The following is a 57,671-nucleotide window of genomic DNA, read 5'->3' as shown; positions in this document are numbered from 1 at the left end:
GTTCGAATAAATCCAGGTTTTCTTCTACCGAACGGTTTCGGTACGGACTATCAACACCCGCTTGTGTAGGCGTTCCTTTTTGTTTGGCCATTTCTTCCGAAGTTTGACTGTCGACATAGGCTTTTCCTTTTTTGATCAGCGCTACGGTCCAGTCATACAATTGTTGAAAATAGTCGGAAGCATAACATTCTTCTGCCCATTGGTATCCTAACCATTGTACGTCTTTTTTGATTGCATCTACGTATTCCTGCTCTTCTTTAGCCGGGTTGGTATCATCAAAACGCAGGTTAACCGGCGCCTGATAATCCAATCCTAATCCAAAATTAAGACATATGGAACTGGCATGACCAATGTGTAAATAGCCATTAGGTTCCGGTGGAAAACGGAATCGCAATTTATCTTGAGATAAACCATTTTTTAAATCTTCCTCAATGATTTGTTCGATAAAATTTAATGATTTTTCTTTTGTTGACATAAAATAAAATTAGAAAGGCAAATTTACCAAAAATGTTGTTTATGTCGGTATAACTTTAAGGGCTTATTATCATATTGGCTTTAAAAATTCGTACTTTTATCCGTCGAAGGACTAATCTATTATCGAATACGTTTAAAAATGGGAATCATTAAGTTAAAAAACATCCGTACCTTTTCGTTCCACGGATGTCTGGAAGAAGAAAGTAAAATCGGATCGGATTACAGTGTGGATTTGGAAGTAAAAACAGATTTACGGAAGCCGTCGGATACCGATGAATTGGTTGATACGGTTGATTATGTACACTTAAACCGGATAGTTCGGGAAGAAATGGCGATCCGTTCGAAATTATTAGAGCATGTAGCGAAGCGTATTCTGGTTCGGATTTTTAAGGAAATTCCTGCTGTTTCGAGAATTACGGTAGCAGTTTCCAAACTAAACCCACCAATTGGGGGCGATGTGGAAGCGGTTACGGTTCAAATGGAAGAATACCGTAGTTAACAGCCTGTTGAAAACGAGCGCATTATAAAATAAGTACAATAAAATGTCGAATTTGAATTTGAATTTCAAAATATTTTAGTAAGTTTGCGCCCTACAATACTGGCATCGTGGCCGAGAGGCTAGGCAGCGGTCTGCAAAACCGTCCACAGCGGTTCGAATCCGCTCGATGCCTCAGGAAACAAAAAGAGCGGTTACTATAACCGCTCTTTTTTTATAACTATGTCCCGTCCTGAAATAAGTTGACACCAAATCGACTTTATTATGAAAGACAAAGAAAGCAAGGCTATTAAGCGTAGTCAAAAGGATTACAACATGGCTTTTAAATTAGCTGTAATTACCCGAGTTGAACAAGGTGAAATGACTTATAGGCAGGCTCAATCTGTTTATGGAATCCAGGGAAGAAGTACTGTTTTGGTTTGGCTTCGAAAATATGGTAACTTAGACTGGAGTAAACCAAATCTGTTATTTATGTCTAAATCTAAAGAAACCCCGGCTCAAATTATTAAACGATTAGAGAAAGAACTGGCCGATGAGAAACTTCGAAATACGATTCTCAATACGATGATCGACATTTCTGATAGTCAGTACGGAACTCAGATCCGAAAAAAGTTTTCTCCCAAACCATCTTCCGACTCCGGGAAGGAGCAGGAATAAGTTTGTCCAAAAGTTGCCGATTGTTTGGGATGAGTAGACAAGCTATATATCAGGAACAAAAAAGAATCTTCCATCGGGAATCTGCCTTACTCAAAGTAAAGCATCTGGTTCTTTCTTTGCGATTGGAAATGCCACGTATAGGAACACGTAAACTATATTATCTACTTTCGAAGCAATTTGATCAACAGGGTGTAAAGATAGGTCGTGATGCTTTATTTGATTATCTAAGAAGGGAGAAGTTACTTGTTAAACCAATGAAGAGTTACACTAAAACTACCTATTCTAAACATTGGCTACACAAGTACGAAAATCTTTTGAAAGAATGTGAAATTAACCGTCCCGAACAGGTATACGTTAGTGATATTACTTATATCAAATCACATCAGAAAACGCATTATCTATCTTTAGTTACTGATGCTTATAGTAGAAAAATAATGGGATACAAACTCAGTGATGATATGAGTTCTGAAAATGTGGTACAGGCATTAAAAATGGCTGTACTGAATAGGAAATCAACATTACCACTGATACATCACTCCGATAGAGGATTACAATATTGTTCTAAAATTTATCAGAAAGTATTAGCTAAAAACGGTATTACGCCCTCTATGACCGACGGATATGATTGTTATCAGAATGCGTTAGCTGAGAGAATAAACGGAATTTTAAAAAACGAATTTTTGATTTATAAATGTAAAGACGGACAAACATTAGAAAAACTCATAAAAACAGCAATACAAACCTATAATAATAAAAGACCACATTTGAGTCTGAAAATGAAAACACCTAACTTTATACATCAAAAAAACCAGCCAGAAAACCTGACTGGTTAATATATTTTTATTCTAAAATCTGTCAACCTATTTTAGGACGACTCACTATAATTTACTATTATTTTTTCTCTTCTATTTTTTCCAGTGTATTTTTTACAAATTCCTTTTCTTTAGGAAACCATCCCTGGAACATCAATACCAATCCGAAAACGATTAACAAAATACTACTTAATTTTTTAACTTTCAGAATGTTAGCTGGAGTCAGTTTTTTACGAAGTTGCTTCGCTAACAAGATTTTTCCGATATCCGTAATGAAATAGGAACCAATCACTGCACTAAAAAACGTTAACATACGGGAAGGCACCATATCCAGTTTTGGTCCGAAAGTAATGATAATCGCCAGCCAGAATCCTAAAACCCCGATATTGATAAAATTAAGTAGGAATCCCTTAATAAAAAGGCTGAAGTAATCTCTTTTGATCAATTCGACAACTTCTTCGTCTTCTTCGATCGATTTACTTTGTCTACGGAGTTTAAAAAAAGTAATCATTCCATAGGTAAACATCAGAATACCACCAAAAATAAACAAAGCCGGATCGTCTTTAATACTTTGAATCAGTCGGACACTACTAAAATAAGCAATAGCAATAAAAACGATATCACCTAAGACTACTCCAACGTCAAATGACATGGCCGCGCGAAATCCTTTGGTAATACTGGTTTCCAAAAGCACAAAAAAGACAGGGCCGATCATAAAACTTAAAAAGAATCCTAACGGAATTCCGGTAAGAATATCGTCTATCATGAAAAGGTATTTAAGGTGAATAAGCGTAAAAACACTGTTACTACAATGTTAAATTACAAATATAGTTTAAAAAATCCGATAGGTTTAAAACGATTGTCTCAAATCGACCGGAAAGCGGGTTTATTGTATAAAAGAAACCCCGACTACAAACTAGTCGGGATTTTATATATTTTGTTTCAGTTGTAACGGAATTATTTTTTGATTACGTCAATATTTCCACCAGCAATGGTTTTCTGATTTACTTTTTTAGGATTTCCGTAAATCGTAATGTCCCCTCCTGCTCTTGTTTTGGCGTCTACCAAATCGGTTGCAAAAATATCGGCTTCACCACCGGCATTAACGGCTACAGTCGTTTGCGAGGTTTCGAAAGTTTTCGCATTTACAATACCACCAGAATTGATTACAATATCCTGATTTTCGGCTTTACCGCTCAGTTTAACGATTCCGCCTGTAGTAGCACGAATCCCCGCTTTTTTAACATCCAAAGCCACTTTAATTTGACCGCCTTTATTGGCATTTACAGTAAAATCCACCCCTTTTAAAGTAGCATCACTGGAAACATAGGCACCTTCGCTGGCTTCGATACTTTCTACGTTTTTACAGTAAATAATCGCCGTGATGTCTTCTCCTTTCAGGAATTTATCCAATGGCATACGGATTTTTAAATCGCCGTTTTTGTTTACAATTTCCACTTTTTCAGCGCCTTGACCTTTTAATTCAATTTTGCTTTCGGAAGAAGGAACTAATTGGGCCGATATTTTATCGAATACTTTTACCGCTGTAAAATCACCTACGTTTTTAGTCACCTGAGCAAAACCAAACTGCGTTGCCAATAGGAATGTGACTATTGCGAAACTGTTCTTAAAAGTTGTTTTTAGCATCGTTTTCTGTTTTTAAAATGTTACGAATCTTTCTTTTTGATAAAATGAAAATCCAGTTGTTTTTTAACCAGATCGGCATTTTTCACTTTTACGATGACTTCGTCGCCCAATTGGATGATATTATGTGAAATTTCGCCCACCAAGGCATATTGTTTTTCGTCGAATGTATAATAATCGTCGCGTATTTCGCGGATACGTACCATACCTTCACACTTATTTTCAATAATTTCCACATAAATACCCCATTCGGTCACACCGGAAATAACGCCCAAAAACGCTTCGTCTTTGTGATCCTGCATATACTTCACCTGCATATACTTGATACTGTCGCGTTCGGCATTGGCTGCCAGACTTTCCATAGTAGAGGAATGCATACATTTTTCCTCATATACTTCCGCATCGGCCGAAGCACCGCCATCGAGATAATGTTGTAGCAAACGGTGTGCCATAACATCGGGATAACGACGAATAGGAGATGTAAAATGCGAATAATAATCGAATGCCAGTCCGTAATGGCCTATGTTTTCGGTAGAATAACTGGCTTTGCTCATACTACGAATGGCCAGTGTATCCACCAGATTTTGTTCTTTTTTACCCTGTACATCTTCCAACAACGTATTCAACGATTTTGAAATGGCATCTTTGGATTTAAAATTGATCGAATAACCGAATTTAGAGATTACGGTTTGTAGGTTAATCAACTTGTCCTGATCCGGTTCGTCGTGGATACGATACACAAATGTTTTCTTTTGTTTTCCGATAAATTCTGCTACTTTTCTATTGGCCAGCAACATAAATTCTTCGATCAGATGGTTGGCATCCTTAGCGACTTTAAAATACACTCCGGTTGGTTCGGCATTTTCGTTCAGGTGGAATTTTACTTCTACTTTATCGAACGAAATAGCACCGTTTTGCATTCGTTTTTTTCTAAGAATCTTAGCCAGCTCGTTTAATTTTAGCGTTGCTTCCACGATAGGTGCATCGACAGTATAATCCTTTCCGGTAAGCGAAATTTCGGCCGGAATCTGATTTCCTTTGGTTTCGATAATATGCTGCGCTTCTTCATAGGCAAAACGTTGGTCGGAATAGGTTACCGTTCGGCCAAACCACTGGTTAACCAATTCGGCTTTTTCATTCAGTTCAAAAACGGCCGAAAAGGTATATTTCTCTTCGTGTGGACGTAGTGAACAGGCAAAATTGGAAAGCACTTCCGGAAGCATTGGCACTACCCGATCGACCAGATAAACGGAAGTGGCCCGTTGGTAGGCTTCATCGTCCAGGACGGTTCCTTCCTGAACATAATGGGAAACATCGGCAATATGGATTCCGATTTCATAGTTTCCATTCGGAAGTTTTTCGAACGATAAGGCGTCGTCAAAATCCTTGGCGTCTTTCGGGTCGATTGTAAACGTAAGCGTATTCCGCATATCGCGGCGTTTCAGGATTTCGCTTTCCTGAATGGAAGTATCCAGTTTTTTGGCATAGGCCTCCACCTCTATCGGGAAATCGTATGGTAGTCCATATTCTGCAAGGATCGCATGGATTTCGGTATTGTGTTCACCCGGTCTTCCAAGTACTTTTGTAACCACTCCAAACGGGCTGTCAGCTTTAGCCGGCCAGTCTTCGATATGAACCAGAACGACATCGCCATTTTGCGCCTCTCCCATTTTGTCTTTTGGAATAAAGATATCGGTATACATTTTCGGATTGGCCGACGTCACAAAAGCAAAGTTCTTTTGGATATCGATCACACCTACAAAATCGGTTTTTTTACGTTCGATAATTTCAACGACTTCCCCTTCCGGTCTGCGTCCTTTTCTGCGATTGTAGATATAAATTTTTACCTTATCACCATCCAGAGAATGATTCAGATTATTGGTTGGGATAAAAACATCGTCTTCCAGATCCGGACAAACAAAATAAGCTGTTTTCCGACTGGTCATATCGATTACACCTTCAAAATAATCGGCTTTTGTGATGATACGGTATTTACCGCGGTCCACTTCTTCGATTTTTTCTTTGGAGGTAAGGTATTTTAATTCTTTGATGATTTCATTCCGACTTTGGGTATCATTCAACTCCAGAATTGCAGCTATTTGCTTATAGTTGAATGTTTTGTTAGGTTCTTTGGATAGGATTTTAAAGATTTTTGCAGAAAAATCTTTCCCTTTGTTACCTAACTTTTTGTGTTTCTTACTCATAAATTCTTTTCTAATATACTGCTAAAATTACGAATTAGTATTCACAATCGGGGAAGAAAGAATAAGAATTATAGAAATAATAACTTTTGTATCTTTAGCAAAACCTTTAAACGATGAATGAATTTGTTACGGTAGCCGTTTTTGATTATCCGCACGAAATTGCCGTGCTAAAGCATTTATTGGAACAACAGGAAATCCGTTATTTTTTTGAAAATGAGACGATGATGAACATTGCACCGATGTATTCGCAGGCTTTGGGAGGGATTAAACTAAAAGTACATCCGGATGATATTGAGGCGGTACGCGCGATTCTGAAAAAATTAAATGACGATTCCAATTTAAAAATTGTTTAACAGTATTCTTTGCTAACTTTGCAGTAAACAAATAAACAACAACACAATGAGAATTTCAATTGGGAACGACCATGCCGGTCCGGACTATAAACAAGCGATTTTAAAACATCTGGAAGCCCAGGGACATACGGTAACGAATCATGGGACAGACACTTTCGACAGTGTGGATTATCCCGATTTCGGTCACCCGGTTGCATTGGATGTGACAGAAGGAAGAGCCGATTTTGGTATTGTGATCTGCGGAAGCGGAAACGGTATCGCGATTACGGTAAACAAACACCAGGGAATCCGTGCGGCATTGTGCTGGACAAAAGAAATTGCGGCTTTGGCACGTCAGCATAACGATGCGAATATTATCAGTATTCCGGCGCGATTTACGTCAATCCAACAGACAATCGAGATGGTCGATACCTTTTTAGCAACCGCTTTTGAAGGTGGACGTCATGCGAATCGTGTGAATAAAATCCCGGTTTGTCAATAGACTGGAGAATAAAGAATAAAGAGAAAAGACCTGCTAGGGTTATAATAAAAAGGCTTCCATTTGGAAGCCTTTTCTATTTATTGCAGCACACCTGACAGGTTTTTAAAACCTGTCAGGTGTAACGATACCTTTAACAAACTCCTGAAAAGTTCCAAACGGCAATTTGCTTTTTTTCATATTGGAAATAAACTGATCCAGTCGGTTTTCCATTTTTACGCCGGTGTTTTTACGGACATAACCCGGGAATCCAAAACGTTCGAAATCGTCCAGATCGGTAAACTCCCACGGGTGGAAATAAATGTTGAGGTACTTATCTTTTTTATAGGTCCATTTGGCAATGCGGCTGTACAAACCCAACGGAAGATTGTGAAACGACAACCAGAAAAGCGGAAACCGTACCAATGGACTCACCGAAGCCGGAATCTGTAACACGTTGTCTTTTGTATAATACGTCCGGGAAATATGCAGGTTGTTATACCTTCCGGGAAGATACGTTGGATTGATCGAACTGTTATACACATAACCGGCTTTGGCGACTTCTTTTTCGTCTACCGGCATCATACGCGGCATTCGGAAACCGGTCACGGTCATACCGGACAATTCTTCCAGTTTGTCTTTGGATTCCTTTAAATGCGAAACTTCAAAATTGGAATGGTAATACGTATGTGACGCCAGTTCATGCCCTTCCGTTTTGATACGTTCGATAATTTCGGGTGCATGAATCGCAAAAGTGGCCGTACTAAAAAACGTCGCTTTTACCTGATGTTTTTGCAAAATATCCAGAATCGAATGAGAACCGGCAATGGACAATTGAATCTGATCGTCGAATGAGATGTCTTTTCCGTATTCGAACGGCATGTCGAATTCTTCAATATCAAAACTTAATAAAATCATGACTGATCTTTTAAATTGGTAGAACGGATAATATAATTCGGTCGGTTTTTGGTTTGCATAAACATCTTACCGACATAAATACCAATGATTCCCAGCATGATAAGTTGTAAACCGCCAAAGAAAACAATGGTAATAATAATAGAGGCCCAACCGGAAACTTCGATATGATTATAAAACGCATATACCACATACGGGATATACAATAGCGATAACAGCGACATGATCAATCCTACATAAACGGCAGTATATAAAGGTTTTATACTAAACGAAGTCACACCATGTAAGGCCAGGCGGACCATTTTTTTAAAGGAATACTTACTAGTACCGGCAAAACGTTCGGCCGGTTCATAGCGGATACCATATTGTTTAAAACCAAGCCATTTGGTAAGTCCTCTTAAAAACGGTTCGGTTTCATGAAAGTTTCGGAATACATTTACCACTTTACGATCCATCAGTCTGAAATCGGCTGTACCGGCTTCGAGTTCAATGTCCGAAAGGGAATTAACCAGTTTATAAAAAAGATTCGAACTGCTTCTTTTGGCTTTCGAAAGACGTTTGTCTTCTTCCCGAATGGTGTAGACAATATCAAAACCTTCCTCCCATTTTTGAAGCATTTCCGGAATGATTTCCGGTGGATGTTGCGCATCGCAGTCCAATGAAATCACACAATCACCATAGGCATTATCCAAACCGGCTTTTACGGCCAGTTGATGTCCGAAATTCTTGGAAAACTCCAGAAAATAGGCATTGTTATACTTGTTTGCGAGTTCTTTTACGGTAACCAGTGTTTCATCCTTACTCCCATCGTCCACAAAAATAACCTCCCAGTTATACGGTAGTGCACTAAAAACGGAATGAATATTTGTAAAGATATTCCGGATATTATCCGCTTCGTTATAAGCAGGAATTACAATAGAGACTAATTTTCGCATACGGTAACGGATTTAGGTTTGAAATCTTTTGTGAGCATTTCATAAATTATTGTAAACCAGATGATAATACAAGGTAAGGCTTTTAACGCATGATTACGGATAAAAACACGAGCCACTTTCGGAAACAAATCTGTTGGCGATAAGGATGTAAGTAAAATCGCAAAAATCAGTAATGCGATCTCCCATTTGGAATGTTGCGATTTACGCATAAACCAGATGGCCACACCGGTAAACGCGATGATATAAGTAGGCGATTCGGAGCCACTGCTAAAAATTACGGTAAAAATCAACGTCGACGCCAGTAATAACAACCGAAACTCCAGGAATTGAAATTGTTTTATTCTCAGATAGGTTGCTCCGAAGAGCAATACACCGCCAATTAGAAACGGAGTATTCGGAATAGTAGGATCGCCCAAAGACCGTCGAACCATTCCCATAAAGGAAATATCCTGATACGAATCCAGACTGATATTCGACGAATTTTTATAAACCAACGTATTGAACCATTCTACGTAGGTTTCGATAATAAACTTAGGCGATGACAAAAGCATCGGTACCACAAAAAGTACTACAGCCCAAAAAATAAGCCCAAGAATAAACTGTATTTTTTTCTGCGTAAAAAAGAAAAATGCCAATCCTACAATTCCGTATAATTTGATCATTGTACAACTTATAATAGGAAAAGTAGCGATTCCGTTTTTATTTTTTAGCGTATAGGAAAAGGCAATCAGAATAGCACCCGTCAGGAAAATATTAAACTGAAAACTTAGTAAAGCGGTAATCAGCTCATTGGCGCAGATTAGTGCGATAATGGCCTTTACGTTATTCGAAAGCGGTAAACTTTTAATTCCGAAAGCAAAAACAAGTACACTACATACATTCCATAACAGCATACCCAGATAATCCGGTAATAGCGCAAAAGGAGCGATAAATAAGGCAAAAACAGGGCCGTAGTGATTTCGGTCCCAATATTCATCGGGATAATGCGCATAAAGCGATTTGGATTCGATTAAATGCCAAAACGTATATTTAAAAATCGAATAGTTGTTATAACTGCCGTGGTTATACTGTTTGATGGCAATTAAAGCCGCTACTGCCACAAGTAGACCAAAAATATAGTTGGTTTGTAGCAGGAAAGAAAACCGGGAAAACTTATTTTTTGTAAGATTCGGTATCAAAATATCTTGAATTTAGTAAGGGATTGGACAAATATATAGATTTCAGCGGAAATATTCCGGGCGGTTTTTATTATGATCAAATGATAATATCAACGTTCAAAATACTGTTTAAGACACATCAGTATTCCGATTTGTAAAACCAATAGTACCGAAAACTTCCATAAAAAAGAAGGCTTGGCGGTTTTATGTCGAAAAAGCAGCATCGCACCGATCGCACCGATACTTCCGCCAATAAAACTAATAGCCAGTAACGTTTTTTCGGATATCCGTTTTCGTTGACGAATCGCCAGCCATTTATCGATGCCAAAAACAACGAAGGCAAATACATTCATGCTGAGGACATAACAGAATAATGGCTGCATTGTTATAAAATTTCTGCCAAAGATAGTATTTTAGCCTTCACGATCCGTTTTTATAAAACAGCGGTTGTGATATTTTAACAAGCAATTTATTTATAGGATGACGAATATAGCGTATATACTAAAGCATGTTTCGACGGCTCCAAAGAACATAGAAAGCACCTTACAACTTTTGGCAGAAGATTGTACGATACCCTTTATTGCCCGTTACCGAAAAGACAAAACCGGGAATCTGGATGAGGTTGTTATCGAACAGATTGCCAAATTAGATGCGGCTTTCGAAGCCATTATTAAACGAAAAGAGGCCATTTTAAAATCCATTGAGGAACAGGAAGCCTTAACACCGGAACTGGAACAAAAGATAAGCAACAGTTTTGACCTGAACGAATTGGAAGATTTTTACCTGCCGTATAAGAAAAAAAGAAAAACCAAAGCCGATGTGGCCCGTGAAAACGGATTGGAACCGCTGGCTAAAATCATCATGGCACAAAATGCAGATGATCTCGATTATATTGCCTCAAAATACCTGAATGACAAAGTAGCAAACGAAGACGAAGCACTTCAGGGTGCGCGCGATATTGTAGCCGAATGGATTAATGAAAACATGTATATCCGTAAAAACCTGCGAAGAATGTTCCAGCGTAAAGCGGTGATCGAAACCAAAGTGATAAAAGCGAAAAAAGACGAAGAAGGAGCCAAAAAATTCGAACAATACTTCGAATGGTCGGAACCGATAACCAAAGCACCGTCACATCGTTTGCTGGCGATGTTACGCGCTGAAAAAGAAGGCTATATCAAATTAAAAGTCGATATCGAACAGGAAGAAGCACTGGAGTTTATCGAAGAGAACATCATTAAAAACAAGAAAGATACCGCTACACATCTCAAAAAAGCAATTGGCGACAGTTATAAAAGATTATTGGAACCGGCAATTTCGAACGAAACTTTACAGGAAGCAAAAGCGAAAGCCGATGCGAGTTCGATTCAGGTATTCGCCGGAAATTTAAACCAGTTGTTACTGGCACCGCCATTGGGTGAAAAACGGATTCTGGCAATCGACCCGGGATTCCGAACCGGATGTAAGGTGGTTTGCCTGGACGAAAAAGGGGATTTGTTGTATAACGAAACCATTTTTCCGCATGCGCCGCAAAATGAAACGGCAATGGCAATGAAAAAAATCCGATCGATGGTCAATTCGTATAAGATCGATGCGATTTCGATCGGAAATGGAACGGCGTCCCGGGAAACGGAATTTTTTATTAAAAAAATAGCTTTCGACAAACCCATACAGGTATTTGTAGTGAGCGAAGCCGGAGCGTCGGTATATTCGGCGTCCAAAATTGCCCGAGACGAATTTCCGAATTACGATGTTACCGTTCGTGGTGCCGTATCGATCGGAAGACGCTTGTCGGATCCGTTGGCCGAACTGGTTAAAATCGACCCGAAATCGATTGGAGTAGGGCAGTACCAACACGATGTGGATCAGACACAATTGAAAAGCGAACTGGACACGGTGGTAACCCGTTGTGTAAACTCCGTTGGAATCAATTTGAATACGGCAAGTAAATCGTTGTTGCGTTATGTGTCCGGAATAGGCGAGAAGATGGCCGAAAACATCGTAGCGTATCGTTCGGAAAATGGTGCTTTCGAAAGTCGGAACCAACTGAAAAAAGTACCGCGATTGGGCGAAAAAGCCTTTCAACAGGCGGCGGCTTTTATCCGAATCACGAATGCCAAAAACCCGTTAGACAATTCGGCAGTACATCCGGAAGCCTACGGAATTGTTGAGAAAATGGCAAAAGACCTTAAAATATCGGTTAACGATTTGATTGCCAATAAAGAAAAAATAAGCGCGATACCATTGGAAAACTATGTCACCGATGCGGTTGGACTATTAAGTTTAAAAGACATTGTAAAAGAATTGGAAAAACCGGGATTGGATCCGAGGAAATCGGCCAAAGTATTCGAATTCGATGCCAATGTTAAAACGATCCGGGATTTGCGCACCGGAATGGTATTACCGGGCATTGTGAACAATATTACCAATTTCGGATGTTTTGTGGATATTGGAATCAAGGAAAGCGGATTGGTTCATATTTCCCAGCTCAAAGAAGGATTTGTGAGCGATGTTAACGAAGTGGTGAAGTTACACCAACACGTACAGGTAAAAGTAACCGAAGTTGACGAAGATCGTAAACGTATACAGTTAAGTATGATACTGTAAAGCAAAATAAAAAGAGGCTGTAAAAAATAAACAGCCTCTTTTTTAAAAAAAGTCGTTTACTTTTACAGCCTCTAAAAAAAGTATTACAAAAAATTACTCTTTGGTTTCGTCTTTCTTAGGAGCGGAAGGTTGATCGTCTTTAGCCGCATTTTTGAATTCTTTAATTCCGGAACCCAAACCTTTCATTAGTTCAGGAATTTTTTTACCACCGAATAAAAGTACAATTACCACTACGATCAGGATTATTTCTGTTGCACCAAGCTTTCCCATTGTTACTGTGTTTATTATTTCAAAAAATTAATTCGTAAATCGAGAGAACAAAGTTAGGTATAAATCCAATTAGACGAATAAATAATTAAAGCTTTTTAAGGATGAGGGTCTAAATTTAGGATTTCTTTAACCTAAATCATAAAAATCAATATAGGTGTAGGATTAAGAAAGCCGGTATTAAATTATTATATTTGTGAATTAAAAGAAAATAATGTCTGCGAAGCGACTAAAACGACAGCTTTTAAAAAAGAAATTATTCAATAAAAACCGATTGGTTATATTGAATGAAGATACGTTTGAAGAGATATTTTCTCTGAAGTTAAATCTGATGAACGTTTTTGTGAGTCTCACCGTATCTACGATATTCCTGATTACTGCAACCACGTTTATTATTGCCTTTACACCCTTGCGGGAATATATTCCGGGTTATTCATCGACCAAACTTAAAAAGGAGGCCACACAACTGGCTATAAAATCCGATTCGCTGGAACAGGTGATGCGGCAGAACAACCTGTATGTGGAGTCGATTAAAAAAGTGCTTACCGGTAATTTGGATTATGCCCGGTTAAACAAAGATTCCATAAAAGTAGAAGACAAAACCGCTGAAGTTGCCGATCTGAATCCGTCGCAAACCGATTTAAAACTACGGGAACAGGTTCGCCTGGAAGACAAATACAATGTTTTTGAAAAAGCCAAACCCAGGGTAAATCTGGTTTTATTACCACCGGTAAAAGGTCATATTGTAGAAAAATACAATGCAAAAAACAAACATTATAATATCAGTATCGCTCTGGCGAAGAACACACCAATCAAATCGATTGCAAACGGCACCGTAATTTTTTCCGACTGGACGCCAACCAACGGACAGGTGATCATCATCAGACATAACGACGGAATTCTTTCGGTTTATAAACGAGCGGCATCTTTAACCAAATCGGAAGGAGACGTGGTTAAATCGGGAGAAGTGATAGCTTTGGCCGGAATTACCGGAACCTATCCGGATGTACAATTACACTTTGAACTCTGGAAAGACGGTTATCCGATCGATCCGACGCAGTTTATTGATTTTGAATAACGAACTATGGAGTGGACAACAAATCTGTTACAATTACCTTTATTATGCGGTGGAATTTTTATCCTTGCCGGATTGATTCAGTATTGTTTTCCGCCTAAAAAAATAAACAGCCTATACGGTTACCGTACATCAAGCTCGATGAAGTCGCAGGAACGATGGCAATTTGCGCAAAAATATTCCGCAATAGAATTGATCAAAAGTGGAGTTGTATTGATGTTACTGGCGATGACACCGTTGTTGTTACCCGTGCTGAAGAATAGTGAATTCGCTATCAGTATGGCGCTGGTATTGCTTTTTGTTTTTATCCTGATATACCGAACCGAAAAAGCATTGAAAAAAAAGTTTGCCGATAATTCTAAATAAAATCAAATGTCGATAAAATCGATCATCGCTAAAATACTAGCTGGAAAAATTTATAAGAATACCCAAAAATGGGCGGATAATCCGGTTGCAACCCAACAAAAAATATTTTGGGAACTGATTCGTTCGGCTCAAAACACCCAATTTGGAAAAGACCATCAGTTTGAGTCATTCACATCGGTAGCCGATTTCCAAAAACAGGTTCCGGTTCGCGATTATGAACAACTGCGACCGTATATCGACAAAATGTTAACCGGTGAGGCCGACGTATTATGGAAAGGAAAACCCTTATACCTGGCCAAAACGTCAGGAACGACATCTGGCGCAAAATATATTCCGCTAACCAAAGAATCGATGCCGTATCATATTGAAGCGGCACGGAATGCAATTTTACATTATATCCACGAAACCGGAAACGCGTCGTTTGTAGACGGCAAAATGATTTTTTTGCAGGGAAGTCCGGTATTGGACGAGAAAAACGGAATCAAACTCGGCCGACTTTCGGGAATTGTAGCGCACTATGTTCCGAAATACTTACAAAAAAACCGGATGCCAAGCTGGGAAACCAATTGTATTGAAGATTGGGAAACCAAAGTCGACGCGATAGTAGAGGAGACCTTCCACGAAGACATGGCGGTCATCTCCGGAATTCCGTCGTGGGTACAAATGTATTTTGAAAAGCTAAAAGAAAAAGGCAACAAACCGGTAGGTGAAATCTTTAAAAACTTTAACCTGTTTATCTACGGTGGTGTGAATTACGAACCCTATCGGGCGAAATTCGAAAACCTGATCGGACGGAAAGTCGACAGTATCGAACTATTTCCGGCTTCCGAAGGCTTTTTTGCCTATCAGGATACGCAGAAAGAAAAAGGAATGTTACTGTTGTTGAACTCGGGGATTTTTTATGAGTTTATCAAAAGTGACGAATTTTTCCAGGAAAACCCAAAACGCTATACCATAGGCGAAGTAGAACTGGGAATCAATTATGTTTTGATCATTTCTACAAACGCCGGATTATGGTCGTATAATATTGGTGACACGATTCAGTTTACGAGCTTGAAACCGTATCGGGTAATTGTCTCGGGACGCATCAAACATTATATTTCTGCATTTGGGGAACACGTGATCGGAAAAGAAGTGGAAGCCGCTTTACAAGAAGCGATGGAAAATACCGATGTTCGGGTTAATGAATTTACCGTAGCGCCGCAAATCACACCAACCGAGGGCTTACCGTATCACGAATGGCTGATTGAATTTGAACAGGAACCGGAAGACCTGGGCGTATTTGAACAAAAACTGGACAAAGCCATGCGAACCCAAAACGTTTATTACGACGATTTGATTTCCGGAAATGTATTGCGAACCGTGGTTGTGACAAAAGTAAGCAAGAATGCTTTTCAGGAATATATGAAATCCGAAGGAAAACTGGGCGGACAAAATAAACTGCCACGACTTTCGAACGACCGTAAAATAGCGGATAAATTAAGGAAAGCATAAGATGAGGAAAATCTTATTTTTTCTGCTGTTTCTTTCGATAAGTAGTCGGGCACAAATCCGTGGAACAGTCGTTAACGAAACCCAACAACCGGTTTCCTATGTTAATATCTGGGTTGAAGATGAAAATAACGGAACTACGGCCGATGTGAACGGAGATTTTACTATTTTCGAAAAAAATCCGGAGAAGGTTTTAGTATTCAGTGCATTGGGGTATGAAACAACGAAAGTAAAAGGTACCGAAGCGGCAAAAGTGGTTTTAAAGCAGCGTCCGTTACAGCTTCAGGAAGTGGTGATTACCGGAAAGAAAAGCAATAAAACGACAACCGTTGGCGATTATAAAAAAGGAGGGATTAACCATTTCTTTTCCAGTGGAAAAAATCCGTGGATTGTAGCGCGCTATTTTCCGTTTGATGCGAACAGTGCCAAAACACCCTACCTTAAGGAATTGATGATCATGACCGACTCAGAAGTGGATCCGGCAACATTTCTCCTGCATTTTTATGACGTGGCAGAAGATGGAAGTCCGGGGAAAGATCTGACCGATAAAAATCTGATCATCGAAGCGGCAAAAGGAAAACAAAACACCGTGGTACAACTGGACGGCTATAATTTGGAAATTGGAAAAGAGGGCCTGTTTGTTGCCGTCGAATGGCTTATTATCGACGGAAACAAATACGATTTTAAAACAGCTGTAAAAGATGCGGCTTCGGGAAGTTATACCGTTAGTAACTTTTCCGGAATCCGATACGAACCCAGAATAGGAACAGTACCGTCTGAAGAAAGTACTTCCTGGCGGTTTACGATGGGACGATGGTCGCGATTTGACAAACCGATACAATCGGGAATAAAGAAGTATAACAACAAGTTTAATGAACTTGCGATAAAGTTAACTTTAACAAACTAAAAAATAAAAATCCTACATTTGTGGGTTACTAAATAGAAAGCATATGAAAGAGATTAAAAACATTTCGCGCTCACGCGCACAGGAATCATCGGCAGCAATTGAACGTTTGTACATTACCATGCGTCATTTGTTTAACAGAGGATTCTATAAACCCATGGGCGTTTCTGGAGAAACATTACGGGAAGCCTTATTGTCGTTACGTCCGGAAATATATGGGTCGATTGCAGAAGAAAAAGTAGAGTTAAACGGATTATTATATGTAATCGAACGTTTACCGATTGGTATTGAAGAATGCCGTTATATCAACCTGACATCAGATGAAGGCTATTCAAAGTCGCATTTTCAGGCGATAGTACCGCCAAAAAGAAGACGAAACTGTTATCGTATCGACGACGAACAGATGAATATCGAAATTACCCGTGGTCGTTCGGATATCTATGATATTTTAACGCACCTTACCTTTATTTTTATCGAATCGCATAAAATTAAAGACCGCGTATTAATCGACGAAGACGGTCGTTTAACCCGAGATTGGGAAAAACTGGAGCAGGTAATTCTTCAGAATAAAAAACTAACGTTGGTTGAACGTGAAAAAGCGATTTCGCATGTGTCGAATATCTTAGGAAGAACCTTTGCTGAGGTATTGGATATTTACGACAGTTTTGCCACGCAACAGGCGCCCGAACGTTTCCTACATATCATTTACTGGTTAGGAAAACTGGCGATAGAAGAAGTGGTCGACAACAACAAACGAACCATTACGTTTAGCCCGATTTTGAGAGAGCGTTTGGGTCACCATATTCATGGCGAGATCTGGGCGAACAACATTAAAAAAGTTTTACAGAAAAATAAATTAATTCACCGTCCGATTCACGTGATCAGTGCGAACATGCACAGTGTGATGAATTCCTTATTTGCGACACACGTATTAAAAGGGAAATTCAAAGACCAGTCGGATTTTGTGATTTACGAAGAACTGAGCAAATCAGGCAATAACGATTTACGTGCGAAAGCGGAAGAATTTGCGATCAAACACGGCATGATTTCACTTCCGGATACTTCGGGAACCAACATTGACGTTCAGATTTTCGACACCGAAAAAATCGACTGGAACAAATCGGCATTTCCGAAAGCAAAAGTCGAAGGCGAACATCCGGTTATTATCGTGATGGATTATGCTTTTGGGGAACAAGCCTACGAAACAATCGACGAACTCTTAAAACCGTATAAAGACGGACAGGAAAAAGTATTCCTAAACGTAGAATCGGTTTCGATTATGGGGAAAGCCGGTATTTTGGAAGGAGGAAAAGGCGACATCATGATTCCGTCGGCACATATCAACGAAGGAACGGGCGATAACTATCCGTTTGACAACGAACTTTCGGCCGAAATGTTCGAAGGAAATGAGATTCCGGTTTTTGCAGGACCAATGATAACGGTATTAGGAACATCGTTACAAAATAAAGACCTGCTAAAATTTTTCCACGAATCGACTTGGGGTGTGATTGGACTGGAAATGGAAGGCGCCTACTATCAGAAAGCCATCCAGTCGGCTTCCAAAATTAGAAAAAGTATCCCGTCAAATGTAAAAGTGCGTTATGCGTATTATGCCTCGGATAACCCATTGGAAACAGGAAGTACATTAGCTTCGGGAGGATTGGGAACAACCGGAGTAAAACCAACTTATTTAATTACGATTAAGATTTTAGAACAAATTTTTAATATAAAATAAAACCTATCCACTTACTATGAATAATAACTCTAATTCGACTCAGTCAGAAGATCAGGAAATCGATTTATCACATCTTTCAAAAAAAATTGGAAACTTATTTCAATCTTTTTTAGATTGGATTTTTGATGGGATACTATTTTTTAAACGCAATATTATCATTATCTCTATTTTGTTCGTTTTGGGAGCCGGATTAGGATTTTATCTGGACAAAGCAGAACGGGTATATAACAATCAGATCATTGTAATCCCCAATTTTGAAAGTGTCGACTATCTGTATTCGAAAGTAGAGTTATTAAATGCCAAAATCAAAGAGCGCGATTATCCGTTTTTAGAAAAACTAGGAATAAAAGATGCGGATAAAATATCGAGAATAGAAGTAGAACCGATTGTTGATATCTACAGATTTATTGATAACAGCGAAGAAAACTTCCAGATGATCAAATTGATGGCCGAAGATGGAGATATCAAAAAGATATTGGAAGACAATGTGACGAGTAAGAATTACAAATTCCATACCATATCGTTTATCACACATGGATTAACAAACAGAACGATGACGTTGGAACCGTTAATGAAATTCTTTAATGACAGTGATTATTACAGAACGATTCAAAAAGAAAGAATTGGAAACCTGGAGTTAAAAATTAAAACAAATCAGGAAACGATTAACCAGATCAATGGTATTTTAAATCAGTTTTCTTTAAATACGAGTTCGCAACAAAAGAGCGACAAGTTGGTTTATTATAATGAAAACACGCAGTTGAATGACGTGATCAAAACAAAAGATCAACTGGTAAATGAGTTAGGTTATCTGAATGTTCAGATGCACAACTATAAAGAAATTATAAAGGAAAGCAGCTCGATAATCAATGTACGCAATACCAAATCGGTTAATGGTAAAATGAAACTGGTTTTACCAGTACTTTTTGTCGGACTGTTTTTATTAGCCGGAATGCTGCGTTCTTTCTATAAAAAACAAATGATTAAAAGAAACTTAGCATAAGCATGAAAAACATATTAATAACCGGAGGTGCGGGATTTATAGGCGCTAATTTTGTAACTTATTTTATAGAAGAGAATCCGGATATAAACGTAATTAATTTAGACAAGCTGACGTATGCCGGCGATTTGGCCAATCTGGAAGAGGTGACCAATAACAGTCGGTATACCTTTGTACAAGGCGATATCTGCGACCGTGAATTGATTGAGACACTTTTTGAAAAATATGATTTTTCGGATGTGATCCATTTTGCAGCCGAATCGCATGTGGATAATTCAATTTCCGGACCGGAAGCGTTTATCCGTACGAATGTTGTGGGAACATTTAATCTGTTGGATGTAGCCCGTAAGCATTGGATGAAGGGACCGAATGAATATAAAGAAGGATATAAGCAATCGCGTTTCCATCATATTTCCACCGATGAGGTTTATGGAACCTTAGGTACGACCGGATTGTTTACAGAAGAAACGCCTTATGCGCCCAATAGTCCATATTCGGCTTCAAAAGCCTCTTCCGATATGATTGTAAGAAGTTATTTTCATACCTATGGAATGCAGGTGGTTACGACCAATTGTTCCAATAATTATGGTCCAAAGCAGCACAATGAAAAGCTGATTCCAACGATTATACGCAAAGCCATTTCCGGAGAAAATATTCCGATTTATGGTGACGGACAAAATGTAAGAGACTGGTTGTATGTGTTGGATCACTGTAAAGGAATCGAATTGGTTTTTAAAAATGGAAAAGCAGGCGAAACCTATAATATCGGAGGTCGAAACGAGCGAAACAATCTGTATATTGCCAATACAATTTGTGAGATTTTGGATGAAATGCACCCAAAAGCCGAAAGCAGTTATAAAACACAGATTGTTTTTGTAAAAGACCGGCCGGGACACGATTTGCGATATGCGATCGATGCCACTAAGATTGAAACGGAACTGGGATGGAAAGCCGATGAAAATTTCGAAACCGGAATTCGCAAAACCATTGCCTGGTATCTGGACAAATTCGACAAAAAATAATAAAAGCTAAATAATCATTTAATAACATGAAAGGGATAATATTAGCAGGAGGCTCCGGCACCCGATTACACCCGCTTACGCTGGCCGTGAGCAAACAGTTAATGCCAATCTATGATAAGCCGATGATTTATTATCCGCTTTCGACATTAATGTGGGCCGGAATCCGTGAAATATTGATCATTTCAACGCCACATGATTTACCGTTATTCCGTCAATTATTAGGCGACGGAAGTAAACTGGGTTGTCATTTTGAATATGCCATACAGGAACACCCGAATGGACTGGCGGAAGCCTTTATTATTGGTAAAGATTTTATTAAAGACGATAAAGTAGCCCTGATTTTAGGGGACAATATTTTTTATGGAACAGGATTGGCCGAATTACTTCAGGCGAATAACAATCCGAATGGTGGAATTATTTATGCGTATCACGTACTGGATCCGGAGCGTTATGGTGTAGTTGATTTTGATAAAGACGGAAAAGTACTTTCAATAGAAGAAAAACCGATTTACCCAAAATCAAATTATGCGGTACCGGGGATTTATTTTTATGATAATGATGTCGTGTCGATAGCTGAAAATATCAAACCAAGTAATCGCGGAGAACTGGAAATAACCGATGTCAACAAAGAATACCTGGAAAGAGGAAAGCTTCAGGTGAGTATTTTAGACCGCGGAACCGCCTGGCTCGACACCGGAACATTCCAGTCGTTAATGCAAGCCGGACATTTTGTACAGGTTATCGAAGAACGTCAGGGATTAAAAATCGGAGCTATCGAAGAAGCGGCCTATCGAATGGGATTTATTGATGCCGAACAATTACAGCTTTTGGCAGAACCGTTATTAAAAAGCGGATATGGAAAACACTTACTAAGCATATTAGAATAAAAAAATGACAATTACCCCTACAAGACTATCCGGTTGTTATATACTCGATCCCAAAGTGATTCAGGATGCGAGAGGTTATTTTATGGAAAGTTTTAATGAAAAAACATTCCGTGAAGCAACCGGCGAAGCCGTTCATTTTGTACAGGACAACCAATCGTTTTCGTCCAGAGGCGTCCTACGGGGTTTACATTATCAGACCGGAGAACATGCACAGGCAAAACTGGTACGTGTTTTACAGGGAGAAGTTTTGGATATCGCGGTAGACATTCGTCCGGAATCGGAAACCTATGGCCAGTATGTAGCAGAATTATTATCGGCCGAAAACCAAAAGCAATTATTTATCCCAAGAGGATTTGCACATGGTTTTTTAGTATTGAGCGAAACAGCGACGTTTTTTTATAAATGCGATAATTTTTACAATAAAGAATCCGAAGGCGGGATTATCTATAACGATCCAAGTCTGGCAATAGATTGGAAACTGGAAGCATCGGAATTATTGATTTCCGAAAAAGACCAATTCTTACCAGCATTGGAAAAAGCCCGAAAAATATGGTAGTACTGGTAACCGGAGCGTCCGGACAATTAGGACAATCGTTACAATCTATTTCGGGAAATTATCCGGAAATTGACTTTGTTTTTGCGTCATCATCTGATTTGGATATTACGGATAAAGAAAAAGTAACGGCTTATTTCGAAAAAACACAACCGGCCTATTGCATTAATACCGCAGCGTATACGGCAGTTGATAAAGCCGAAAGCGAACCGGAAAAAGCATATCAGGTCAATGTAAAAGGATCGCAAAATCTGGCGGAAGCCTGTGCCGAAACCCATACTGTTTTACTCCATATTTCTACAGATTTTGTTTTTGACGGCGAAAAAAGCACGCCTTATACCGAAGAAGATATACCCAATCCGAAAGGAGTTTACGGAAAAACAAAATTAGAAGGGGAACAGGTTATACAAGCTTCTTGGTCAAAATACTATATCGTAAGGACATCTTGGGTATATTCCGGATTTGGAAACAACTTTATGAAAACCATGTTACGACTGGCTTCCGAAAGGGATACTCTTAACGTGGTTGATGATCAGATTGGAACACCAACTTATGCGGTTGATTTGGCCGAAGCGCTCGTTGCAATAATCCGTTATGATTTCCAAAACGATACCAAGCCGTATGGCGTTTACAATTTTAGTAACGAAGGTGTTTGCAGTTGGTATGATTTCGCTAAAAAGATATTTGAAGTGAATCAAATAAGCATTTCGGTTAATCCAATTCCTACAACAGCATATCCTACACCGGCGCAAAGGCCTAAGTATAGCGTATTGGATAAATACAAAATAAAGACTACTTTTGGTATCACCATTAACAGTTGGGAAAAGACATTACGACATCATTAAATTTTTAATCGAATATAGTATAGGTATAATAAAATACTATATTTTTGCCCAAAAAATAAGCATTATGAAAACAAAAATTATTATAGCAGGTTTATTTTTATCCTTTTTAACGATTTCCTGTAAAAACGAGGAAAAAAAGGCAGATACTACAACTGAAGCGGTAAAAGAAGTGGTTCAGGAGAACACATTTGATGTTTCTGTAGACATGATTATCAAAAAAGACGATGATTTGATTCTGTATTACAAAGACGGATCTAACGAGTGGTTTGATGACGACCATGTAGTTTGGATGGGCGTTAAAGGGAAAAATGAGGTTCAAACGGTGACTTTTAAATTACCGGAAGGCATTGTTCCGATCGATTTGCGATTGGATGTTGGAAGAAATGAAGACAAAGGTCAGGAGCCAATTTCAATTAAAAAATATAAAATTACCTATCTTGATAAATCGTTCGAAGTAAACGAAAACCAGCTTTTGGAATATTTAAAACCGAATCAGTGTATTAAATATGATGCTGCGACAAAATTATTCACCTTACAAAAAGATGACAAAGGGTATTACGATCCGTATTTTGAAAGCACCAAAGCATTTTACCCTCAAATCGCCAAGATTGCGGCAAACTTATAATTAGATAAAAATAAAATATAGAATAAGGTTAACTTTATATTTTAGTTAACCTTATTTATTTTTAACACCATATATTTTTTGTTTTGATTAAAATTATACTTCGAAAAACACTTAATCATTTGTCTTTAATTATATTAATGGTTGGAGCTATTTGTTTTTTTGGAGCGAATATTTTATTAAAAAAAAAATTAACGATAACAGAATATGGGGAGTACTCCATACTCGTAAGTTATTTTTCACTGGGATTTATCTACGGCCTTTTAGGATTGGAACAGGTTTTCATACGCTTTTCACAGGCACCCAGCAGAGGAAAAATAATCACCCAGCGTTTTCAGATTAAGACAATAATTACTACAGTACTCACTACCTCGGTACTAAGCACCATTCTTTTTTATTGGTTTTACAGTGAAATATTACCGAATATACTATTAGTATTTCTGAGCACGGTATCGATGACATCGTTGATGTATTTTTTTTCGGCTTTCCGACTAAATACTGACTTTGTATTTGCGCAATTCATATCCAATTTATGGCGTATAGCACTGTTAATTTTGGCGGTATCGTTATTCTTATTTCGGGGAACTAATGCTTCCGATTTTATATTATATGGCTTGTGTTATAGTATTATACTTTGTTTTTTACTGGCTGTTTATTATTATCGTAAAGAGATAAAACTGGAGTTTAACGAGGCGTTCACTAAAAAAGAGATATTGATCTCGGGATTTCATTTTTGTATTGCGATAACCTCTTTTTCTTTGATTACATTTGGAGATCGTTTTTTAATAGAGAACAAATTAGGAATTGAAAACTTTGGAGAATATTTTTATCTGACGAATTTTTTTTTAGCGCCATATACCATTCTTCAAAACTATGTTGGATTCAAACAACTGATATTATTTAAAGCCAATTTTAATAAAAAGTACTTTTCGGAATTTAACAGGAAAGCTATTTTATTTGGCTTACTGTTAGGATTTTTATTAGCATTAGGGGTTTATATTCTGAACAGTTTGAGAATTATTGATATAAATATACAGGAACATTGGAGTACAATATTATTGATTTTGTTAACCGGAATCTTACGATTGTATTCCTCTTCCATAAATTCGGCTTTTGAGGCAAGAACTTCAATTGAAACCTTACGGAAGGCCAATATTTATATAGCATCGCTTACGGTGATTTTGATTTTAATAATATTTCTTTTTATTAATTCGATCGATATGATACTGATATGTATCAGTTTGATTTGGTTCCTTAGAAGTGTCATACACCGACATTTATTGATGCACCAGATGAAAACCATACTATAGAGATGATAACATTAAAAAATATTTATAAGCTATTATTTTTACTGGGTATTTTTTTTATTCCGTTTAATTCTTTTGAAGGAATTAAGGAATTGGGAGAATTCAAAAAAGAATCTGGGGCCTACTTTTTACTGCTGGGTTTGGTCTTTTTAGGATTGGATATACTCCTCAGTAGAAAGATTTCGATTCCCTATAAAAATTATATTATAACTATTCTTTGGGTTTTTCTGTTATGGTGTATTTTTAGTGTAGTAGTAAATTTTCCGTTTATTCAGGAGAGTTACTATAAAAAAACAACGGGAATCAACCGGTTTATTCGGCAATACTTTGTGATCATCATGTCGGGTGTTGCATTTTTTATGTTATACTGGAATGTAATTGTAAAAATGTCGGCAAAAGAAATTTTGCTCATGATACGGAAAGTCTTTTTATATTCTTTCATCGTTGTATCGATCTACGGCTTTTTGGAAATTTTATATATCTATTTTGGAGTATATCCGGCTTATACATTACTGCGTTTATTTGATTACTTTCCTTTTACAGAATACGATTATGATGTAAACCGAAGAATCTCATCGGTTACTTTCGAAGCACCGGCATTAGGCCTTTATTTAATAACCGTTGCCGGATGGATGTTTAGTTATATCATCACACATAAAGGATATGTCCGTTACATCCCAACATTAGTGGTGATCATACTCACCTATTATTCCGGATCCAGAACAGCACTTATTGTTATTACATTACAAGCGGTGGTTTTCTTTGGGATTATTTTAAACAACCGACAAAAATTAATGGCAATTTCAGGAATAGCAGCTATGTTTGTTCTCTTTGGAACCATGATTGTGGTGTTTAAAGGAGATAAAATAATAAATGATATGGGGAAGAAGTTGGAATCTCTTGACTTTAAAAGCAATTTAAAGAAAAATATATCCAATCAATCCCGGTTTGGTATCCAATATGCGAATATGATGGTTTTTAAAGAAAACCCTATAGTGGGCGTTGGTTACGGACAACAGGCCTTTCATGCGTTAAATTATTATCCGATATGGGCCAAAAAAGACAATTATGAATTTCCCTATATTTATCTAAACAAAAACAATCCGATGTTTCCGCCGGGATATAATATCTATGTTCGTTTATTGGCAGAGACGGGTATTATTGGTTTTTCGATTTTTATATATTTGTTATATCAGATAGGAAAGCAAAGCGTAAGGATTATTAAAAATAGCGAAGATGAAATAAAGATTTTAGGAATCATCATACTGGTAAGTCTTATCGGATTTATAATGAACTGGTTTCAGTCCGATACGTTTCGGATGTATGGATTTTGGATTTGCCTAGCAATATTGATCCGAATATCCGACCTGAATGCGATTCAAAACAAGTTAAATAAAAATACACACAAATAATGACACCATTAGTTAGCGTAGTAATCCCTGTTTATAACGCACAATCAACAATTATACAGACGATACAATCGGTAATCAACCAAACCTATACGAATATTGAACTGATTTTGATTGATGATGGATCGAAAGACAACTCCAATAGTATAATGAAAGATTATATTGCTAATTCGGATCGAAACATTAAATTAGTAACGAAAGAAAACGGAGGTGTTTCTTCTGCCAGAAATAGGGGAATTGACGAAGCGACGGGAGAATTTATAGCCTTTTTGGACAGTGACGATGAGTGGTTGCCAGAGAAAATAGCAACTCAGATGACTGTTTTTCGTGAGAATCCAAATATTGACTGTTTGGGAACAAACATGAATCAGGAAGTACATAAAAAGATGTTCGGAGTACAATTTGAACGATTAACAAAAATCACTCCGCGATTAATGTTACTAAAAAACTTTTTATGTATTCAGACCACATTAACAAAAAAAGCAGTAATTGATGATATCGGCTATTTTTATACCGATCAGGATAATGAAGACTCCAATATGATGATCCGTGTTGCCAATAAGTACAACAGCTATTTATTAAACGAACCCTTTGTACTTTACGGAAACGGAAAACCGGTTTATGGCCATTCCGGATTAAACTCCCGTTTGTGGGAAATGGAGAAAGGCGAATTAAAAAACGTTTCCATGGCTGTTAGAATGAAGATTATTAGACCAATTGAATACCCGTTATTTGCAGGATTCAGCTTGTTAAAATACTATCGGAGAGTTCTCGTAACCTTTTTCAGACGAATATGCTAACGATAAAAAACTATTTAAACCAATCGTACGACTACCTCCTTATTACGTTGATTCTGATCCTTCCTTTTTCCAAAGGATTGCCAAATGTAATATTGGGATTGCTGGCATTGGTTTTTATACTGGATTATAAAAAAAAATACTTCCAAGAGTATTTACAGTCTCCGTTACCCTATTTAGCTGTTTTAATTTTATATGTTAGCGGACAGGCACTTATTAACGGTACTTTTATGTTGGATCTTAACATTTATAAAAAGTACTTTTATCTGATCCTACTTCCGATACTTTTTTTTAAGATCAATAATATCCAACGGTTTAAAATACTGTCGTTGATCGCGATTAATGCTTCAATTATAGGATGTCTATTCCGAATTTTTAAATTTTATTCGAAGTTTAAATTTTTCCCGTTTGCCGATGGTTGGACCACCAATTTTGTATTATTACAGGAAAGGCCGTATATGGGTGTTTTCTGTGTTATCGGAATTATTCTGGCATTTGAACAACTCCATAAAAAAAACAAAGGCAAATATTTCTATTTGTTCAGCATTCTTTTTTCACTTGCCTTTATTCTATTTATAACTGTTAGAATGGCCATGATAACCGTATTGGTTTTGTTTATAATCTACCTGTTCGGATACTTAAAAAGTAATACGATACGAAAAAGGCTCATTCTTGCTGGATTTATACTTTTTCTGGGGACTGTATTTATGCTGAATAAAAACATTTCGAAACGATTTTTTATCAACAGTACACTAGAAAAAACAATCGAAAACATTAAACAATCCGAGCCTCGGGTAATCATTTTTGGCTGTTCGGGAAAAATAGTACAGCAAGACGATTTCTCTTTTTTATTTGGTTTTGATTCCTACACGAAAATTAGCGAACGACTCGTTGCCTGCTACGATGACTCGATTGAAGACTACTCCAGAAAAAGCTGGTTTTTGGAAAGCAAATTTAACTCCCATTGCCAGTTTATCGATTTTTACCTGATAGGAGGCATTATAGGACTACTCCTTTTTGTAACGTTTATTATAAAAACCTTTCTCTATAGTTATAAAGATTTTTTTGCAATGGCTGTTTTTGCTGCTTTTGTGATGTTTTTAATAGTTGAGAATGTTTTTTACAGGCAATTCGGCTGTTATATTTTCTCTATATTTGTTTCACTATATATAATAAACGTAAGCAGGATTGATGGAAAGAGTTAAAATTGCACACATATTACATTCTGTTGGAGGAGTAGATGTATATTTAAGACTGATTTTAGAAAATGTAGACCGTAATAAAATAGAAAACATTGTAGTTCATGGTGAATCCGATACACAAAAGGAATTTGTGGATAAAGAAGGAAAGACCATAAAAAATTATAAGACTACCATTATTCGTAATATTTCTTTTTTTAAAGATTTCAATGCGATACGTAACACCTATAAAATTTTAAAAAAAGAAAAGCCGGATATTATCCATGCCCATAGTGCCAAGGGAGGTGTTATTGGTAAGATAGTAGGGAAGCTTTTGGGTGTTAAAATCCTGTATACACCACATGCGTTTTCGTATTTAAGTGCGCAGAGTAATCTAAAGCGAAACATTTTTCTAACCATTGAAAAAAATCTGGCAAATGGAAACAGTACAGTTTTGGCTACTTCGGATTCTGAAAAAAACAGAGCGATAAAGGAAGTAGGCTATAAGCCGGAAAAGGTTATCGTTTTTAATAATTGTATTGAACCGATAGGCGAAATACAACCCTTATCGATACCAAAAACCTGGCCGGATGAATATATTTGTTGTGTAGGACGACCATCATATCAAAAAAACATTGAGCTGATGATCGAAATCTTGTACGAACTAAAAAAAGTAAGGCCAATACATTTACTGGTTATCGGAGTAGGACATCATTCCGATCAGTTGGAATCCGTAAAAAGCCTGATCAAAGAAAGAGATATGACAGCGTATGTAACCTTAATTGACTGGACCAGCAGAGAGGACGTTTTTAATTTAGTGAGCCAATCAAAAATGTATATCTCGACATCCCGTTATGAAGGAATGCCATATTCCATAATCGAAAGTCTGGCATTATCCAAACCCTCGGTCGTTAGCGATTGCGACGGTAACAGAGATTTAATAGTGGACGGATATAATGGATATATAGTAAAAAATAATAATATCGAAGAATTTAAAGATCGGATTTTGGAATTGATCAATGATGAACAAAAGCGTAAGGAATTTTCAGCAAATGCCTATCAGTCTTTTTCGGATCATTTTAATATTAAAAACAACATTTCCAAATTAGAATCGATATATTCTAACTTTAGATAATTTTATCTAAATGAAAGCACTATTTTATGACGAAAGACACAATTAAACAGATCATACAAAAAGAAAAATTTCAACCGGGATTATTAGGTTTTTTTATAAATCATAACTTTTTTATTCGACACGCTTTAAAAAGTATGATAAAGGAAAAATCCAAATTATTAACCGGAGAGCTATTGGATTTTGGTTGTGGGAACAAACCGTATTTGAATTATTTTGGACATCTAAATAAATATATCGGAGTTGACTTAAAAATAGAAGGAAGGGATGAAAACCATAAATACGTAGATCGATTTTATGATGGACATGTTATACCTTTCGAAGACAATCATTTCGACAGTTTGCTATGTACGGAAGTGTTAGAACATGTTTTTAACATCGACGAGTTATTAAAGGAAATGAATCGGGTTTTAAAACCAAACGCGACGGCTTTAATAACCACTCCTTTTATGTGGGAAGAACATGAAATGCCGCATGATTTTGCGCGATATACGACACCGGCGTTAAAACATTTGTATGCATCGAATGGTTTTGAGGTCGTTGAAAATCATAAAACCGGGAATCATGTATTGGTCCTTTTTCAATTCACATTAAATTACCTGAATAATATTTTGCCCAAAAACAAACTCGTAAAACAAATATTAATGGTACCGTTTATTTTTACCATTAATATATTGGGTAGTATTTTTGGTACAATTCTTCCCAAATCTAAGACAGTATATTTCAATAACATTTTTGTACTGCGGAAAATAAAATAAGGAATCCCCTTACACCATATTTTGCCCTTTATAAGGAGTCATCAAAAAACAGTATTTTTATGATTCCTTAAAATAGTATTTGTTGAAAATTTAACAAGCGCAACAATTCTGTAACGCCAGGTTTTATAATGCAAGCAGGTCGATGTCAATAAATAATTAAATCTGAAATTTTGTACGACTTAACTAGCTTGATACATATGTTTTTTTTTATCTTGCATGGATTAATTGGAATACATGAAAAGAATATTAATTACAGGAGCAGCAGGGTTTTTAGGATCACATTTATGCGACAGATTTATTGCGGAAGGATACTTTGTGATTGGGATGGACAATCTGATCACGGGGGACTTAAAAAATATTGAGCATTTGTTTAAAAATCAAAATTTTGAGTTTTACCACCACGATATAACCAAGTTCGTACATGTTCCGGGTCAATTAGACTATATACTGCATTTTGCCTCTCCGGCAAGTCCGATCGATTATCTTAAAATTCCAATACAAACCTTAAAAGTAGGATCGTTAGGAACGCACAATCTGTTAGGATTAGCCCGTGTAAAAAAAGCACGAATCTTAATTGCATCGACTTCAGAAGTATACGGCGATCCGTTAGTACATCCGCAAACCGAAGAATATTACGGAAATGTAAATACCATCGGGCCACGAGGGGTTTACGATGAAGCCAAGCGTTTTCAGGAATCCATTACAATGGCCTACCATACTTTCCATGGTGTAGAAACCCGTATTGTTCGGATTTTTAATACCTATGGACCGCGAATGCGTTTAAACGACGGTCGTGTTATTCCGGCATTCATCGGTCAGGCATTACGCGGTGAAGACCTTACTATTTTTGGAGACGGTTCGCAAACCCGTTCGTTCTGTTATGTAGACGATCAGGTGGAAGGGATTTTCCGATTACTACACTCAGACTACGTATTGCCGGTTAACATTGGTAATCCGGATGAAATTACGATAAAAGACTTTGCTGAAGAAATCATCAAACTTACCGGAACAGATCAAAAAGTAGTGTATCGTCCATTACCAGTTAATGATCCGTTACAGCGACAGCCAGATATTACTAAGGCAAGAGAAATCCTGGGTTGGGAACCGAAAGTATCCCGTTCCGAAGGAATGAAAATTACCTATGAGTATTTCAAATCATTATCGACAGAGGAATTATTAAAAGAAGAGCATAAGGATTTTTCTAAATATATATTTTAGTGCGTAGAACTACCGGCCGGTATTCCGGATATATTAGACCTTTTTCTTATTTGTTGGATTTGATTATCATCAATATTCTGACAGGGGTTTTATTACCCGAAACAATAGGATTTTATTATAATATATTCATCAGTATCACCTGGATTACCATTGCGCTGAATATTGGTTTTTATGAAGTCTATCGTTATACAAAAGCGATCGAGATATTTGGGAAAATACTAAAACAATATGCGTTGTTCCTGGTATTTAGTTTTGCCTATATCGGGTATTTCTCCAAATATTCCCAACCTTCGGAAACCATAAAATACACCACAACTGCAATGGCACTGGTCGCAGCGTTTAAATTTGCAGTATTTTATTTTCTAAAACGGTTTCGGGTTGTTTTCGGTGGAAATTTCCGCAGAGTGATCATCGTCGGACAAAGTAAAAATATATGCCAACTTCAGGAATTTTTTATCGAGAATCCCGATTATGGCTATAAACTGGAAAAGGTATTTCATTTCGACAAAAATGAATCAACCGAAAACATAGAGTCATGCTTTAAGTTTGCTCTGGATCGGGATATAGATGAAATTTATTGTTCCCTGCAGGATTTATCCAATTCACAAGTAAGTAAGTTTGTCGACTTTACGGATAACAATCTGAAGTTACTGAAGTTTTTACCGGACAGTAAAGAAATCCTTTCCCGTAATCTGGTGTACGACTACTACGGCTATATTCCTATTATATCGATGCGAAACATTCCGTTGGACAAACCGTTTAATAAAATTGTAAAAAGGGTTTTCGATATCTTTTTCTCGTTATTCATTATTATCGGATTGCTTTCCTGGTTAACACCATTGTTAGCGATTCTGATCAAAATGGAATCCAAAGGGCCTATATTCTTTAAACAAAAACGAAACGGATTAAATTATAAGGAGTTTAACTGTTATAAATTCCGTTCGATGCGTCCAAATGAAATTGCCGATTTGGAGCAGGTTTCTAAAAACGATCCCCGAATTACGAAAATTGGCCGTTTTATCCGTAAGACAAGCATCGACGAATTACCACAATTTTTTAATGTAATCCTTGGCGATATGTCGGTTGTTGGACCGCGACCGCACATGGTGAGCCATACCGAAATGTATGCCCGAAGTGTCGATAAATTTATGGTACGCCATTTTATCAAACCGGGAATCACCGGACTGGCACAAACCAACGGATACCGCGGCGAAGTAGAAACCAACTACGACATCATCAATCGGGTGAAATACGATATTTTCTATCTGGAAAACTGGTCGCTGTTACTCGATATCAAAATTATTTATCTTACTGTATACAACGCCATTAAAGGAGATGAAAAAGCCTATTAATGTCACAGCGGGTTTCCATCATAACACCAACATTTAATTCCGCTGCATTTATAAGCGACACCATCCGATCGGTTCAAAATCAGACTTATCCGGACTGGGAAATGCTCCTTGTAGACGATTGTTCCACTGATGAAACCGTAGCGATCGTCACGGCATTTGCAGCACAGGACAACCGGATCCGACTATACCAATTAGACACGAATTCGGGAGCGGGTGTAGCACGAAATCAGGCATTGGAAAAAGCCACTGGTCGGTATATTGCCTTTTTGGACGCCGATGATTTATGGAAACCGGAAAAACTGGAAAAACAACTCGCTTTTTTAGCACAAAGCAAACTCCCTTTTACCTTTTCATTTTACGATTGTATCGACGAAAATGGAGACTCCTTACAGAAAAGAATCAAAGCACCGTTGGTATTGCGTTACCGCCAATTGTTCTTTTGTAATTTTATCGGAAACCTAACCGGAATATATGACACAGACTATTTTGGAAAAATTCCGATCGCCTCCTTTCGAAAACGTCAGGACTGGATTGTTTGGTTAACCATATTAAAACAGATCAAAACAGCACAACCCGTACCGGAAAGTCTGGCATTTTACCGAATCCGGAAAGACTCTATTTCGGCATCAAAGCGAAGTTTGTTACAACACAATTATCGGATCTACCGCGATTTCCACGGAAAAAACACTATCGTGGCCTTCTTTTGTATGATTGGATTTTTGGTTACCCAATTGCTGATCAAACCCCGTTTTATAGAAAAATTATAACAACGACTGGAATTGTTTCAGTTTTCCTCTGTTGGTTCGGGATAAGGTGGTTTTCCGATTAAAAATAAAAGTAAGTCCGGTTTCCAGATACAGTGCAATAGCGGCTTCAATTTTCTGAATTTGATCTGCGGTTAATTCGAAATCACTCACATAATCGATCTCAAAAGTATCCCGCTGGATTTGTTTGATGATAAATTCCTTTACATTACCGTCGTCTTCGATAATACTTTTGGTAATATAATAAAACGTAAGTCCCGGTGCTTTTTTACCACTTGGCAAAACGGCTACATCATTCGTGCGTCCCGTTAGTTTTTTTAAAATTGTTTTTTTAGCCGTACTTGATTCGTCCAATGCGCCGATATCACCAATGTCATAACGAATAAAAGGATGTGCTTTATTGTATAACGACGTAATCACAATACGACCTTCCTGACCGTAGGGAAGCGGCCGATTCTGTTCGTCCAGGATTTCTACAAATAGTGTTTCGGAATTCACCTGCCATTCCCCTTCGGGATTTTGAAAAGCGATCAGATCCAATTCGGAAGCGCCATATTCGTTTACGATTGGAATGCCTAATTGGGTTTCCAGTAAAACCTTATCGGCGTCAAAAAGCATTTCCGAAGTGACCATACAAACCTTTAACGTTGGACAAACGGTTTTAAGTACGATATTCCGCGCCTTTAAAAACTTGGCAAACAAAACAATCGAACTGGTATACCCGTTGATATAATCGAATTTTTGGGTTTTAAATTTTTCTAAAACCTGTTCCAGAAAACCGTCGGATAAATCAAATATCGGAAAGCGATAGCGGTTGCCTAAATAATCTTTTAAACGCTCTTTATAATAGCCCGTTTTGTCCAGTGGAATGCCATAAAAACGCGCCTGATACGACGTATTAAAATCGATACCATACCAACCGAAACGGTAAAAATAAGATGCCCAGGTTAGGGCATGTACATACTTATCTTTTGCAAAAATAAACGGATCGCCGCTGGAACCGGAGGTTTTATTGACAAACGAATTGGAAATGGTATAGCCTTGCGAAAGTCGGTTTTGTAACGGTTGTTGCAACTCTTTTTTAGTCAGTACCGGAAGATCCGACCAATTGTCAAATGTTGTTTTTCCGACTAGTTTTTGGTAAAAGGGATTGTTTTCGAGATGAAAGGAGACGATTTCTTTTTGTTTAAAAGCGATATAATCCGGGTAGTTTTTTTCCGGGACAGCGCAAATGGATTCAAATTCCGATAGTGCTTTCTTCATCGGGAAACCACTGATTTTTAAAGATAAATCGAAGAGTCGGAACACGGGTGTCAATTTTAGTCAAAGTTAGAAAAACAAACGAAGCAGCCTATAGGCCGATAAACTTTTTAGCATTAAAATTATAATATCCATTCAAAACGGAGTATTTTTGACGTTTCAAAAAACAACACAACAAATGACAATTTTATTATTAGGATCCGGCGGAAGAGAACATGCTTTAGCCTGGAAAATGCTACAAAGCGAACACTGTTCAAAACTACTGGTAGCACCCGGAAATGCCGGAACTGCAGCGATAGCCGAAAATGTAAACATCAACCCAAACGATTTTGAAGCGGTTAAAAACCTGGTTTTGACCGAAAAAGTGGCTATGGTTGTCGTAGGACCGGAAGATCCGTTGGTAAAAGGAATTTTCGACTATTTTCAACAGGATGCTTTGTTACAAGACATTCCGGTAATTGGTCCGTCAAAAATCGGTGCACAATTAGAAGGAAGTAAAGAATTCGCCAAAGAATTTTTGGTAAAACACAACATTCCAACGGCGGCTTACGACAGTTTTACAAAAGACACCGTAGAAGCCGGATGTGAATTTTTAACCACATTACAACCGCCATATGTTTTAAAAGCCGATGGACTGGCTGCCGGAAAAGGCGTTTTGATCCTTCAGGATTTGGCCGAAGCACAAGCCGAATTGCGCAACATGCTGGTAAACGAAAAATTTGGAAGTGCCAGCGCGAAAGTTGTGATCGAAGAATTTTTGGATGGAATCGAATTGAGTTGTTTCGTATTGACCGACGGAAAGAGCTATAAAATATTACCAACTGCAAAAGACTACAAACGAATTGGAGAAGGCGACACCGGATTAAACACCGGAGGAATGGGTGCCGTTTCGCCGGTACCGTTTGCTGATGCGGTTTTGATGGAAAAAATAGAAAGTCGGATTGTAAAACCGACGATCGACGGATTGCAAAAAGACGGAATCCCGTATAAAGGATTTGTATTTATCGGTTTAATCAATGTTGGAAACGAACCATATGTAATCGAATATAACGTTCGCATGGGCGATCCGGAAACAGAAGTGGTGATGCCGCGTTTAAAATCCGATTTGGTAACCCTTTTCAAAGCAGTTGCGACGCAAACGTTAGATCAGGTGGAATTGGAAATCGATCCGAGAAGTGCGACAACCATTATGGTAGTTTCGGGTGGCTATCCGGAAGACTATGAAAAAGGAAAAGCTATTTCCGGATTGGAACACGTAGACGGATCCATTGTTTTTCATGCCGGTACGACGCTACAAAATGATCAGGTGGTAACCAACGGGGGGCGTGTTTTGGCCGTAACATCCTATGGGGACACGTTTCAGGAAGCCATAAAAAAATCTTATCAAAATATAGATAAACTACATTTTGATAAGATGTATTTTAGAAAAGATATCGGTTTCGACCTCTAATATTATTTTAAAAACGAGTGGGCTGTAGTATCCTGACTATCTTCGCCGCTGTCTTTGTGTTTCTTTAACTCTTTAATCCAGTAGTAAGTAGCACCACAACAGATGATGATGAAAATCCAGTTTAAAAGATTCGCAGCCCACCAGTTTGATAATTCTAATTTTCGCATCAAATCCATAGGGGCGAATAGTATGTCTACGAATAAGTACTGTATTCCTTCAAAAAATGCTTTCATTTTTGTTTAAGTATTATATTTACAGTCACAAAAATATAAAATATCTACATGATAGCAAGCCTTTTTAATAAATCTAGACCGTTAAATTATGCGATAATTAGTTTATTACTGGTTTTATTTTACTTTTTATACCTGACACAATACCCGGAGTGGACGGAATACTATACCACGGTGGTACAAAAAATAGGCTTGTTGGTAGTGTTAACGGGGTCGTTGTTTCTGGTTCGTTTCGTTACCAAAAGGAACGGATTAAGCAAGGATAACAGCTACGCGCCGTTCTTGTTTTTGTTATTTCATATCTTGTTTCCATCGGTTTTGGTAAACACAAATATTATCCTGGCGAACTTTTTTATCCTGTTAGCGCTTAGACGATTAATATCCTTACAATCGCTGATCACACCCAAAGAAAAGATCTTTGATGCCTCACTATGGATTTTTGTAGCGACACTATTTCACTTTTGGAGTATCCTTTTTATAGTGTTGGTTTTTGTGTCGATTGTATTTCACGTATCGCGGGATTATAGAAACTGGATTATTCCATTTATAGCGCTTTTTACGGTAGGTGTTTTGTTCACATTGGCAGTTATCGCCGGAGAGCATGATCTTTTATTTATTGTATTGGACAAAGCCTATATCAGTTTTGATTTTACCTACTTTGAAAATATTTACCAGAATATTGCGCTGGCCATTTTCTCATCGATAGCGGTATTGTTTTTTGTGACGCAGTTACTGGCATTATCCAACCGACCGCTAAACATGCAGTCGTCCTACAAAAAAATATTGTTTTCTTTTGTTTTGGGTGTTGGGATTTATGTCCTTTCAGCCAGTAAAAACAATAGCTTTTTAGCCTTTACCTTTTTTCCGTTAGCGGTAATGGGAACGAATTTTATCGAAAGTCTGGATAATAAATGGGTACGGGAAAGTGTAATGTACTCCCTGATCGTAATCAGTTTCTTTATCTTTTTCGCGCAGGTATTATAATTTACTACCGTAGGCCAAATCACCGGCATCGCCCAATCCCGGAACGATATAATTTTTAGCATTTAAACCTTCGTCCAGTGCGGCTACCCAAAGGTGACAGTTTCCAGGCAGGTTTTTTTCGAGGTATTCGATTCCTTCCGGAGTAGCGATTACAACAGCAATGTGGATTTCTTTTGGGGTTTCTTCCGCCATTAGTTTTTGGAAAACCGCCACAAGAGATTGCCCGGTTGCCAGCATCGGATCGATCAGAATCAGGTTTTTATTTTCGAATGATGGTGCCGCCTGGTATTCCACTTTAATCTCGAAAAAATCGTCGTTATTCGGATGGAAACGCATGGCTGAAACAAAACCGTTTTCGGCATCGTCAAAGAAATTCATAAAACCGGTGTGCAATGCCAGTCCGGCTCTCAGGATGGAACACAGCACCACATTGTCTTCCAAAGCGGTTGTTTTTTTGATACCCAAAGGTGTCTGTACATCAATCTCTTTATAGGTCAGAATCTTACTCAATTCATAGGCCATCACTTCACCGATTCGTTCGATATTTTTGCGAAAGCGCATACTGTCTTTCTGGATCGTAACATCGCGGATTTGTGATAGGAAATGATTAAGAATACTGTTGTTTTCAGAGATATAATGGATATGCATTTTCGGGATAAAATTTGTATTAGTAGGATAAAAGTATAAAAACTATATTTGTAAATAAAATTTAAACTATGTTTTCACAATTTGCCTTCTCGATTTTCGAGGAAAGTATCAACGATTATCATCAATATGATAATGTAGATCAACCGATTAACAATCCGTATCCAAAAGATCAGATTGAGCACCTGTTGTATCTGAAAAACTGGATCGATACGGTACAATGGCATTTTGAAGACATTATACGGGATCCGCAGATCAATCCGGAGGCGGCTTTGGTTTTAAAAAGAAGAATCGATGCATCCAATCAGGAGCGTACGGATATGGTGGAATATATCGACAGTTATTTTCTTCAGAAATATGCTGATGTTACGGTAAAACCGACCGCAAAAATCAACTCGGAAAGCCCGGCTTGGGCGATCGACCGTTTGTCGATTCTGGCTTTGAAAATTTATCACATGAACGAAGAGGCGAATCGTGTGGAAGCTACGGCCGAACACCGTGCAAAATGTCAGGAAAAACTAAACGTATTGTTAGAACAGAAAAAAGACCTGACGACAGCGATCGACGATTTGCTAACCGATATTGCGAACGGAGATAAATATATGAAAGTTTACAAACAGATGAAGATGTATAATGACGAGGAATTAAATCCGGTATTATATCAAAATAAAAAGTAGCCATCGGGCACATGTCTAAGATCAAACATATTTTAGTAATACGACTATCGGCAATGGGTGATGTAGCGATGGTCGCACCGGTGTTGCGCGCTTTTGTCTCACAATACCCCGATATAAAGATAACAGTTGTATCCCGTCCGTTTTTTAAACCATTTTTTAGCGGAATTCCCAATGTGGTTTTTTTTGATGTCGATTTACACGGCAGGCATAAAGGGCCAAAGGGATTGCTACGTCTTTTCTGGGATCTTAGAAATTTAAAAGCCGACGCTGTGGCCGATTTACACAATGCCATCCGATCAAAAGTCATCCGGAAATTATTCGGATTGATTGGGAAAAAGGTCGTGTATATGGACAAAGGCCGAAAAGAAAAAGAAGCCTTAACCCGCGCTGAAAACAAAATATTTCAACCCTTATCATCCACATTTGAACGTCATGCACTGGCTTTTAAAAAAATAGGATTCCCGGTCGACCTAAGTCATCCGGTTTTTCCGCCAAAAGCCATCTTAAGTGAAACTGCTTTACAGGTCACCGGATCAAAACAGGAAAAATGGATTGGAATTGCGCCGTTCGCACAATATGATACCAAAATGTATCCGTTGGATCTGATGCAACAGGTAGTGGATGAACTGGCTAAAAAACCAAATTATAAGCTATTTCTTTTTGGAGGCGGATCGGATGAAGTGAAGCAATTGGAGGCCATGCAAAATGGAAATCCTGTGATTGTGGTGATTGCCGGAAAATTAAAATTGCCACAGGAAATGGAAGTGATCAGCAACCTGGATCTGATGGTTAGTATGGATTCCGGAAACGGACATATTGCAGCCATGTTAGGTGTTAAGGTGGTTACGATATGGGGCGCTACCCATCCGTATGCCGGATTTAGACCGTTCAACCAGCCATTGGAAAATTCGATACTTCCCGATCGGGAGAAATACCCGTTATTGCCTACTTCGGTCTATGGGAATAAACTGGTTGAAGGTTACGAAGATGTCATGCGTACGATACATCCGGAACAGATTATTGCTAAAATAGAATCGTTACTATAACGTTGCCTATACCTGTCAGGTTTTAAAAACCTGACAGGTATAGCGCTATAAAATAATAAAGCCTTTCGATTCGAAAGGCTTTATTATTTTATACGTCATCGTAATCGACATAAATTTCATCGGAAGTTGGATGTGCCTGACACGTCAGAATTAATCCGGATGCAATTTCACCATCCGTTAGAATCGAGTTCTTTTTCATTTCAGCCGATCCGCTGGTGATTCGCGCCAGACAGCTGCTGCAAATTCCGCCCTGACAGGAATACGGAGCATCAACACCTTGTTTTAAAGCGGCTTCCAGAATCGTTTGTTTCTGCGCCATTTCAAACGTGGTTTCCTCATCGTCTACCAAAACGGTAATTTTGGTATGTCCGCCCAAGGTTTTTTCAATTTTGGTTTCGTTGGATGATGTCGTAAAAAGCTCAAATTTGATATCTTTTTCCGCTACGTTGTTTTCTTTTAAAACAGTGCTTACGGTAGCAATCATTTCCTCTGGTCCGCACAAATAATATTTCGCAAACGACAACGACGCATGTTTGTTTTTGATCACAAAATTCACCGTTGAGCGTTCGATACGGCCAAAAAGAGAATCTTCCGCACGCGCCTGACTAAATACATAGTGAACAAAAAAGCGGCCTACATATTGTTGTTGTAAATCGTGTAATTTTTTATAGAAAATCGTATCCTCCGGCGATTTATTTCCGTAAACCAAAACAAAAGTACTGTTGGGTTCGTTTTCCAATACCGAAAGAATAATAGCCATTACCGGTGTAATACCACTACCGGCAGCAAAAGCGGCATAACTGCGCTGATTGTCGGCTTTTGGTTCGAAGGTGAATTTTCCTTCCGGAACACCAACCTCGATCGTATCACCGGCTTTTAGTTTTTCATTAGCATAGGTCGAAAAGAAACCATCGGAAACAGCCTTAACCGCAATTCGCAATTCACCACTGTTCGGCGAAGAACAGATCGAATAAGCTCTACGGACTTCTTTTCCGTCTGGGGAATATTTTAAGTTAAGATATTGACCTGCGATAAATTGGTATTCAGGTTGCAAGGATTCCGGAACCTCAAAAGAAACCGAAACGGCTTTTGCAGTCTCTCTACGGACTTCTTTTACTGTTAATGCGTGAAATGTTGACATGGTATGTTTGTTTGCTACAAATGTACTAAACCTTAGTCCTTTTCGTAAATCTTATCACAAAAAATAACACATCAAATACAGATGCATAAATAACTTATGTATATATTTGTAAACATTTTAAAATTAGGATGAAAAACTCACAATTGTATAAAGGAAGCCTTACGACTATCATTATGAGGTTGTTAGAAGAAAACGGACGGATGTACGGGTATGAAATTACCCAAAAAGTAAAGCAGCTAACCGATGGCGAGCTAAATGTAACAGAAGGAGCGCTTTATCCGGCTTTACACAAACTGGAAGCCGAAGGTTTTTTGGATGTCGAAATGGAAAAAGCCGGCAATCGACTGCGGAAGTACTACAAACTCACCGAAAGCGGCGAAAAAGAAACCGTAAACCGCCTGGCCGAACTGGAAGCTTTTATCCGGAATATGCAGGCATTGGTAAAACCGAATCTGGAGATATAATTATAGAGAAAAGAGAAAAGAGAAAAGAGAAAAGATGAACAATAATAGCGTACCAAACCGACTTATCGATACAGCTGAAATTGAAAAACTCTATGCTTTTACCGACAAGCATTTTGTTCCGTATTACGATTTGCAAACCGAATTGGTCGATCATCTGGCCAATGCAATAGAAGCACAATGGGTCATTAACCCAAACCTTTCTTTTGAAGATGCCTTAGCACTTGAATTTAAAAAATTCGGCGTTTTCGGATTTACGACCATAGTAGAGGAACGACAGGCAGCACTTTCAAAATATTACTGGGGAAAAATCTTTCGTGAATTTGCAACGTTTTTCCGGTTTCCGAAAATAGTATTGATGCTTATTATGACGGGTGTTTTATACCGAACCCTACTATTGAGCAGTTATAATAATTACATCATTCTGGCTTTGTTTGGTATAATGGGAATCATTGAGATTACAGCCGGTTATCAATGGTATCGGAAAATCCGCCATCAGCAAAAAGTCACCGAAAAAAAGTGGTTACTACATGATATTATACGAAACATATACATTATGGTTCCGGTGATGCTGTTGGCAAACAGCATGAATTTTCTATTTAAAATGGCGGTAAACGGAACCTACGGACACTGGCAGATTGTGATTTTTACCATCATCATGGTACCGCTTGGTTTTTTGGAATATGTGCGAATCGTAAAAATGCCTGCATTGATTGATCAGGAAATGGCTCGAATTGTTAAAAACCATCAGTTTGTAAAATAATTTGTAACAAATACAAAGGAGCTGCATCTAACCTTTAACTAAAACCACCAAATTTTCATGTTAAAACACTTCATTACTCTGGAATGGAAATCTTTTCTCCGATCGGCTTCGTTTGGGTCGAATATGGTTCTTAAGATTTTTATGATTTTAGCGGGACTGTATTTTATTGCCTTGTTTTTAATATTGGGCGCGGGTTCCTACTACATACTCGAAGAAAACAATTTAAAACCGTTTCCGACCATCACAACGTTTCTGATCTACTATTTTTTCGCTGATATTTTAATCCGCTTCTTTTTACAGAAAGCACCGGTTATGAATATCAAACCGTTGTTGTTTATCAACATCCGAAAAAATAGCATTGTCAATTATGCTTTGGGAAAAACGTTACTGTCCTTTTTTAATGTAACACATCTGTTTTTCTTTATCCCGTTTTCGGTGGTATTGATGGTGGAAGGATTTGCACCACTAGGCGTAATGAGCTGGTTGATTAGTATGTTGCTAACCGTTTTTGCAATCAATTATCTAAACATACTGATCAACAAAAGAGACTATCTGTTATATGGTATCGGTGCGTTGGTTGGATTGATAGGTGTTTTGCAGTATTATTCCTTTTTTGATTTGACACTTTACACCGGACGCTATTTTTCGGCACTTTATGAAACACCGTGGTTGATCATCGTTCCGCTGGCACTTTTTGTAGGGTTATATAGTGTAACCTTCCGCTTCTTTAAAAAGAACCTGTATCTCGATGCGGGATTGGCAACCAAACACGAAGTCGCCAAAACGGAAGAGCTAACCTGGTTAAACCAGTTTGGAACTTTGGGTACCTTCCTTAAAAACGACATCCGACTTTTAAAACGAAACAAACGTTCCCGTATGACAATCGGGATGAGTATACTGTTTTTGTTTTACGGATTGTTATTTTTTACGAACAGTATCGAAGCCTATGATGCGCCACTTTGGAAAATATTCGCCGCAATATTTGTAACCGGAGGTTTCCTGTTAAACTTCGGACAATTTGTACCGAGTTGGGACAGTGCTTACTATCCGCTGATGATGAGTCAGAATATAAAATACCGCGATTATTTGAGTTCGAAATGGTGGCTAATGGTTATCGCAACCGTTATTTCAACGCTATTGGCAAGTTTCTATTTGTATTTCGGAATTGAAGTTTATCTGGCAATATTGGTTGGAGCAATTTATAATATGGGAGTTAATGCGCATATCGTACTTTGGGCCGGAGCCTATATCAAAACACCAATTGACCTGTCGACAAGCAAAAATGCCTTTGGTGACCGACAAGCTTTTAATGTAAAAACCCTATTACTGGCACTTCCTAAAATTGTATTACCATTATTATTATACGGAATCGGATATTATACCTTAGGCGTAAACTTCGGATTTGCACTGGTGGCTGGAGCGGGCGTTATTGGATTTGCGTTTCGTAATAAAGTATTTACGATTATTGAGAAAACCTATAAAACCGAAAAATACAAAACGCTGGCGGCCTACAAACAAAAAAACTAACGATACTTTTAAAAAGACATATATTATGATACAAGTCACCAACCTGTCGAAAACCTATAACGGAACCACCGTATTAAATATAGAAAACCTTGAAATTAAAAAAGGAGAAAGCTTTGGATTAGTAGGAAATAACGGAGCGGGAAAAACCACTTTTTTCAGTCTGTTATTGGATCTGATTCAACCGTCTACCGGACATATCATCAGTAATAACGTACAGATTAATCTAAGTGAAAACTGGAAACCGTTTACAGCGGCCTTTTTGGACGAAAGCTTCCTGATTGGCTACCTGACGCCGGAAGAGTATTTCTATTTTATCGGGGAATTACGCGGACAAAATAAAGCCGATGTGGACGCTTTGTTACGCGAACACCAGGACTTTTTTAACGGAGAAATCCTGAATAATAAAAAATACCTGCGTGACCTTTCGAAAGGAAACCAGAAAAAAGTGGGGATTATCGCCACATTAATTGGTAATCCGGAAGTGATCATTTTGGACGAACCGTTTGCAAACCTCGATCCGACGACACAGATCCGGTTAAAAAACATTATTAAAAAACTAGCGGATAACCCGGAGGTAACCGTATTGGTTTCCAGTCACGATTTGTTGCACACCATTGAAGTCAGTAACCGGATTGTTGCCCTGGAAAAAGGCCGAATTGTAAAAGATATTCATACCAATGAAGAAACCCTGCAAGAGCTCGAAACATTTTTTGCTGTATAAAACGCTATCCCTCCCACAAAGAGGGATGTTGTTTTTTTAGAAACAAATTTTTCCCATATCAAAAAGAAACGTATTTTTACCTCTCTTTATACTAAAAAAAGAAATTGGAAGTTAAAGAACTAAAAACGTTTTATATTGAAAACCAATCTGTTTAAATACGCCTTAAGCGTAGGGCTCGTTCTTTTTTTGCTGGCATGTTCCACAAAGAAAAACTCATTTGTAAGACGAAACTACCACGCAGTTACAGCCGAATATAATATTTTATACAATGGAGGTGTTGCTTTCGATAAAGGAGTAGAAGAACTAAAAGGGACTTATAAAGACAACTTTTGGGAAATTCTACCCGTAGAGCGAATGCAGGATATCGATGCCGGAACCCTACCGGGTCAGACAAAAAACGCCAATTTCGAGCGAGCAGAAACCAAGGCAATCAAAGCGATTCAGAAACACTCCATGTATATTGAAGGCGGTGAAAAAAATCCGCAAATGGATGAAGCACATTTATTGCTAGGAAAAGCCCGTTATTACGACAATCGCTTTATCCCGGCCTTGGAAGCGTTTAATTATATTCTGTATAAATATTCCAACAGCGATAAAATTTACGAAGCCAAAGTATGGCGGGAAAAAACCAACATCCGTTTGGAGAATGAAGTTCTGGCGATTAAAAATCTGAAGAAACTTTTAGAAGATCAGAAAATTAAAGGACAGGTACAAGCCGATGCGAATGCTATTTTGGGACAGGCCTATATGAACCTTGGCTCTATTGATAGTGCTTTGGTAAATTTAAAAGTAGCGAAAGACCTGACCAGGCATAACGAAGAAAAAGCCCGTTACCATTTTATTATCGGTCAGTTATACGAAAGTATGAATTACCCGGACAGCGCGTATGCTTCGTTCCAATCGGTTATCGATATGAACCGAAAATCGCCACGTCGTTATGTTATTCAGGCGCATGCCAAACAAGCACAACAATTCGATTCTAAAAAAGGCGATACGCTGGCTTTCCTGAAAAAATTCAACAAACTGGCGGAAGATCGTGAGAACCGTCCGTATTTGGATGTGATCAATCATCAGGTGGCTTTGTTCTATGATAAACAAGGTAACAAGCGTCAGGCGAAGAAATACTACAACAAATCCCTGCGTTCGATGTCGCAGGATAATTATCTGGTAGCGTCCAATTACCGCAATCTGGCGGAAATCAATTTTGATGATGCCAAATATTTAACAGCGGGACAATATTACGACAGTACAATGTCCAAATTGAACCCAAAAACCCGAGAATTTATCGCGATTAAAAAGAAAAGAGAAAACCTTAATGATGTGATCAAATACGAAGGTATTGCAAGGGTAAACGACAGTATCTTATATGTATCCGGATTAGGGCCGAATGAACAACGAAATTACTACGAAGAATACATTGCTAAACTAAAAATTGAAGAAGCGAAAAAAGCCCTTGAAGCCGAAAAGCTAAAAACAATGGCTGAGAACAGTGGTTTTTCCGATCCGGGAGCACCAGCTGTAGGATCGAATGCTACTACAAAAAGCGAAATGATGCAATCCCGTCAGGCGCCACCTTCGGAAGAGACTACGCCAAAACAGTCGGGAGCACCTGCAAGTGCCGGAAGTTTTACCGGTGGAAGCACCTTCTATTTTTATAACCAGGCTACGGTTGCTTTTGGTAGAACGGAATTTAAAAAGAAATGGGGGAACCGACCACTAAAAGACAACTGGCGCTGGTCGACACAAACCATTATCGATAAAGCAAATGAAAATCCGGATGCGGTAGCTGCGGTTGATGAAAACCCGAAAACCCAGGTGGAAGACGAGCGTTTTACTCCGGATTACTATATCAAACAATTGCCAACCGATCAGAAAGTATTGGACAGTTTGGCGAAAGACCGCAATTTTGCGTATTTCCAACTGGGAACGATTTATAAAGAAAAATTTAAAGAATACCAACTGGCGGCATCCCGATTGGAGAAACTACTGGTTAACAAACCGGAAGAACGATTGGTATTACCGGCCAAATACAATCTTTTTAAAATTTACGAAATCATCGACCCAGCCAAAGCAGCGATTATGAAACAACAGATCATTGCGGAATATCCGGATAGTCGTTATGCGCAGATTTTGTTAAACAATATTTCGGGAGGAACCATAGCGGGAAGCCCGGAAGAAGTGTATAATAAACTGTTCAAACAATTTGAAAAAGAGGAACTACAGGATGTGCTGGCACAATTGGATCCGGTTATTGAAAATTTCAACGGAGAAGAAATGGTTCCGAAATTTGAATTGCTTAAAGCCAGTGTAATCGGACGATTAAAAGGATTGGACGAATATAAAAAAGCGTTGAACTTTGTTGCGTTAAATTATCCAAATGCAGAAGAAGGCAAACAGGCGGAAGTTTTGTTGAAAAACGACATTCCGAAAATGGAAAAACTGGAATTAGGAAAAGGAAATCCGACCAGCTGGAAAATTGTATTCCAGATTCCGTATCCTAATGCAAACGATGCCAAGACCAAAGCACTAACAGACAAACTGCAGAAATATATAACCGATCGCAACAGCAACCGTATCACCTTGTCCAACGATGTATATACGATGGATAAAAGCTTTGTGATTGTACACGGTTTTACGAGTAAGGAAGCAGCGCTTTCCACGATTAGCGTACTAAAAGATTTTAAAGGCTATAAAGTTTCCGAAAATGCATTTGTGATTTCGAATGACGATTATAAAGTGGTTCAGATCAAGAAAAATCTGGACACGTATCTGGCAACCCTAAAATAACTTTTAGAGCAAGTAACAGTAAGATCACAGGAATAAACCCTGTGGTTTTTAAAAGCAATAATACCATGTTTGAAAAACAACAGAAAAAGTCTTACACGGATTTATTAGGTAAAACTAATAGAATAGTAGAAGGAACAACCATCAAAGGCGATATTATTTCGCAAGCCGATTTTAGACTGGATGGAAATCTGATTGGGAATTTTAATTCAACAGGAAGACTTGTTATTGGTCCGGCCGGAAGTGTAACGGGAGATATTAAATGCAATACAGCCGATATCGAAGGGAAATTTAACGGAAAGATTGAGGTAACCGATATGCTGAGCATAAAATCAAAAGCCTCGATAAAAGGAGAAGTAATCGTTGGGAAACTGGCGGTAGAACCAGGAGCCGATTTTAGCGCGACCTGTGTGATGATGGAAGCGATGGCTACAGGAAAAATGCCTCATAAAAAAGTAGAAATAAATGAACCAACAGAATCAGGATCAGGAACGAAAGACACGTAATAAGTGGCTGGCACTAATTAATATCCCGTTTCAGATGGGTATTATTATTTTTGCCTTTGCGTTTTTAGGAAACTGGCTCGATGAAAAATATCCGAACCCTAACGATCTGTATGTAAAAATCCTTACGTTGCTGGGTGTTTTTATAGCGCTATACAATGTAATAAGGCAGGTAAACCAGTTAAATAAATAAAATAAAATATGAGCAGGAAAAAATATGCTGTAATCTTTCGTTTGTTTCAAATTGTTCCTATTCTAGCACTACTGCATATTCTTATTTTTAAGTTTGGTGTTTCCAATCAGACCTATCAGGAATTCCACTATCCTATCTATGGGATTTATCTTTTCTTTCTACTACTTTCAGTAGCGATATTACTTTTTTTAATTCGGATAAAAGAAACCAAACCGGAGCAGATCGGCTTTGTTTTTTTAGTATTGATTAGTATTCAATTTGCACTGAGTTATGTCTTCCTGATACCGGTACTGGAGCGGGAAGGAACGAGTGTATATATAGAGAAAATAAACTTTTTTGTGATTTTCATTATTTTTTTGACATTAGAAGTGTTTTTAACGTCAAGATTATTAAATGATAAGCCAGAGAAGTAGTGGAAATTAATAATTAGAATAAAAAAGAGTAGCAATAACATTGGAATATTAATTAAAAATGTACCTTTGCACCAAATTTAAGGACCGTAAAAATTAAGATATTTAATAAGGTATGGTGATTTCAAAAAAACCTGTCAGAATTATTCTAGCGACTTTTGCAGGGCTATTGTCTTCGATAGCTTTCGCAAACCCGGTAGTAGACACTACACATGTAGCAACAGCAGTAACGCATGAAGCTCATGCAACAACAGAGGTTGCTCACAATGAAGCTTCTCATGGAGACGAGCACGCAACTCAGGATCCAAAAGACAAAGTAACAGCTTACATTGAACACCATTTACAGGATTCGCATGATTTCGTTTTCTTCTCGGATGAGAAAGAAGGAAAACATTATGGATTCTCATTACCGGTTATCTTATTGGATAACGGATTAAAAGTTTTTTCTTCTTCAAAACTACACCACGGAGAAGCAGTAGCTGAAGTAGACGGTAACTTCTACAAATTATACCACGGTAAAATTTACAAAACGGATGCTGCCGGAACAATCAACTACGACGAGCATCATCATCCAACTAACGTAAAACCGTTGGATTTTTCAATCACTAAAAATGTAGTGTCCATGTTGTTTACATCAATCTTATTATTCTTGATGTTTACAGGTTTGGCACGTTCGTATAAAAAAGGAGCTATTCCAACAGGATTCGGAAGAGTATTGGAGCCACTGATTATTTTTATCCGTGACGAAATTGCAATCCCGAACATCGGAGAGAAAAAATACAGAAAATACATGGGTTACCTGTTAACGGTATTCTTCTTTATCTGGTTGTTAAACCTTTTAGGAATGACGCCACTTGGAATTAACGTAACCGGAAACATTGCAGTAACGGTTTGTTTGGCATTGTTCACGTATTTTATCACACAATTCAGTGCGAACAAAGATTATTGGGGGCACATTTTCTGGATGCCGGGTGTACCGGTTCCGATGAAAATCATCTTGATGCCAATCGAGATCCTGGGAACCTTAACAAAACCATTTGCGTTGTTAATCCGTTTGTTTGCAAACATTACAGCAGGTCACGTAGTAATCATGAGTTTGATCGCGATGATCTTCGTAGGAAAAAATATTTATGCGGATATGCCGATCTCTTTAGGATTAACCTTGTTTATCTCGGTAATTGAGATTTTGGTAGCATTCTTACAAGCGTTTATCTTTACCATGTTGTCGTCCTTATTTATTGGTATGGCGGTTCAGGACCACCACCATGACGGACACGGTCACGAGGAAGAAAATGTAATTATTTAATTTAGAAGTTTAATTTTTTTAATATATACTTATGGGAAGTCTTAATTTAATCGGAGCTGGTTTAGTAGTAATTGGTGCAGGTTTAGGTTTAGGTAAAATCGGTGGATCTGCTATGGACGCTATTGCTCGTCAGCCAGAAGCTGCTGGAAAAATTCAAACAGCGATGATTATTATCGCTGCTTTATTAGAAGGTTTAGCATTCGCTGCTTTAATCTTAGGAAAATAATAAAGAACAGAAAAACAATACCTGTAACGGTTGGTTGCAGGTGTTGTTTTATTTAGTAAGAAAAAATTAAATCATAATATATTCAGTATAAAATGGAGAAATTAATTAACGATTTTTCATTCGGTTTATTCTTTTGGCAAGCGCTTATCTTATTAGTGTTAATTTTACTTTTGGTTAAATTTGCCTGGAAACCCATCATGGAATCGATCACGGCTCGTGAAGAAGGTATTAGAGACGCTATCGCTTCAGCAGAAAATGCGAAGAAAGAAATGCAAAACCTTAAAGCTGATAACGAAAAGTTGTTAGCTGAAGCTAGAGCAGAAAGAGATACTATGATAAAAGAAGCTCGTGAGATCAAAGAAAAAATGATCGCTGATGCTAAAGAAGAAGCACAGGTACAAGGTAATAAAATGATCGAGCAGGCTAAAGCTACAATTGCAAGCGAAAAGAACGCTGCTATGGTAGAATTGAAAAACCATGTATCGACATTATCATTAGAGATTGCTGAGAAATTATTGAAAGAAGAACTTGCTAACAAAGAAACTCAAACCAAATTGGTTGAGAAAATGTTAGATGAAGTAAAATTAAATTAATCGTTATGGCAAGAGCAGCGATTAGATATGCAAAAGCAATTTTAGATATTGCAAACTCCAATGGCCAGGCGGCTACCGTAAACAACGATATGAAATCGATAGTTGCGGCAGTTGCGGAAAGCGAAGAGTTAAAGAACTTTTTAGCAAGCCCGGTAGTTAAGGGAGATGTTAAGATTTCGGCATTATCAGAAATATTTGCTTCTGTACAGTCAGAAACAAAAGGGTTATTCCGCTTACTTTTAGAAAACAAACGATTTGAGATTTTACCAGAGGTGGCATCACAATATAACGCTTTGTTCGATGAAATGAACGGAGTGGAAACAGCAAAAGTAACGACTGCTTTTCCGCTTACCCCGGAATTGGAAGCAAAAGTTTTAGCGAAAATCAAAGAGTTTTCCAACAAAACCATCACTTTGGTAAACACAGTTGATCCATCTATTTTAGGAGGATTTGTGTTGCGAATTGGTGACAAACAATACAATGCTTCAATAGCAAACCGATTAAGAGAATTAAAAAGAGAACTAAGTAATTAATATTTACCACACTGCAAAGTGTTTAAATTATAAATCAAGATGGCAGAAATTAAGCCTGCTGAAATTTCAGCAATATTAAAGAAACAATTATCTGGTTTTGAATCAGGAGCCACTCTGGAAGAAGTGGGAACAGTTCTTCAGGTGGGTGACGGTATCGCCCGAGTTTATGGTTTATCTAACGCACAATACGGTGAGTTAGTACAATTCGAAAACGGGTTAGAGGCAATTGTATTGAACCTTGAAGAAGATAATGTAGGTGTGGTATTATTAGGTCCGTCTACTGGAATTAAAGAAGGATCAACAGTAAAAAGAACACAACGTATTGCTTCATTAAAAGTTGGTGAAGAAATGGTAGGTCGTGTTGTAAATACACTAGGTTTCCCAATTGATGGTAAAGGACCAATTGGTGGTGATCTTTATGAGATGCCATTAGAAAGAAAGGCTCCTGGAGTAATCTTCCGTCAGCCGGTAACAGAACCGTTACAAACAGGTATCAAATCAATCGACGCCATGATCCCTGTTGGACGTGGACAAAGGGAGTTGGTAATTGGTGACCGTCAGACTGGTAAAACTACAGTTTGTATCGATACCATCTTAAATCAGAAAGAATTTTACGATGCTGGAAAACCAGTATTCTGTATATATGTAGCTGTTGGACAAAAAGCATCAACAGTTGCGGGAATTGCAAAAACATTAGAAGAAAAAGGAGCGATGGCATATACGGTAATCGTAGCAGCTAATGCTTCCGACCCGGCTCCAATGCAGGTATATGCGCCATTCGCAGGTGCTGCCATCGGAGAGTACTTCCGTGATACAGGTCGTCCGGCGTTAATCGTTTATGATGATTTATCAAAACAAGCGGTTGCTTACCGTGAGGTGTCTTTGTTATTACGTCGTCCACCAGGACGTGAGGCGTATCCTGGAGACGTTTTCTACCTTCACTCAAGATTATTAGAGCGTGCTGCTAAAGTTATTGCTGACGATAGCATCGCTAAAGATATGAATGATTTACCAGAATCATTACGTCCAATCGTTAAAGGTGGAGGATCGTTAACAGCGTTACCAATCATCGAAACACAAGCGGGTGACGTTTCTGCGTATATTCCAACAAACGTAATTTCGATTACAGATGGTCAGATCTTCTTAGAGTCCGATTTATTCAACTCTGGGGTTCGTCCGGCGATCAACGTGGGTATCTCCGTATCTCGTGTAGGGGGTAATGCTCAGATCAAATCGATGAAAAAAGTTTCCGGTACATTAAAATTAGACCAGGCACAATTCCGTGAATTAGAAGCATTCGCGAAATTCGGTTCGGATCTTGATGCCGTTACTTTAAACGTAATCGAAAAAGGTAGACGTAACGTTGAAATCTTAAAACAAGCGGTAAACGATCCGTATAAAGTCGAAGATCAGGTTGCAATTATCTACGCTGGAACGAAAAACTTATTAAGAAACGTTCCGGTTGATAAAGTTAAAGAATTTGAAAAAGATTATTTAGAATTCTTAAAAGCGAAACATAAAGACACTCTTGATGCATTAAAAGCGGGTAAATTCACAGATGAAATTACCGACGTTTTAGAAAAAGTAGCTAAAGAAGTTTCTGCAAAATATTAATAATTAGATAGTCTGAAAATCCGAAGCTTTAACTTCGGATTTCAGATTGTTTTATTTCAAATCGACAAATGGCAAATTTAAAGGAAATACGTAATAGGATTACTTCTGTTTCATCTACGATGCAAATTACATCAGCGATGAAAATGGTATCTGCTGCTAAGCTGAAAAAAGCACAGGATGCAATTACAGCAATGCGCCCTTATGCCGAAAAATTAACAGAGTTAATACAAAATTTAAGTGCGTCGTTAGAAGGTGATGCTGCTGGAAAATTTGCAGAACAACGCGAAGTAAATAAAGTATTGATCGTAGCCATTACATCAAACAGAGGACTTTGTGGAGCTTTTAACGCCAATGTGATCAAACAGGTGAAAGGTCTTACTGAGACTTATGCCGGTAAACAAATCGACGTGATTACAGTAGGTAAAAAAGGAAACGATGTTCTTAGAAAAGTGAATAATGTAGTGGACAACCAAAGTACACTTTTCGATGCGTTGACTTTCGAAAATGTAGGAGCTTTGGCAGCAACATTAATGGAAAAATTTGTGGCAGGAGAGTATGATAAAATTGAGTTGGTATACAACCAGTTTAAAAATGCAGCGACTCAGATTGTTGTTACGGAACAATTTTTACCATTAGCACCAATTGAAGGTACAGCTATTGCCTCTTCCGATTACATTTTTGAACCATCAAAAGAAGAAATTGTGTTGACGTTGATACCAAAATCATTAAAAACACAATTATACAAAGCAATCAGAGATTCTTTTGCCGCAGAACATGGAGCGCGTATGACAGCAATGCATAAAGCAACCGATAATGCAACGGCTTTAAGAAACCAGTTAAAGCTTACGTATAACAAAGCACGTCAGGCTGCCATTACAAACGAGATCCTTGAGATCGTTGGTGGAGCGGAAGCTTTGAACAACTAAGATTTTTGTTCCGGTAAAATCGGAATTCAATAGAAGCCGCAGGAAATCCTGCGGTTTTTTTATGCCCGATAGGTTTTAAAGACCTGTCGGGTATTTTATTTACGATGATTTTGATCCGGATTTAATAACACCCATATATAGTAGTAGATTTTTATTTAGTGAGAATCGATTTTTGCAAACGACGAGAAGTTTTTTTAGAAATGAATCCTATATATAGGTATGTTGTGACTAATTTTCGCCACCTGACAGGTTTCCAAATCCTGTCAGGTGTTTTTATTATCCGGATGTAAAATTAAAATAGTACCTACATATAGTAGTGGACTTTTTATTTAGAGCGAATCGATTTTGAAGATGATCAAATAGTGTTTTTGATGTTGAATTTAAAAAATCGAAATTATTTGAATCTACCAGGCATTTTATTTTAGAGTATTTATTGATCATCCACATTTTGATTTTTCCAACTACTATATATAATAGTATTGTTTTTTATTTTGATGAAGGTATTTTCGTTCTTCAGATCTACACATTTTTCTAACGATTGACTTAACGCGTTACTTTTTTTGTTTCCGAAGAAAAATTTAAAGGTTCAATACGGTTATTTCCGATTATTTTTCGAGCAATACATTTAAAAGCGGATAATAAAATTGACGCAGATTGGAGTAAAATATTTTCGAAGTTTCAAAAAACTGAAATTTTTTATAACCGCCGAGATATTATTTTTTAGAAAGCATATCCTACATACAGGTGCGAAGTCACTAATTTCACCTCACCTGACAGGTTTTTGGAACCTGTCAGGTGTTTTTTTTACCCGGTATATATAGTGTAAAAATGCGTAAAACCTGCCCAATCCTTGGATTTGCGCGAGCAAAGCCCTGGAGAAAGAAAAAAACATGTTGATGTTATGTCTTTGTAATGAGGTTGTTAAGAAAAAGATTTAAAAAAAGGTTTGATAAAGTTTGTGAAACCGGAAAAAGGTTCTAGTTTTGCAGCCGCAATAAGGGAGTTCATTGAATGTATAGTACGGCAGATTGGGATTGACTAAGGTTAGAAAAAAAGTCAAAAAAGATTTGCGAGAAATAAAAAAGTGATTTACCTTTGCCACCCGCAAAACAGGGAAGTTCTTAAAGATATTGAGTAAGATAAACGAAGAAAATTTTTTCAAAAAAAACTTCAAAAAAATCTTGCGAGAAACAAAAAGAATTTTTAGTTTTGCAGCCGCTAACAAGGAGACGAGTTAGTGATAAAACAAAGAGAATTAAGTTCATAGACATATTGGATTGACAGCATACAAAGAGAGAGTAAGATTTTTCGAGTATAACAAATTAGACCTAGAGATTATCGTAAAATATTAAAAATATACGATGAAGAGTTTGATCCTGGCTCAGGATGAACGCTAGCGGCAGGCCTAACACATGCAAGTCGAGGGGTAGGGTTAGCTTGCTAACCTGAGACCGGCGCACGGGTGCGTAACGCGTATGCAATCTACCTTGTACAGAGGGATAGCCCAGAGAAATTTGGATTAATACCTCATAGTATTATTGAGTGGCATCATTTGATTATTAAAGTTCCAACGGTACAAGATGAGCATGCGTCCCATTAGTTAGTTGGTAAGGTAACGGCTTACCAAGACGATGATGGGTAGGGGTCCTGAGAGGGAGATCCCCCACACTGGTACTGAGACACGGACCAGACTCCTACGGGAGGCAGCAGTGAGGAATATTGGACAATGGGCGCAAGCCTGATCCAGCCATGCCGCGTGCAGGATGAAGCATCTATGGTGTGTAAACTGCTTTTATACAGGAAGAAACCCTACCACGTGTGGTAGATTGACGGTACTGTAGGAATAAGGATCGGCTAACTCCGTGCCAGCAGCCGCGGTAATACGGAGGATCCAAGCGTTATCCGGAATCATTGGGTTTAAAGGGTCCGTAGGCGGTTTTGTAAGTCAGTGGTGAAATCTGGTCGCTTAACGATCAAACGGCCATTGATACTGCAAGACTTGAATTATTGGGAAGTAACTAGAATATGTAGTGTAGCGGTGAAATGCTTAGATATTACATGGAATACCAATTGCGAAGGCAGGTTACTATCAATATATTGACGCTGATGGACGAAAGCGTGGGGAGCGAACAGGATTAGATACCCTGGTAGTCCACGCCGTAAACGATGGATACTAGCTGTTGGGCGCAAGCTCAGTGGCTAAGCGAAAGTGATAAGTATCCCACCTGGGGAGTACGAACGCAAGTTTGAAACTCAAAGGAATTGACGGGGGCCCGCACAAGCGGTGGAGCATGTGGTTTAATTCGATGATACGCGAGGAACCTTACCAGGGCTTAAATGTAGTGTGACAGATTTGGAAACAGATTTTTCTTCGGACACATTACAAGGTGCTGCATGGTTGTCGTCAGCTCGTGCCGTGAGGTGTCAGGTTAAGTCCTATAACGAGCGCAACCCCTGTTGTTAGTTGCCAGCGAGTCATGTCGGGAACTCTAACGAGACTGCCGGTGCAAACCGAGAGGAAGGTGGGGATGACGTCAAATCATCACGGCCCTTACGTCCTGGGCTACACACGTGCTACAATGGCCGGTACAGAGAGCAGCCACTGGGTGACCAGGAGCGAATCTATAAAACCGGTCACAGTTCGGATCGGAGTCTGCAACTCGACTCCGTGAAGCTGGAATCGCTAGTAATCGGATATCAGCCATGATCCGGTGAATACGTTCCCGGGCCTTGTACACACCGCCCGTCAAGCCATGGAAGCTGGGGGTACCTGAAGTCGGTGACCGCAAGGAGCTGCCTAGGGTAAAACTGGTAACTGGGGCTAAGTCGTAACAAGGTAGCCGTACCGGAAGGTGCGGCTGGAACACCTCCTTTCTAGAGACACGATAATTAGGGTTTATGCATACAAGAGGTTTTACTCTCGCTGTTAGTTCAAAAAAAAAAGAAGAAGAAGTATAAGAGCATTACAAAGTCTCGTAGCTCAGCTGGTTAGAGTACTACACTGATAATGTAGGGGTCGGCAGTTCGAGTCTGCCCGGGACTACAACTTATACTATCGGAAATTCTGGAAGTTGAGAATTGAATTAAAGATTGATTCAACATTCAAAATTCAACATTCAAAAAAAAAGAATGGGGGATTAGCTCAGCTGGCTAGAGCGCCTGCCTTGCACGCAGGAGGTCATCGGTTCGACTCCGATATTCTCCACTATCTTAGGAGGTAGAAAAGAGAAACAAGAATCAAGATAAAAGACGTTGTCTTTGATCTTTGTTTTAGACTCTTTCCTCTAAAAGAAACCGTTCATTGACATATTGAGATAAGAAAACAAAAAAATTAGAAAGCACAGAATTTAGGGTGTACCGTTAAGGTATATTTTAAAAAAAGTAAGTACAATAAGCAAAATAAGGGCGTATGGGGGATGCCTAGGCTCTCAGAGGCGAAGAAGGACGTGATAAGCTGCGAAAAGTTACGGGGATTGGCACATACGAATTGATCCGTAAATATCCGAATGGGGCAACCCACTATGTTGAAGACATAGTACATCGATAGATGGGCGAACCCGCTGAACTGAAACATCTAAGTAGGCGGAGGAGAAGAAAACAAAAGTGATTCCGTAAGTAGTGGCGAGCGAACGCGGAAAAGCCCAAACCAGAGCTGTTACGGCAGTTTTGGGGTTGTAGGACCACGATATTTCTTGCGGATTGAATTGGAATAACCTGGAAAGGTTAACGATATAGGGTGATAGTCCCGTACAAGTAAGAGAAGATAAGAATAGTGGTATCCTGAGTAGGGCGGGGCACGTGAAACCCTGTCTGAATCTGGCGGGACCATCCGCTAAGGCTAAATACTCCTGAGAGACCGATAGTGAACCAGTACCGTGAGGGAAAGGTGAAAAGAACCGTGAATAACGGAGTGAAAAAGATCCTGAAACCATACGCCTACAAGCGGTCGGAGCCCTTAAGTGGGGTGACGGCGTGCCTTTTGCATAATGAGCCTACGAGTTACCGTTGCTGGCAAGGATAAGCACTTCAGGTGTGGATCCGTAGCGAAAGCGAGTCTGAATAGGGCGCTATAGTCAGTAGTGGTAGACGCGAAACCGTGTGATCTACCCATGGGCAGGATGAAGCTGTGGTAACACACAGTGGAGGTCCGAACCGGTTGACGTTGAAAAGTCTTCGGATGACCTGTGGGTAGGGGTGAAAGGCCAATCAAACTCGGAAATAGCTCGTACTCCCCGAAATGCATTTAGGTGCAGCGCTGATTTAGTTATATAGAGGTAGAGCTACTGAT

Annotated in this window: 56 protein-coding genes, 3 tRNA genes and 2 rRNA genes (2 of these 61 running past the window's edge); 48 read left to right on the top strand and 13 right to left on the bottom strand. The window is 38.3% G+C overall.

Annotated elements, in window-relative coordinates; translation table 11 throughout:
* On the bottom strand, positions 1-475 hold the beginning of the coding sequence (locus ABFU83_RS15280) for a glutamine--tRNA ligase/YqeY domain fusion protein (protein ID WP_347067165.1). 1,211 nt of this gene lie to the left of the window's left edge; 475 of the gene's 1,686 nt are visible here — the first part of the coding sequence; it begins with the start codon at positions 473-475; the stop codon falls past the left edge of the window.
* A gap of 138 nt (positions 476-613) precedes the next feature.
* Between ABFU83_RS15280 and folB the strand changes: the two genes are divergently transcribed.
* The 3 genes from folB (at position 614) to ABFU83_RS15265 (ending at position 2,460) form a co-directional block, all read left to right on the top strand.
* Positions 614-973, top strand: coding sequence for a dihydroneopterin aldolase (folB, locus tag ABFU83_RS15275; RefSeq protein ID WP_347067164.1), 360 nt, complete (start codon positions 614-616; stop codon positions 971-973).
* A gap of 101 nt (positions 974-1,074) precedes the next feature.
* Positions 1,075-1,145, top strand: a tRNA-Cys gene (locus tag ABFU83_RS15270).
* Between the two features lie 89 nt (positions 1,146-1,234).
* A protein-coding gene (locus ABFU83_RS15265; RefSeq protein WP_347067162.1) for an IS3 family transposase occupies positions 1,235-2,460 on the top strand; the annotation gives its coding sequence in 2 pieces (ribosomal slippage) (positions 1,235-1,574 and positions 1,574-2,460; 1,227 coding nt in all).
* A gap of 58 nt (positions 2,461-2,518) precedes the next feature.
* Here ABFU83_RS15265 and ABFU83_RS15260 read toward each other — a convergent pair.
* From ABFU83_RS15260 to rnr, 3 genes are all read right to left on the bottom strand, one after another.
* Positions 2,519-3,205, bottom strand: a complete 687-nt coding sequence (locus ABFU83_RS15260; RefSeq protein WP_347067160.1) for a LysE family transporter — start codon at positions 3,203-3,205, stop codon at positions 2,519-2,521.
* A gap of 191 nt (positions 3,206-3,396) precedes the next feature.
* A complete protein-coding gene (locus ABFU83_RS15255; RefSeq protein ID WP_347067159.1) occupies positions 3,397-4,086 on the bottom strand; it encodes a head GIN domain-containing protein in 690 nt (229 codons plus the stop codon).
* Positions 4,087-4,106: 20 nt separating this feature from the next.
* Complete coding sequence (gene rnr / locus ABFU83_RS15250) at positions 4,107-6,287, bottom strand: ribonuclease R (RefSeq protein ID WP_347067157.1); 2,181 nt, start codon at positions 6,285-6,287, stop codon at positions 4,107-4,109.
* 113 nt (positions 6,288-6,400) lie between these two features.
* Between rnr and ABFU83_RS15245 the strand changes: the two genes are divergently transcribed.
* Together ABFU83_RS15245 and rpiB are read left to right on the top strand one after the other, a co-directional pair.
* Positions 6,401-6,640 carry a DUF2007 domain-containing protein gene (locus ABFU83_RS15245; protein ID WP_347067155.1) on the top strand — a complete coding sequence of 80 codons (240 nt, stop codon included), beginning with the start codon at positions 6,401-6,403 and terminating at the stop codon, positions 6,638-6,640.
* Between the two features lie 46 nt (positions 6,641-6,686).
* Complete coding sequence (gene rpiB / locus ABFU83_RS15240; RefSeq protein WP_347067154.1) at positions 6,687-7,121, top strand: ribose 5-phosphate isomerase B; 435 nt, start codon at positions 6,687-6,689, stop codon at positions 7,119-7,121.
* 102 nt (positions 7,122-7,223) lie between these two features.
* Here rpiB and ABFU83_RS15235 read toward each other — a convergent pair whose 3' ends face one another.
* From ABFU83_RS15235 to ABFU83_RS15220, 4 genes are all read right to left on the bottom strand, one after another.
* Complete coding sequence (locus ABFU83_RS15235; protein ID WP_347067152.1) at positions 7,224-8,015, bottom strand: polysaccharide deacetylase family protein; 792 nt, start codon at positions 8,013-8,015, stop codon at positions 7,224-7,226.
* Entirely contained in the window at positions 8,012-8,947 is a 936-nt protein-coding gene (locus ABFU83_RS15230) for a glycosyltransferase family 2 protein (RefSeq protein WP_347067151.1), read from the bottom strand. The genes ABFU83_RS15235 and ABFU83_RS15230 overlap by 4 nt, the downstream gene beginning before the upstream one ends.
* The gene (locus ABFU83_RS15225) at positions 8,935-10,125 is read right to left on the bottom strand and encodes a glycosyltransferase family 87 protein (protein WP_347067149.1); all 1,191 of its coding nucleotides are present in this window, start codon (positions 10,123-10,125) and stop codon (positions 8,935-8,937) included. The genes ABFU83_RS15230 and ABFU83_RS15225 overlap by 13 nt, the downstream gene beginning before the upstream one ends.
* 89 nt (positions 10,126-10,214) lie before the next feature.
* The gene (locus ABFU83_RS15220) at positions 10,215-10,487 is read right to left on the bottom strand and encodes a DUF1294 domain-containing protein (protein ID WP_347067147.1); all 273 of its coding nucleotides are present in this window, start codon (positions 10,485-10,487) and stop codon (positions 10,215-10,217) included.
* 97 nt (positions 10,488-10,584) lie between these two features.
* Here ABFU83_RS15220 and ABFU83_RS15215 point away from each other — a divergent pair, with 97 nt between their 5' ends.
* The gene (locus tag ABFU83_RS15215) at positions 10,585-12,708 is read left to right on the top strand and encodes a Tex family protein (protein ID WP_347067145.1); all 2,124 of its coding nucleotides are present in this window, start codon (positions 10,585-10,587) and stop codon (positions 12,706-12,708) included.
* A gap of 93 nt (positions 12,709-12,801) precedes the next feature.
* Here the strand turns inward: ABFU83_RS15215 and tatA are convergent, their stop codons facing one another.
* Entirely contained in the window at positions 12,802-12,978 is a 177-nt protein-coding gene (tatA, locus tag ABFU83_RS15210; RefSeq protein ID WP_136404332.1) for a twin-arginine translocase TatA/TatE family subunit, read from the bottom strand.
* A 211-nt stretch (positions 12,979-13,189) separates the two neighbouring features.
* Here tatA and ABFU83_RS15205 point away from each other — a divergent pair, with 211 nt between their 5' ends.
* The 20 genes from ABFU83_RS15205 (at position 13,190) to ABFU83_RS15110 (ending at position 33,393) form a co-directional block, all read left to right on the top strand.
* Positions 13,190-14,053, top strand: a complete 864-nt coding sequence (locus ABFU83_RS15205; RefSeq protein ID WP_347067143.1) for a M23 family metallopeptidase — start codon at positions 13,190-13,192, stop codon at positions 14,051-14,053.
* A gap of 6 nt (positions 14,054-14,059) precedes the next feature.
* A complete protein-coding gene (locus ABFU83_RS15200; RefSeq protein ID WP_347067141.1) occupies positions 14,060-14,416 on the top strand; it encodes an SdpI family protein in 357 nt (118 codons plus the stop codon).
* 6 nt (positions 14,417-14,422) lie between these two features.
* Positions 14,423-15,910, top strand: coding sequence for a GH3 auxin-responsive promoter family protein (locus ABFU83_RS15195; protein WP_347067140.1), 1,488 nt, complete (start codon positions 14,423-14,425; stop codon positions 15,908-15,910).
* Position 15,911: 1 nt separating this feature from the next.
* Positions 15,912-16,814, top strand: coding sequence for a carboxypeptidase-like regulatory domain-containing protein (locus ABFU83_RS15190; RefSeq protein ID WP_347067138.1), 903 nt, complete (start codon positions 15,912-15,914; stop codon positions 16,812-16,814).
* A gap of 43 nt (positions 16,815-16,857) precedes the next feature.
* On the top strand, positions 16,858-18,546 hold the full coding sequence (locus ABFU83_RS15185) for a hypothetical protein (RefSeq protein WP_347067136.1): 1,689 nt from the start codon (positions 16,858-16,860) through the stop codon (positions 18,544-18,546).
* A 16-nt stretch (positions 18,547-18,562) separates the two neighbouring features.
* Complete coding sequence (locus ABFU83_RS15180; RefSeq protein WP_136404326.1) at positions 18,563-19,549, top strand: hypothetical protein; 987 nt, start codon at positions 18,563-18,565, stop codon at positions 19,547-19,549.
* Between the two features lie 2 nt (positions 19,550-19,551).
* The gene (rfbB, locus tag ABFU83_RS15175) at positions 19,552-20,568 is read left to right on the top strand and encodes a dTDP-glucose 4,6-dehydratase (protein ID WP_347067134.1); all 1,017 of its coding nucleotides are present in this window, start codon (positions 19,552-19,554) and stop codon (positions 20,566-20,568) included.
* Positions 20,569-20,594: 26 nt separating this feature from the next.
* Entirely contained in the window at positions 20,595-21,455 is an 861-nt protein-coding gene (rfbA, locus tag ABFU83_RS15170; RefSeq protein WP_136404324.1) for a glucose-1-phosphate thymidylyltransferase RfbA, read from the top strand.
* A 4-nt stretch (positions 21,456-21,459) separates the two neighbouring features.
* Positions 21,460-22,011, top strand: coding sequence for a dTDP-4-dehydrorhamnose 3,5-epimerase (gene rfbC / locus ABFU83_RS15165; RefSeq protein ID WP_347067131.1), 552 nt, complete (start codon positions 21,460-21,462; stop codon positions 22,009-22,011).
* The gene (gene rfbD / locus ABFU83_RS15160) at positions 22,005-22,853 is read left to right on the top strand and encodes a dTDP-4-dehydrorhamnose reductase (RefSeq protein WP_347067129.1); all 849 of its coding nucleotides are present in this window, start codon (positions 22,005-22,007) and stop codon (positions 22,851-22,853) included. Before rfbC ends, rfbD begins: the two co-directional genes overlap by 7 nt.
* Positions 22,854-22,917: 64 nt before the next feature.
* On the top strand, positions 22,918-23,478 hold the full coding sequence (locus ABFU83_RS15155) for a hypothetical protein (protein ID WP_136404321.1): 561 nt from the start codon (positions 22,918-22,920) through the stop codon (positions 23,476-23,478).
* Positions 23,479-23,597: 119 nt separating this feature from the next.
* Positions 23,598-24,785 (top strand): hypothetical protein, encoded by a 1,188-nt coding sequence (locus ABFU83_RS15150; RefSeq protein WP_136404320.1) that lies wholly within the window; start codon positions 23,598-23,600, stop codon positions 24,783-24,785.
* A gap of 2 nt (positions 24,786-24,787) precedes the next feature.
* Positions 24,788-26,194 (top strand): O-antigen ligase, encoded by a 1,407-nt coding sequence (locus ABFU83_RS15145; protein WP_136404319.1) that lies wholly within the window; start codon positions 24,788-24,790, stop codon positions 26,192-26,194.
* Positions 26,194-26,991 (top strand): glycosyltransferase family A protein, encoded by a 798-nt coding sequence (locus tag ABFU83_RS15140; protein ID WP_136404318.1) that lies wholly within the window; start codon positions 26,194-26,196, stop codon positions 26,989-26,991. The genes ABFU83_RS15145 and ABFU83_RS15140 overlap by 1 nt, the downstream gene beginning before the upstream one ends.
* Positions 26,985-28,193 carry a hypothetical protein gene (locus ABFU83_RS15135; protein WP_347067126.1) on the top strand — a complete coding sequence of 403 codons (1,209 nt, stop codon included), beginning with the start codon at positions 26,985-26,987 and terminating at the stop codon, positions 28,191-28,193. Before ABFU83_RS15140 ends, ABFU83_RS15135 begins: the two co-directional genes overlap by 7 nt.
* On the top strand, positions 28,180-29,301 hold the full coding sequence (locus ABFU83_RS15130) for a glycosyltransferase (protein WP_136404316.1): 1,122 nt from the start codon (positions 28,180-28,182) through the stop codon (positions 29,299-29,301). Before ABFU83_RS15135 ends, ABFU83_RS15130 begins: the two co-directional genes overlap by 14 nt.
* Positions 29,302-29,435: 134 nt before the next feature.
* Positions 29,436-30,056, top strand: coding sequence for a class I SAM-dependent methyltransferase (locus ABFU83_RS15125; protein WP_230979025.1), 621 nt, complete (start codon positions 29,436-29,438; stop codon positions 30,054-30,056).
* A gap of 234 nt (positions 30,057-30,290) precedes the next feature.
* Positions 30,291-31,274 (top strand): UDP-glucuronic acid decarboxylase family protein, encoded by a 984-nt coding sequence (locus ABFU83_RS15120; RefSeq protein ID WP_136404314.1) that lies wholly within the window; start codon positions 30,291-30,293, stop codon positions 31,272-31,274.
* Entirely contained in the window at positions 31,274-32,626 is a 1,353-nt protein-coding gene (locus tag ABFU83_RS15115) for an exopolysaccharide biosynthesis polyprenyl glycosylphosphotransferase (protein WP_347067123.1), read from the top strand. The genes ABFU83_RS15120 and ABFU83_RS15115 overlap by 1 nt, the downstream gene beginning before the upstream one ends.
* Positions 32,626-33,393: a glycosyltransferase family 2 protein gene (locus ABFU83_RS15110; RefSeq protein ID WP_347067121.1), complete on the top strand. Its 768-nt coding sequence runs from the start codon at positions 32,626-32,628 to the stop codon at positions 33,391-33,393. Before ABFU83_RS15115 ends, ABFU83_RS15110 begins: the two co-directional genes overlap by 1 nt.
* Here ABFU83_RS15110 and ABFU83_RS15105 read toward each other — a convergent pair.
* A complete protein-coding gene (locus tag ABFU83_RS15105; protein WP_347067119.1) occupies positions 33,388-34,698 on the bottom strand; it encodes a phenylacetate--CoA ligase family protein in 1,311 nt (436 codons plus the stop codon). The genes ABFU83_RS15110 and ABFU83_RS15105 overlap by 6 nt on opposite strands.
* A 130-nt stretch (positions 34,699-34,828) precedes the next feature.
* Here ABFU83_RS15105 and purD point away from each other — a divergent pair, with 130 nt between their 5' ends.
* Complete coding sequence (purD, locus tag ABFU83_RS15100; protein WP_347067118.1) at positions 34,829-36,100, top strand: phosphoribosylamine--glycine ligase; 1,272 nt, start codon at positions 34,829-34,831, stop codon at positions 36,098-36,100.
* A 2-nt stretch (positions 36,101-36,102) separates the two neighbouring features.
* Here purD and ABFU83_RS15095 read toward each other — a convergent pair whose 3' ends face one another.
* Complete coding sequence (locus ABFU83_RS15095; protein WP_136404309.1) at positions 36,103-36,333, bottom strand: uracil phosphoribosyltransferase; 231 nt, start codon at positions 36,331-36,333, stop codon at positions 36,103-36,105.
* Between the two features lie 48 nt (positions 36,334-36,381).
* Here ABFU83_RS15095 and ABFU83_RS15090 point away from each other — a divergent pair, with 48 nt between their 5' ends.
* Complete coding sequence (locus tag ABFU83_RS15090; protein ID WP_347067116.1) at positions 36,382-37,314, top strand: DUF6427 family protein; 933 nt, start codon at positions 36,382-36,384, stop codon at positions 37,312-37,314.
* On the opposite strand, the gene upp is transcribed toward ABFU83_RS15090, so the two are convergent.
* Positions 37,309-37,962: a uracil phosphoribosyltransferase gene (upp, locus tag ABFU83_RS15085; protein WP_347067115.1), complete on the bottom strand. Its 654-nt coding sequence runs from the start codon at positions 37,960-37,962 to the stop codon at positions 37,309-37,311. The two genes, ABFU83_RS15090 and upp, sit on opposite strands and share 6 nt — an antisense overlap.
* 68 nt (positions 37,963-38,030) lie before the next feature.
* Between upp and ABFU83_RS15080 the strand changes: the two genes are divergently transcribed.
* Both ABFU83_RS15080 and ABFU83_RS15075 read left to right on the top strand, forming a co-directional pair.
* Complete coding sequence (locus tag ABFU83_RS15080) at positions 38,031-38,636, top strand: DUF4254 domain-containing protein (protein WP_300488864.1); 606 nt, start codon at positions 38,031-38,033, stop codon at positions 38,634-38,636.
* An 11-nt stretch (positions 38,637-38,647) separates the two neighbouring features.
* Complete coding sequence (locus ABFU83_RS15075) at positions 38,648-39,682, top strand: glycosyltransferase family 9 protein (RefSeq protein WP_347067113.1); 1,035 nt, start codon at positions 38,648-38,650, stop codon at positions 39,680-39,682.
* Positions 39,683-39,770: 88 nt separating this feature from the next.
* Here the strand turns inward: ABFU83_RS15075 and ABFU83_RS15070 are convergent, their stop codons facing one another.
* Positions 39,771-40,823: a ferredoxin--NADP reductase gene (locus ABFU83_RS15070; RefSeq protein ID WP_347067112.1), complete on the bottom strand. Its 1,053-nt coding sequence runs from the start codon at positions 40,821-40,823 to the stop codon at positions 39,771-39,773.
* Between the two features lie 128 nt (positions 40,824-40,951).
* On the opposite strand from ABFU83_RS15070, the gene ABFU83_RS15065 reads away from it, so the two are divergent.
* The 18 genes from ABFU83_RS15065 to ABFU83_RS14980 all read left to right on the top strand — a co-directional run.
* Complete coding sequence (locus ABFU83_RS15065) at positions 40,952-41,287, top strand: helix-turn-helix transcriptional regulator (RefSeq protein ID WP_347067110.1); 336 nt, start codon at positions 40,952-40,954, stop codon at positions 41,285-41,287.
* 34 nt (positions 41,288-41,321) lie between these two features.
* On the top strand, positions 41,322-42,047 hold the full coding sequence (locus ABFU83_RS15060; protein ID WP_347067109.1) for a hypothetical protein: 726 nt from the start codon (positions 41,322-41,324) through the stop codon (positions 42,045-42,047).
* A 57-nt stretch (positions 42,048-42,104) separates the two neighbouring features.
* A complete protein-coding gene (locus ABFU83_RS15055) occupies positions 42,105-43,574 on the top strand; it encodes a DUF5687 family protein (protein WP_347067107.1) in 1,470 nt (489 codons plus the stop codon).
* Positions 43,575-43,599: 25 nt separating this feature from the next.
* Positions 43,600-44,295, top strand: coding sequence for an ABC transporter ATP-binding protein (locus tag ABFU83_RS15050; RefSeq protein WP_347067105.1), 696 nt, complete (start codon positions 43,600-43,602; stop codon positions 44,293-44,295).
* 135 nt (positions 44,296-44,430) lie between these two features.
* Positions 44,431-47,082: a gliding motility protein gene (locus tag ABFU83_RS15045; RefSeq protein WP_347067103.1), complete on the top strand. Its 2,652-nt coding sequence runs from the start codon at positions 44,431-44,433 to the stop codon at positions 47,080-47,082.
* Positions 47,083-47,147: 65 nt separating this feature from the next.
* A complete protein-coding gene (locus tag ABFU83_RS15040; RefSeq protein WP_347067101.1) occupies positions 47,148-47,585 on the top strand; it encodes a polymer-forming cytoskeletal protein in 438 nt (145 codons plus the stop codon).
* Complete coding sequence (locus ABFU83_RS15035) at positions 47,545-47,775, top strand: AtpZ/AtpI family protein (protein ID WP_347067099.1); 231 nt, start codon at positions 47,545-47,547, stop codon at positions 47,773-47,775. Before ABFU83_RS15040 ends, ABFU83_RS15035 begins: the two co-directional genes overlap by 41 nt.
* Positions 47,776-47,783: 8 nt before the next feature.
* Entirely contained in the window at positions 47,784-48,188 is a 405-nt protein-coding gene (locus tag ABFU83_RS15030; RefSeq protein WP_347067097.1) for a hypothetical protein, read from the top strand.
* Positions 48,189-48,300: 112 nt separating this feature from the next.
* On the top strand, positions 48,301-49,491 hold the full coding sequence (gene atpB, locus ABFU83_RS15025; protein ID WP_347067095.1) for a F0F1 ATP synthase subunit A: 1,191 nt from the start codon (positions 48,301-48,303) through the stop codon (positions 49,489-49,491).
* A 31-nt stretch (positions 49,492-49,522) separates the two neighbouring features.
* Entirely contained in the window at positions 49,523-49,717 is a 195-nt protein-coding gene (atpE, locus tag ABFU83_RS15020) for an ATP synthase F0 subunit C (RefSeq protein ID WP_136404294.1), read from the top strand.
* A gap of 92 nt (positions 49,718-49,809) precedes the next feature.
* Positions 49,810-50,310 (top strand): F0F1 ATP synthase subunit B, encoded by a 501-nt coding sequence (locus ABFU83_RS15015; protein ID WP_347067093.1) that lies wholly within the window; start codon positions 49,810-49,812, stop codon positions 50,308-50,310.
* Positions 50,310-50,843 carry an ATP synthase F1 subunit delta gene (gene atpH, locus ABFU83_RS15010; RefSeq protein ID WP_347070228.1) on the top strand — a complete coding sequence of 178 codons (534 nt, stop codon included), beginning with the start codon at positions 50,310-50,312 and terminating at the stop codon, positions 50,841-50,843. Before ABFU83_RS15015 ends, atpH begins: the two co-directional genes overlap by 1 nt.
* Positions 50,844-50,882: 39 nt before the next feature.
* The gene (gene atpA / locus ABFU83_RS15005; RefSeq protein WP_347067092.1) at positions 50,883-52,457 is read left to right on the top strand and encodes a F0F1 ATP synthase subunit alpha; all 1,575 of its coding nucleotides are present in this window, start codon (positions 50,883-50,885) and stop codon (positions 52,455-52,457) included.
* Positions 52,458-52,525: 68 nt separating this feature from the next.
* A complete protein-coding gene (gene atpG, locus ABFU83_RS15000; RefSeq protein WP_347067090.1) occupies positions 52,526-53,383 on the top strand; it encodes an ATP synthase F1 subunit gamma in 858 nt (285 codons plus the stop codon).
* Between the two features lie 1,358 nt (positions 53,384-54,741).
* Positions 54,742-56,257 (top strand): 16S ribosomal RNA (locus ABFU83_RS14995).
* Between the two features lie 95 nt (positions 56,258-56,352).
* A tRNA-Ile gene (locus tag ABFU83_RS14990) sits at positions 56,353-56,426 on the top strand.
* A gap of 88 nt (positions 56,427-56,514) precedes the next feature.
* Positions 56,515-56,588, top strand: a tRNA-Ala gene (locus ABFU83_RS14985).
* Between the two features lie 183 nt (positions 56,589-56,771).
* Positions 56,772-57,671 (top strand): 23S ribosomal RNA (locus tag ABFU83_RS14980) (it continues 1,981 nt past the right edge of the window).
* The 16S and 23S rRNA genes sit together here with 2 tRNA genes alongside, the layout of an rRNA operon.

The organism is Flavobacterium sp. WV_118_3 (assembly GCF_039778605.1).
Taxonomy (GTDB): domain Bacteria; phylum Bacteroidota; class Bacteroidia; order Flavobacteriales; family Flavobacteriaceae; genus Flavobacterium.
Note: the sequence above shows the minus strand (reverse complement) of the source record. Positions and strands in the feature narration are given on the sequence as shown.

What these genes read in the sequence shown, in the direction of transcription:
- ABFU83_RS15055 (WP_347067107.1), top strand. Translation starts at nt 42,105, where the DNA reads ATGTTAAAACACTTCATTACTCTGGAATGGAAATCTTTTCTCCGATCG.
- ABFU83_RS15095 (WP_136404309.1), bottom strand. Translation starts at nt 36,333, where the DNA reads ATGAAAGCATTTTTTGAAGGAATACAGTACTTATTCGTAGACATACTA.
- ABFU83_RS15255 (WP_347067159.1), bottom strand. Translation starts at nt 4,086, where the DNA reads ATGCTAAAAACAACTTTTAAGAACAGTTTCGCAATAGTCACATTCCTA.
- ABFU83_RS15075 (WP_347067113.1), top strand. Translation starts at nt 38,648, where the DNA reads ATGTCTAAGATCAAACATATTTTAGTAATACGACTATCGGCAATGGGT.
- atpA (WP_347067092.1), top strand. Translation starts at nt 50,883, where the DNA reads ATGGCAGAAATTAAGCCTGCTGAAATTTCAGCAATATTAAAGAAACAA.
- ABFU83_RS15120 (WP_136404314.1), top strand. Translation starts at nt 30,291, where the DNA reads ATGAAAAGAATATTAATTACAGGAGCAGCAGGGTTTTTAGGATCACAT.
- rfbD (WP_347067129.1), top strand. Translation starts at nt 22,005, where the DNA reads ATGGTAGTACTGGTAACCGGAGCGTCCGGACAATTAGGACAATCGTTA.
- ABFU83_RS15135 (WP_347067126.1), top strand. Translation starts at nt 26,985, where the DNA reads ATGCTAACGATAAAAAACTATTTAAACCAATCGTACGACTACCTCCTT.
- ABFU83_RS15155 (WP_136404321.1), top strand. Translation starts at nt 22,918, where the DNA reads ATGAAAACAAAAATTATTATAGCAGGTTTATTTTTATCCTTTTTAACG.
- ABFU83_RS15230 (WP_347067151.1), bottom strand. Translation starts at nt 8,947, where the DNA reads ATGCGAAAATTAGTCTCTATTGTAATTCCTGCTTATAACGAAGCGGAT.
- ABFU83_RS15090 (WP_347067116.1), top strand. Translation starts at nt 36,382, where the DNA reads ATGATAGCAAGCCTTTTTAATAAATCTAGACCGTTAAATTATGCGATA.
- ABFU83_RS15015 (WP_347067093.1), top strand. Translation starts at nt 49,810, where the DNA reads ATGGAGAAATTAATTAACGATTTTTCATTCGGTTTATTCTTTTGGCAA.
- ABFU83_RS15180 (WP_136404326.1), top strand. Translation starts at nt 18,563, where the DNA reads ATGAATAATAACTCTAATTCGACTCAGTCAGAAGATCAGGAAATCGAT.
- ABFU83_RS15215 (WP_347067145.1), top strand. Translation starts at nt 10,585, where the DNA reads ATGACGAATATAGCGTATATACTAAAGCATGTTTCGACGGCTCCAAAG.
- ABFU83_RS15110 (WP_347067121.1), top strand. Translation starts at nt 32,626, where the DNA reads ATGTCACAGCGGGTTTCCATCATAACACCAACATTTAATTCCGCTGCA.
- rfbC (WP_347067131.1), top strand. Translation starts at nt 21,460, where the DNA reads ATGACAATTACCCCTACAAGACTATCCGGTTGTTATATACTCGATCCC.
- ABFU83_RS15080 (WP_300488864.1), top strand. Translation starts at nt 38,031, where the DNA reads ATGTTTTCACAATTTGCCTTCTCGATTTTCGAGGAAAGTATCAACGAT.
- rpiB (WP_347067154.1), top strand. Translation starts at nt 6,687, where the DNA reads ATGAGAATTTCAATTGGGAACGACCATGCCGGTCCGGACTATAAACAA.
- ABFU83_RS15070 (WP_347067112.1), bottom strand. Translation starts at nt 40,823, where the DNA reads ATGTCAACATTTCACGCATTAACAGTAAAAGAAGTCCGTAGAGAGACT.
- ABFU83_RS15195 (WP_347067140.1), top strand. Translation starts at nt 14,423, where the DNA reads ATGTCGATAAAATCGATCATCGCTAAAATACTAGCTGGAAAAATTTAT.
- purD (WP_347067118.1), top strand. Translation starts at nt 34,829, where the DNA reads ATGACAATTTTATTATTAGGATCCGGCGGAAGAGAACATGCTTTAGCC.
- ABFU83_RS15060 (WP_347067109.1), top strand. Translation starts at nt 41,322, where the DNA reads ATGAACAATAATAGCGTACCAAACCGACTTATCGATACAGCTGAAATT.
- rfbA (WP_136404324.1), top strand. Translation starts at nt 20,595, where the DNA reads ATGAAAGGGATAATATTAGCAGGAGGCTCCGGCACCCGATTACACCCG.
- ABFU83_RS15145 (WP_136404319.1), top strand. Translation starts at nt 24,788, where the DNA reads ATGATAACATTAAAAAATATTTATAAGCTATTATTTTTACTGGGTATT.
- ABFU83_RS15065 (WP_347067110.1), top strand. Translation starts at nt 40,952, where the DNA reads ATGAAAAACTCACAATTGTATAAAGGAAGCCTTACGACTATCATTATG.
- ABFU83_RS15040 (WP_347067101.1), top strand. Translation starts at nt 47,148, where the DNA reads ATGTTTGAAAAACAACAGAAAAAGTCTTACACGGATTTATTAGGTAAA.
- atpE (WP_136404294.1), top strand. Translation starts at nt 49,523, where the DNA reads ATGGGAAGTCTTAATTTAATCGGAGCTGGTTTAGTAGTAATTGGTGCA.
- upp (WP_347067115.1), bottom strand. Translation starts at nt 37,962, where the DNA reads ATGCATATCCATTATATCTCTGAAAACAACAGTATTCTTAATCATTTC.
- rnr (WP_347067157.1), bottom strand. Translation starts at nt 6,287, where the DNA reads ATGAGTAAGAAACACAAAAAGTTAGGTAACAAAGGGAAAGATTTTTCT.
- ABFU83_RS15245 (WP_347067155.1), top strand. Translation starts at nt 6,401, where the DNA reads ATGAATGAATTTGTTACGGTAGCCGTTTTTGATTATCCGCACGAAATT.
- ABFU83_RS15140 (WP_136404318.1), top strand. Translation starts at nt 26,194, where the DNA reads ATGACACCATTAGTTAGCGTAGTAATCCCTGTTTATAACGCACAATCA.
- ABFU83_RS15260 (WP_347067160.1), bottom strand. Translation starts at nt 3,205, where the DNA reads ATGATAGACGATATTCTTACCGGAATTCCGTTAGGATTCTTTTTAAGT.
- rfbB (WP_347067134.1), top strand. Translation starts at nt 19,552, where the DNA reads ATGAAAAACATATTAATAACCGGAGGTGCGGGATTTATAGGCGCTAAT.
- ABFU83_RS15220 (WP_347067147.1), bottom strand. Translation starts at nt 10,487, where the DNA reads ATGCAGCCATTATTCTGTTATGTCCTCAGCATGAATGTATTTGCCTTC.
- ABFU83_RS15190 (WP_347067138.1), top strand. Translation starts at nt 15,912, where the DNA reads ATGAGGAAAATCTTATTTTTTCTGCTGTTTCTTTCGATAAGTAGTCGG.
- ABFU83_RS15035 (WP_347067099.1), top strand. Translation starts at nt 47,545, where the DNA reads ATGAACCAACAGAATCAGGATCAGGAACGAAAGACACGTAATAAGTGG.
- ABFU83_RS15205 (WP_347067143.1), top strand. Translation starts at nt 13,190, where the DNA reads ATGTCTGCGAAGCGACTAAAACGACAGCTTTTAAAAAAGAAATTATTC.
- ABFU83_RS15130 (WP_136404316.1), top strand. Translation starts at nt 28,180, where the DNA reads ATGGAAAGAGTTAAAATTGCACACATATTACATTCTGTTGGAGGAGTA.
- ABFU83_RS15235 (WP_347067152.1), bottom strand. Translation starts at nt 8,015, where the DNA reads ATGATTTTATTAAGTTTTGATATTGAAGAATTCGACATGCCGTTCGAA.
- tatA (WP_136404332.1), bottom strand. Translation starts at nt 12,978, where the DNA reads ATGGGAAAGCTTGGTGCAACAGAAATAATCCTGATCGTAGTGGTAATT.
- ABFU83_RS15030 (WP_347067097.1), top strand. Translation starts at nt 47,784, where the DNA reads ATGAGCAGGAAAAAATATGCTGTAATCTTTCGTTTGTTTCAAATTGTT.
- ABFU83_RS15200 (WP_347067141.1), top strand. Translation starts at nt 14,060, where the DNA reads ATGGAGTGGACAACAAATCTGTTACAATTACCTTTATTATGCGGTGGA.
- atpB (WP_347067095.1), top strand. Translation starts at nt 48,301, where the DNA reads ATGGTGATTTCAAAAAAACCTGTCAGAATTATTCTAGCGACTTTTGCA.
- ABFU83_RS15050 (WP_347067105.1), top strand. Translation starts at nt 43,600, where the DNA reads ATGATACAAGTCACCAACCTGTCGAAAACCTATAACGGAACCACCGTA.
- ABFU83_RS15125 (WP_230979025.1), top strand. Translation starts at nt 29,436, where the DNA reads ATGATAAAGGAAAAATCCAAATTATTAACCGGAGAGCTATTGGATTTT.
- folB (WP_347067164.1), top strand. Translation starts at nt 614, where the DNA reads ATGGGAATCATTAAGTTAAAAAACATCCGTACCTTTTCGTTCCACGGA.
- atpG (WP_347067090.1), top strand. Translation starts at nt 52,526, where the DNA reads ATGGCAAATTTAAAGGAAATACGTAATAGGATTACTTCTGTTTCATCT.
- ABFU83_RS15185 (WP_347067136.1), top strand. Translation starts at nt 16,858, where the DNA reads ATGAAAGAGATTAAAAACATTTCGCGCTCACGCGCACAGGAATCATCG.